Raw genomic sequence first — 54,266 nt, forward strand, 5'->3', positions numbered from 1 at the left:
GATGCATGCAAGGCGTCTGAATAAAGATTATGAGAAGAACAGAATGAACAGCCAATCGATGGTATATATAGCAATGATCTCAGTAATGCTTAAACGTTGCTAATGGCTTTTAAAACAGTTTCTAAGATTATGAAGAAAACGTACCTTACTTTATTTGCTGTTTCCTGCATGGCATTCGGCGCTTCAGCTCAAACCACATCCGGTTCTACCGGCGGAACAACCGGATCGACTGGCACAACTTCCGGTACTACCTCGGTTACTACTTCAGGTACTACTTCGGGCAGTACAACTACCATGACCTCCGGAACTACCAGCGGATCTACCACCCGCATGACTTCCGGCACAACCAGTGGCTCAACCACGGGTACCATGACGAGCGGAACAACTTCGGGCAGCACCACCCAAATTACTTCGGGCACCACATCGGGCTCAACCACCGCCATAACCAGCGGCACGACTTCCGGTAGCACTACCAGAACTACATCGAGAACAACTTCCGGTAAAAGCACTAAAAAGAAAAAAGGCACTAAAAATACCGGTACCACTTCCGGCTATTGATACAGCCTAGATCTTTAATTCTAAAAGGCAAATTCCAGTTGAGTTTGCCTTTTTTTACAACCTTCCCACAGCTTTCGTTCTAATGCGTTATTTTCTTTTGTACCTGCAAAAAACGTTTACGGTAGATCTCAGAGCCCTGGCGTTGCTGCGGATCGGGTTGGGCGCTTTGCTTATAATTGACCTGTATACCCGGGCTACCGATCTGGAAGCGCATTATGCCAACAGCGGCGTTTTACCTTTACCGGCCCTTTTTGAGCACGCCTGGAATCCGTATTTTTTCTCTTTTCATACCGGCAGCGGACTTTGGCAGGTGCAGGCTTTATTTTTTTTGCTGTCAGCATTTTTTGCCGTTTGCCTCATTCTGGGTTTTAAGACCCGTTTGGCTACCGTTTTCAGCTGGGCGTTGCTCGTTTCTTTGCATAACCGTAACCCGCTCATTTTGCAGGGCGGCGACGATCTGGTACGGATGCTGCTTTTCTGGTCGATCTTTTTGCCGATGGGTACTTATTATTCCATTGATTCCCGAAAAAACTGCAAGCCAGAAAAAAACAAGTATTTCAGTGCGGCAACCATTGCTTTAATTCTCCAGATCTTCCTGCTTTATTTCTGTACCGCTTTACTGAAAAGTGCCCCGGAATGGCACCAATACGGCACGGCAATTTATTACGCGCTCAGCCTCGATCAAATTTTATTGCCTGGCGGTAAACTGCTTTATCCGCATTACGAATTACTGAAATTCCTCACGTTCGGGGTTTATTATACGGAATTGATCATCCCGTTTTTATTACTGATCCCATTCTACAACGGCTTTTTTAGGATGGTGGTGATCACGGTTTTAGCCGGGCTGCATTTCGGGATCAGTTTAACCTTGTTCGTCGGGCTTTTTTACCTGATAAATCTGGTTTCGTTGTTGGGGCTTATTCCAGGTAAACAAATGGATTGGCTCGAGAAAAAACTTTTCCCGCTGGCCATTAAGATCTGTAAGCAGGCTATTGACTTTTGCAAACGCTGGCCCTACCCTTTTTCCTGGAAAGCCGACCTGCGTTTTAGCTGTTCACCGGTTTTGCTGAAAAAGCTGAAATACGGCCGCGAAATCCTGGTTTCGTTTGTGTTAGTTTACACCATTTGCTGGAACCTGGCCAACATGCCCGATAGGTTTTTCAAGTTCCCGGATTACCTGCGAGGACTGGGTTTCTGGCTGCGCGTAGATCAGAATTGGGGCATGTTTTCCCCGGCCGTTTTTAAAGACGATGGCTGGTATATTCTGGAAGGAACGACGAACCAAAACCGAAAAATTGACCTGAACCGCAACGGGAACGCAGTAACCTACAAGAAACCGAAATCGGTAGTCTCGCTTTTCAAAAACGACCGCTGGCGCAAATACACCGAAAATTATTTGTTCATTCACAACGACTGGATGCGGCCTTATTACTGCAATTACCTCATGCGCATCTGGAACGAAAAAAACGGTAGGAAAAACCAGCTAAAAAGTCTGGAGGTGATCTACATGAAAGAAGTTTCGCTGGATCATTATAAAACCAAACCTGTAAGGCGCGAAGTTTTATGTAGTTGCGGGGAGTAAATCAGGGAATGATTGAATGCGTGAATTAGTGAATATAATGTACTTACTTTTTTAGTCGAAAAGGATAGCGTTTTTTGTTTATCTTCAGGTTGAATTTTAAACTGTAAACGCATGACCGCGCAACCGGAACCGATATTATTTTCAGCCAGAATTGAGCAGCACCAAAACATGGATGCCGCTTATGTAATTGTGCCGTTTAACGTTGTGGAGTTTTTTGGCACAAAAGGTCAGGTAAAAGTGAAAGCTACGTTCGATGGGTTTGAATACCGTGGTTCGCTGGCGGCTATGGGTGGTGGTGGCCACGTTTTAGGCATCCGCAAAGATATCCGGAAAGCGATAGGGAAAACCTTTAGCGATCTGGTAGATGTGAAAATAGAACGCGATCTCGAACCACGAACCGTAATGGTGCCACCAGATTTAGCAGCGCTATTCAACCAAAATCCGGAAGTTAAAAGAGCGTTTGGCAAACTAAGCTATACGCACCAAAAAGAATATGTAAACTGGATAGAAGAAGCCAAAAAACCGGAAACCCGCCAGCGTTGCATTCAGAAAACAATTGAAAATTTACTGAATTAGAAAGACTTTTGGGGCTTAAATGCTATCGTTTTGAACCGGAGTTTAGGAATAGTTATTTTTATTACTGCCAACGGATTGTGACTTGGCGTAGTGACGGATTTTTAGCACAAAAGTTCAATTGAAGAACTACACTTGAACCTACCACAAAACTGTCATACGGAGCACTGCCCCCGCCATTACGCCAAGCCGCTGTTGTATGCTATAATTGTTTTTTGGATATATACTTACAATCTGTTCGCACTTCAATTAACTTTCATGTTATTTTGAAGATACCACTTTGATCAGAGGAACAATACGATAACCATCCTCAGTTACTCGTTTGGAAGGACGGTAATGCCGAGCCAATATGTTAAACTTATTTGAAGGATTATCAATTTCCAGATTATTGGGAGCATCCTTTCCGCAACCAAAACTAATTGTATAGGTGCCATCTTGGTTTTTTTTTGCAGTATTCGAACTGAAGTTTGCAAGGTCATTAAACATAAAACCATTTTTATCATACACCGTGATTGACCAGAAAGCACCATTTTTTGGGTCTTCAAACGTAAGCTGGTAACAGCTATCGGTCGAAAAATTTCCAGAGGATTCATATATGTTATCAATGAGTTGGGCACCTCCCCAACCTGCTGCGGCCCCAACCTGGTACTTTTCAACTGTTAAGTCTTTTGCTGATTCGTCACGTGGGTTGGTAAACATACCTTTCATACCATGGATGCCATCTCGCTTAACAATTTCTGACACCTTAGCTTTAAGTTCTGATTCAACTTTGTAAAATGATTCCTTGTTAATGGGTTCGGTGGCAAATAAATTATTTGAATTTGACTTAATTCTCATTTGATCCTGAATCGCTTTTGCTTCTTCTTTAGTGAATGTTCCATCAAGTCTAATAATTAAATAAAGGTGAGTTCCGGTATGTGTTGATAAATCATAAGAGCCGGGACCATACATCATTTTCTGAATTCTATGATCTTCAGTTACCGGTTGAACAGACATGTATTTTCCCTCAGGAATATCCGGCATTTCAATAGTCGCACCTTTTGATACATCAACAACAGCCATTGAATAATATGTATCTCGGTTTATGCGAACAACAGGTTGGTCATCTGTAGGTGTGAGCTCTCTATTATGAACAAATTTGTTCACCCCAACCAAGCTTTGGCCCTTGAGAATCTGACGTGATGTCTCGTCTGTTGGGTAAGTATCTGGAGTGACAATTCTACCATTTTCACTAAAGAAAGCCGTGTCTGAAGTAACAGATTTTAAGTTTGTTGCAGTTTGTTCTGACGTTGCTGATTCATTGTTTTTGTTTGATTGGCAACTAATTGTTGCTATAATAAACACAATCGCATAAAATGATTTTTTCATAGTAATAGTGTTTATAATTTGATACTTGTTTTATTCATGGCATACGGTTGGGTGCAGCTGAAGCCTGTAGCGGAGCAAAGGTTAAGGCTGCATTGGGTTAGGCTGCGTTTTTCTCAAATCGTTTTATGGATTCCAGTTCCTGCTGCTTATTAATCCTTTCTTCTTCCAGATCATAATCATCTTGCAAACCAAGCCAGAACTTAGGGGAATTGCCAAAGTAGTAGCTTAACCTTAAAGCCGTATCGGCTGTAATGCGCCTGTTTCCTTTTAAAATTTCAGACACTCTGGTTTGAGGTATACCAATGTCCTTTGAAAGCCTATAGGCGGTAATGTTTAACGGAACAAGAAACTCTTCTTGAAGTATTTCTCCTGGGTGAATATTAGGTAGTCGCTCCATGTAATTCTTTTTAGTGGTAATCAATGATTTCTACTTCTGATGCCTGGCCGTTATTCCATTGGAAGATGATTCTCCACTGGCTGTTTATCCTGATACTATAAAACTCTTTCAGGTTTCCAGCTAACTTCTCTAATCTGTTGGAGGGAGGAATGCGAAGGTCAGCAATATCCTGGGAGTTATTAAGCATTCTTAATTTACGCCTGCCAGTTGTCTGAATCTCCATAGGCAGCTTCGCTATCCTTTCCCCGTTCCAGATTTTTTCAGTCTCCTTTGACCCGAAAGATACTATCATGCTTACTTTTAGCGTTACTAACGCCAAAAGTAAGCATTAAGTTTTATTCCAAAAAGTTTTGTAGAATTTTTACCCTTCAAATACAGCCTAACGGCTGGGCTAAAAAACGTTTTAATGATTTTTATCTTTGGTTGTGGTTTCGTTATTTTTCAATAAGGCTAAATAATTCATGGTCCTCAATAAGAATGATATCATCTTTAACATCATAACACTTCATCACTCGTTTCTTTTTCTTCTTATCTACAAAGTTGTCAATATGAAGAACTAGTTTATCGCTTTGCCATCCAATTATTGTTCCTTCAATTTGAGTTCTAAGAAACATTCCTTTTAATAGAAATCCACATCGTTGCTCCACATATCCGCTAATCTTTTTCCCACTTGTCCAATCACTCTTCTTTTGGTCAAGCCGAGCTTTTTCAATTGAGTCAAGTTTTTCTTCCATCATCTTTTTATAAAATGGATGTGTTTCAAGCCTTATTAAATGTTCATTTGATTTCTTCCAAAAGTCTTGATAGTGCTGAACTTGTTCCTCTACTTTCCAATTCTGTTCATGAAGTTCCCGATAATAAGAAGTCAAAATAATTCCGGACATGTCGTCCGGGTGGAAAATACCAATTGAATTAAAATATTTTGCAAGTTCTTTTCCTTTCCATAGTCCCCAATTATTTCTCATCCACATACCAAGTCCCATATGAGAACCCGCCAAAAATTCACTTTCTGTCATTTTAAAAATTTTCTGTTTGGTGGTATCATGATGGATATTTTTTAATTGGTTAACTGCCTCTTCTAAATTGATTGGTTTGTAATTAATTCCCTTTTTAGCTGATTCCTGACCAAAAGCCGTGAAAAAGCTAAAGAGTAAAATAAATAGGAGAATGTATTTCATATATTTCTAATGCACCACAACGGACTTGGCTATGCATAGGGCGAAGCAAAGCGAGACTTTTGCATAGGTGTGGTTAGGGGTTTTAATTCTTTCAGTTTTCACTTCTTCTTTTAAGAAACTCTTGATGATATTCGGCTAAAGGTTCCTTAAACCAGTCGTTCACATAGTCATAATTAATGCTACAACTTCTCCAATCAAAGTAGCCACCATTTATTAGTTCTTCTCTTGAAATTTCTGATAACTGCTTATAAGTATATTGCCTTCTTACACTGGTTGCAGGGTTTAAGCTCCTGTCAAACCCAATTGTAGGAAATCCTTGGGAATAAATTTGCCAATTGCCTTCCTTATATTCTGCGGCCAGCACTTTTACATAATCAAAAACTACCTCGCTTTTCTTGTCTATCTCTAATAACAGCAACAAAGCTTTGCTTCTGTCTTCATTAAAGAATACAGCACTGTCAATCTTCCACATTGCATCAGTGTCAAGATGTCCAAAGAACTTCACATCCCTGCTTATCCAATTTGATACAGTATCTTTAGCAGCACTTCTAACCGAATTATATTCAGGTGTCTCTTTTACTTTAATTATATAGTCCTTCAAGCAGAGTTGTTGCTTTTCAGGGCTTTTGCAGCCATAAAGCAGAAACATTTGGACTACCAGAATAATGAGACATCTCATGTTTTGTGGGAAGGATACTTTTTTATAACTTTTATTGCCCCTAACGGTTTGGCTATGCGGCGGCGAAGCTGCCGTATAGGTGTGGTTGTAGTTTGTTATTTTTTTTATTAACCAAAGAATTTTATAGAAAAGTCAATACCAACATAAAAAGCAAGTATATCAGGCGGAATTGCTAATGTATATTTTACCCAAGTATTCATTCTTTTCTTTTTTCTGTCGCTTATCCAAACTAAGTAGATGCTAATAAAAATTAAACTTAATGGGACAAGAGATTCAAAAAGAGGGAGCTTATATTCCCCTTTAAAATGTTCTATCAATAGAAAAGCTGGCCAAGAAAAAAACATTAGAAGTAAAAATACTGTCAAAAGGATTGCCCCAACTCTGGAATAGAAAAAGTGAAGCCAACTTAAAAAGCCAAAAATTATTATAGAACAATAAAAGCTAATTAGTGGAAGCCAAGAGCCAAGACCGGCCGAAACACCCATATATGCCGCAAAAAGGAAGTATAATATGCCTGCAACTAATATGGAGGTTATATAGGCGATAATTCTCATTTAAATTTTAATTTACTACAACGTGCTTGGCTAAGGCACGTTTTAATGTGTTTTAGGTTTTGTTAGTTGGTTTAATATTTCCAAATTTATTATATTATTAAAAGTCAGATTATTCGATTAAAATGTGCTAATCCAGCTTCTAAATTTGTTAATTATAATAGCCTTAGATTAGATTTAAAGGAGGTTTTTATAATTTAAAAGGCATATGAAGTGAACAATTAATATCAAAGTGACGAAGAATATACCCAATACATTGAATACACTTAACCAGAATCCTAATAATATTATAATTAGCCAAAAAACAAAATTAGCTACAAATCCAATTTTTACATCTTTTTTGTAGTACACTAATAAAGTTAACCCTGTTGTGAATAAAGAAATCGAATAAAAAAACAAAGAAAACAAAGCTGAGCCAGCAGCTGAAACGGCCTCCTCCATATTCTTTTTAATTTATATACCTACTAACTACTGTATATAAAACACTACTACGTTTATCCCCACTATATCTGTAGGTTTTCCGCCCATTTTAGATACTGTTTTGTAAAAGTCAGGCATTAGACGTGCGTTCATATTCAAATGTAACAAAGATCTATAAATTATAAAGCGGGCTCATGATCTTTTCAATGGCGTGGGTAGTTACATGGGTATAGATCTCGGTAGTTTTGCTGGATCCGTGGCCGAGTAAGGTTTGGATTTAGCGCAGATCGGTGCCCTGCTCCAGCAAATGCGTGGCAAAACTGTGGCGCAGCGAGTGCGGGGTAAAAGGCCCTTTTATGCTGGCTTTTTCTTTGCATGCCCGGAAAACGTTTCGGATACTTTCTACCGTATATTGCCCGCCAAACTGCCCTTCAAACAACCAGTCTTTTGGTTTATAGGTTTTATAATACGCGCGCAGGTTTTGAAGTAATTTGGGAGACAGCAAGGTGGTGCGGTCTTTTTTACCTTTCCCGCCCCGTATCAGCAGCAGGTTGCGTCCGCTTTGCACATCGGTCAGTTTCAGGTTAATAACTTCGCCAATGCGCAAGCCGCCGGCGTAAAGCAATTGCAGCAGGCAGCGGTGCTTCAGGTTTTCGGTAGCCTGCAGCAACCGTTTCACTTCATCTTTGCTCATTACCTTAGGCAGTTTCTGTACTTTTTCCGGTCGTTCTACCTGGTTAAGCCCCATTAAAGGGCGCTGCAACACCCGCTGGTAGTAGAATTTTATGGCATTTATGCTCTGGTTTATAAATGAATAGGAGTATTGGGCGCTTTGCATCATATCGCGGTGGTACTGGTTTACCTCTTCAGCGGTAAAAGCTTCTAAAGCGGGCAGCCCCTGCTGCCGGTACGAGTTCAGAAAGCGCAACAACAAGCCATGGTAGGTGCGGATGGTATTAGGGCTGTAGTTTAGCAGCAGCAGTTTTTCCAGATATGGCAAGGGGCAACTGATAAAATTGCTGTCTTTTGCGTAGGACTGCTCCCAGAGTCGCGTTTGCACGCTCAGGTCCTTAATTTTCAGGTCCTGGCTTAGCCAGATCTGGGCTAAGCCTTCCAAACTGTCCAGCAGTTGGTGTAGGCTAAGGCCATCGGGGCCGGTTACAAAGCATTTAGGCTCCGTCAGCCATTTTACGCGGCTTCCCTGGCATAAGCGCTGGTATAATTCGCGGTTATAGGCAAAGCTGATCTGCAACACCTCACGGTTATTATAAACCAGTGGCTGCAGGCGTACCACGGGCAGGTCAGGCAGTTTGGGCAGACTGGCCAGCTCAGGTTTTTGAGCGGTAAGGGTTACCGTTTTGGTTGGCCGCAGGCGGTTGGGGCGGTTCAGATACTGGGTATTTATCCGGGCAATGCCTTCCAGGTGTTGTTGCAGCAGGGCTACCTGTTGCTCAGAGCGGGCCATTACGTAGCATTTATACGTTTTGCTGAATTTTACCCCGGCAGCAGCTTTCAGTTTGTCGCTTATCTGGCGGTTAGGCTTGTTCCAGAGTTTAATGTAGGTTTTACCGGCATGTTCCAGCGGGTTCAGGAAAACGGTGTTTTCAAAGTAATACCACGGGGCTGGTTTACTTTGCAGGAAGCCCAACCACCCCCGAACCCCTCCTTGAAAAGGAGGGGAGCTTTTCGGTACTGCTTCATCAGACTTTCGAAGCCTAAAAGTATACCGTTTAACTTATCTGAAGCTTAATAAGAATAAGAGAAATTAAAATTAAGCAGCACGTAACTCCCCTCCTTTTCAAGGAGGGGTTCGGGGGTGGTTTACTTTCTTTTGCACTGACCAGTGTCGTTCCCTGGCCGGCAACAGTCGCCGGATGGAAGACAAAAGCGAAGCGCTGATCAGGCAGGTAAACCAGATCTTGCGGCGCTCTGAAGCAGGTCAGCCCGCAAGGTAAAACCACCCTGCGGCGTGAAGTGCTGGAACAGGCCGGTTTCGACTTCAGGTACTTTACGAACATTTACCGTACTCAAAAAGGCAGTACATACTATTTTTGCTACGATTATGGCTACCTGCTATTGGCCGAAGAAAAAATTCTGATCGTAAACCAACAGCCTTATATGGTATCCTGAGACCTGGTTCGGGCAATTAAGCAAGAGCTGATAAAAAAAGTAGAAACCTACCTGCTAACCTCTAAAACTTCAAACGTGGTTCCGGGCTGGCATACTGATCCGTAAATTCCCCTTTCAGGTATTTGAAATGCGCAGCCATGGCAATCATTCCGGCATTATCGGTGCAGTACTGAAAAGCCGGAATGTAAACGTTCCAGCCGCGCTTCACCCCTTCTTCCTGCAAAGCCTTCCGCAAACCCGAATTGGCCGATACCCCGCCGGCAATGGCTATTTCCTTTATATCAAGCGCTTCGGCGGCTGGTATCAGTTTCTTAAACAAGGTTTTGATCAAAGCATGTTGAATGCTGGCGCATAAATCGGCCAGGTTCTGCGTTATAAAGTCGGGGTTTTGTTTGGTCTGGTCTTTCAGGAAATAAAGAATAGCCGTTTTAATGCCGCTGAAAGAAAAATCGTTGCCCGGTAAATTCACGATCGGGAACTGGAATTTATTTTGATCGCCGGTGGCGGCAAGCTTGTCTAAAGCCGGTCCGCCGGGGTAAGGCAAACCTAGCAACTTGGCCGATTTATCGAAGGCTTCGCCCACGGCATCGTCGGTTGTCTGGCCAATAATTTCCATATCGAGGTGATCGCGCACCAGCACCAATTGGGTATGTCCGCCGCTCACGGTAAGGCAGAGGAACGGAAAAGCAGGTTTTGGCTCGTCTATAAAATGAGCCAGAATATGCGCCTGCATGTGGTTTACGTCAATAAGCGGAATGTTCAGGCCCATGGCAAAGGCTTTGGCAAAGGAAGTGCCCACCAGCAGCGCACCAAGCAAACCCGGGCCACGGGTAAAGGCTACTGCGTTAAGTTCACTTTTTGCTATATTTGCCGTATGAAAAGCCTGCGCCACCACCGGAATAATGTTTTGCTGGTGCGCGCGCGAGGCCAGTTCCGGTACCACGCCACCGTATTGTTCGTGAACGGCCTGCGAAGCTACCACATTGGCAAGTATTTTGCCTCCGCGGATAATAGCTGCCGACGTATCGTCGCAGGAAGATTCTATTGCTAAAATTGTAGGTTGTAACATTTCCTTTGGAAAACCAAAAATCAAATACGCTGCAAGTTATCGGAAAAGCTGTTCTAAAAATAGTTTTTGGCTTACTTGTGCTTATTTTAATTGTACTGAACGGCCTCTATTTTGCCCTCAAGGTGCCGTCCTTTCAAACCAAAGTGGTACAAAAAACCGCCGCCTGGATCTCCGAAACTATTGAGCACAAAGTTACGATCGGGAAAGTTGATATCCGCTTTTTTAAAAGTGTAGTGCTCGACAGCGTGCGCGTGCTCGACATCCGGGGAAACGAATTGTTCTACATTGGCCAGCTCGATGCCGACATCAGTGTTTTCTCGATCTTCGAACCCAATAAATTAAGCATAGCCACGCTTACCATTACAGAACCGCGTACACATTTAATTAAATACGAAGGTACCGACTCGCTGAATATCACCACGTTCATTCATTCCTTAAGCAAACTTATTAAACCAGATACCACTACGGCTTCCAAACCTTTCGATTTTCACATCGATCGCGTGGTGCTGCAAAACGGGTACTTTGCTTACGACAACGAAAATGATGCTCCTACCGATTTCGGGCTCGATTACCAGCACATGAAACTGGCCCGGATCAATGCCGACCTATCGGAAATTGAGTTTCTTGGCGATACCATTAAAGCCAATATCAAAGGGTTGACCGCCTTCGACCTTCCTTCCAAAACCCACCTCAAAAACCTGGACGTAAAAATGACCTTCGCGCCTACGTTCTGGGAATGGAATGAAATGGATCTGAAAGTAGGGCGGAGCAATTTGCGCCATTACGTGCGTTTCGATTACAAGCATTTTTTCAACTTCGTAGATTTCAACGATAGCGTGCACGTAACGGCCCGGCTAGATAGTTCCGCCGTTTTCTCCGATGATATTGCATTGTTTGCGCCGCAGCTGAAAGACTGGAACGAAAAAGTGATCGTAACCGCTGATATTAAAGGCAAAACCAGCCGCTTCGATGCGAAGAACGTGGATATTATTTATGGTAAGAACACTCACGTAGTTGGCAATATAAGCGCAACCGGTTTACCGAATATGAAGGAAACGTTCGCCGAACTGAAGCTAAAACCTTCCACTTTAAATGCCAACGACCTGAAACGTTACATTCCCGACGATGCTTTTGCGTATGCCGACCGTTTGGGGACCGTAAAATTACAAGGTCAGTTCGTTGGTTTTTATAACGACTTTGTAGCCAACGGCAGCTTTCAGACCGCGCTTGGTAGCTTTGTTTCGGATATAAACCTGAAGCTGAACAAGAATAAAACCCAAAGCTCGTACCGCGGCTACCTGAAAACCGATAATTTCCAGGTCGGTAAACTGATCGGCGACGAAAGCGTTTTGAAAAATATTTCGATAGATGGTAAAATTGCCGGTTCCGGTTTCGATGCCGAAACGGCTAATCTGGAACTCGATGCCACTATTAAATCCCTGAACTTCAACAACTACACCTATCAGAATATAGTTACCAACGGTAAACTAGGGCAACAGGCTTTTTCGGGAGCATTCAGCGTAAACGACCCGAACCTGGTGATGAAAGGAAACGGCACCATAAACCTGGAAAAAGGGAACCAGCGTTTCGACCTGACGGCAAATATTGAAAACGCCAACCTGAAACCACTGAATTTTACGCCGCAGGATTTCCGGGTGAAAACCAATGCCACGCTCCACTTTTCCGGCTACCGTCCCGACGATCTTTTAGGTACGGCCCATTTACGCAATACCACGATTACCTTCGAAAACAAACCGGTGCAGATCGATTCTTTGGATGTGGTTTCAGCCAAAACCGGTGGCATCCGCACACTCGATGTAAGGTCTGAACTGTTGAATTTTGATGCGAAAGGCGACTTCAATTATACCTCACTGGTCCGCGATATTGCCATGCTGGTGAAGGAATATAAGCTGAATTTTGAAAATAACGCCACAGCAACCGCTAACTACTATCGTAAAAAAACCAGCCGCAACGTTCCGCCGGATTATGCGCTTGATTTTAACCTGCACCTGAAAAAAGCCAACCCACTGTTTCACATTTTTGTACCGGCGTTTTCGATCTCCGACAATGCAAAAATTGCCGGTAATTTCCGGAACGGACAAACGGCGATCTTCGGTTTTAGCGGCCAGATCGATACCATTTTATACGGCGATTACAAACTGTTTACCAATAACCTCGAGCTTACCACTTCCAAATTACCTTTCAGCCCTGAAGTACTGGCGCAGGCTTTCCTTACTTCCAAGAAACAGCAGGTTCCTTCAGCGGGCGCTACCGAAAATTTCTTTGCAGAAGGTGTCTGGACCGGTCAGAAAATTCAGTTTGCCACCAATATTGCACAGTCCGGAACCACGAATAAAGCCTCTTTCAGCGGCGACCTGAACTTTTTACCGAACCGCCTGCAGATCGTATTCAATAAATCAAACCTGAACTTATTAGGCAAAAACTGGACGATCTCGCCGGAAAATACGGTGGAGATTCGCGGTAAAGAGATCGATTTCCGTAACCTCGTGCTTTCGTACCAGAACCAGAGTATCAGTGCTTCGGGCATGCTTTCCGCCGATCCTTCGAAGCTCATGCAGGTAAAGGTCAGCAATTTTGAACTGCAGAACCTGAACCCGCTGATGGCGCAGAAAATGAGCGGCGTTTTAAATGCCGATCTCACAGCCCGCGATATTTACGACCAGATCATTTTAACGAGCCAGCTTCGGGTAGATTCTTTATTTTTCGATGAAATTCTGATCGGGAACGTAGCCGGGGAATCGGATTGGGACCGCAGGCAGAGCCGGTTGCAGGTAAACCTGGGCGTGATGCGCGATGCGCGCAAAGTGCTGAACGTAACCGGAACGTATAATCCGGACGGCGGAAACAATCAGCTGAATTTACTGGCAGCTATGGAAGATGCGCCGGTAAAAATTGTAGAACCTTTCCTGAAAACCATTATCTCGGATATGGATGGTACCATGGAAGGCCGGATACGCATTCTGGGCAAACTTACCGGCCCGATTCTGAAAGGTGTAGCGAATGTGAGCAACGGGCGGTTTAAATTCGATTACCTGAACACCGTTTATTCATTCTCGGACCGGGTTTATTTTGCAGAGAACGGAATCATGTTCCGTGGCATAAAACTGCGCGATATTTTCGGAAATACGGCTACCCTGACCGGCGGCGTTTATCACGATGGCTTCGATAAAATGGTGCTCGATCTGAAAACCGATTTCCGGAGATTTATGGTGCTAAACACCACGCGGGAGCAAAATGATCTGTATTATGGATCGGCTATAGCTACCGGCGACGCTTCGATCTTTGGCCCGCCTTCAAACCTGAAACTGAACGTAGATGCGCGTAGCGAAAAAGGCACCCGTATTTCTATTCCGCTCAACACGCAAGCCAAGGCTTCGCGGCAAGGGTTCATCCGGTTTGTAAAAGCGAATTCCAAAGATACAACCAAGGTTAAAGTGGCGGTGGAAGAACAGAAAGTTGACCTTTCGGGCATTAACATGAATTTTAACCTGGATGTAACCGACGATGCTTACGTAGAAATTATTTTCGATGAGCGGACCGGCGATATTATCAGGGGAACCGGCAACGGGCGTATCAGGATGAACATTGATACCCGCGGCGAATTTAACATGTACGGCAATTATGAAGTGGTGCAGGGTGCTTATAACTTCACGCTTTATAACCTGGTAAACAAAGAATTTAACGTGCGGCCGGGTGGCAGAATTAACTGGACCGGCGACCCTTACGGAGGAAACCTGAACATTCAGGCTACCAATACCCAGCGGGTTTCGTTGCGGGAAGTGCTGCAGGGCGGAATGACCGATACGTTGGGAACCGATAATGGCGCCGATAATCGTCGGTACCCGGTAACGGTGGTTATGGGTCTGAGCGGAAACCTGCTTACACCCGAAATAAAACTCGATATGGAATTCAACGATGTTCCTTCGCAGGTAGAAACGTTGTTGCAGCCTTTTATTTCCAACATCCGGACCGATGAACAGGAACTTAACCGGCAGGTATTCAGCTTGCTGGTATTCAAACGTTTGTCGCCGATCGGGGAATTTGCTTTGAATAATGCCGGTACTGATGTGCTGACCAGTATCAGCGAATTTGTTTCGAACCAATTCAGTTACTGGATCTCGCAGGTAGATAGTAATCTGGAGGTAGATATTGGGATCAGTGGTGCCGATGCGGCTGGTAACCCCGAGATCATGACGCGTATTGGTTATTCTTTCCTGGAAGGCCGTTTGCGGGTGAGTCGCGAAAGTAGTTTAGGCAGCAACAATACTACCACCCGCACTACAAACGCAACAGCCATCGGCGACTGGCGCGCGGAATACTACCTGCGTCCCGATGGAAAACTCCGTCTGAAACTGCAATATGTAACTTCGGCGGTAAATACTTTCGAGAATAACACGTTCACTACTTCTTCGGTAGGTCTGGTTCATACGCAGCAGTTCGATTCTTTCCGGGAATTATTCGGTCGTAAAAAACCTTCTAAACGCTTAAAAAGGGCCCAGGAAGAACGAAGCCGCCAGCTGGAAAGAATTGAACCCGACGATATTAAACCGCCTCCAATTTAAAGTTCTGACTTTTTTAGTGCAAAAGCATAGCGTTTTTTAAGCAGAATTTACCAAAGCATCCTGAAATTTTCGGGATGCTTTTTTGTTTCCGAAACCTTGTAATTCTGCTTAATCTTGAGTTTTTCCCTTCAAAACCATAGCGTTTTCCGGTAGAAATTTGTTAGGATTAAAACAGATTCGGCTTAAAACTGCAGGCAACGCGCTACTTTTAAAATAATTCTTAAATTTGCGGTTCGCATACCTATGACAAAGCCTTTGAAGAAGCATACCCGCAAGAAAAAACTTGGCCGCTACCCGCAGCTGATGGTCATTTTCAGTATTACGCTGGCATTATTCGTGATCGGGCTTTTCGGAATGCTTTTGCTGCACGCGGCTAAACTTTCTGATAAAGTGAAGGAAAACCTGGAAATGCAGGTTTACCTGGACCGCGATCTGACCGAAATGCAACTCGTTCGCCTGCAAAAAACCTTCGCCTTAAAAGAATATATTGCTTATAAAGGCACAGAACCACAGGTCCGTTTTTATTCCAAAGACGAAGGCGCTAAAGAGTTCATAAAAGGTACCGGCGAAGATTTTCAGCAATTTTTAGGCGAAAACCCTTTACGGGACGCGTACATTCTGCGCATAAACCCGGAATTCGCGGATGCCACGAACCTGAAAAAAATTAAATCCGATCTGGAAAATATAGACGGGGTTTTTGAAGTGCAGTACGTAGAAAACCTGTTCAATTCCATAAACCAGAACCTGCGGAAGATCAGCCTGATCCTGCTTTCGTTTGCGGCAATTTTAACCGTTGTGGTTGTGGTTCTGATCAACAATACCATTAAACTGGCTTTATATTCGCAGCGTTTCCTGATCCGGAGCATGCAATTGGTAGGCGCTACGGCTTATTTCATTCAGCGGCCTTTTTTAAACCGGGCAACCATGCAGGGCGTTATCAGCGGCATACTGGCTTCAATTTCGCTTTACGTGCTGCTGCAATACGCTTATTACGAATTCCCGGACTTGCTTTTGCTGCGCGATGAAAAACAACTGGCCTTATTAATGGGCTTTTTGATCATCCTGGGCACGATCATCGGGTTTTTAAGTTCGTACCGGGCCGTAAAAAAATACATGCGGGCTTCTCTCGATGAACTTTATTAAGTTCGATTGTTCGAATTTTCGATATTCGATCGGTCGACAAAAAACGGTAAGGTTTTGCCTTGAAAAACTAAAAATATTTAATCTGGAAATTCGCTAAAAACGGTATCGGACTCTTAAAAAAAACTAAAACATAAATCGAACAATCGAATATCGAAAAATCGAACACACGAGATAAAAAATGGAAAACAGAAATCGTTTCGCATTCGGTAAAAAGAATTACCTCATCATGTTTGCGGGTATTATTGTGCTGGCCCTCGGCTTTATTATTATGACGCTGGATAAAGAACAATACGGCCTTGGTTTTATGGGTATTACCTTGGGGCCAATTGTAGTGCTGATCGGGTTTGCCATTGAATTTATGGCCATCTTTTATAAAGACAAAACCAACGTATAAATGACGCTCTGGCAAACCATTATTCTGGCCATTGTAGAAGGCCTTACCGAATTTTTACCCATTTCTTCTACCGGCCACATGATCATCGTGTCCAGCTTAATGGGCATCAGCCAGTTCGAATTTACCGGCACCTTTATCACCAGTATTCAGTTCGGCGCTATTCTTTCGGTAGTGTTCCTTTACTGGCGCCGTTTCCTGCAGTCTTTCGATTTTTACCTGAAGCTTTTTGTAGGTTTCCTGCCGTTTGGTATTGCCGGCTTCCTGCTGAAAGATATTGTGGAAGAATTGCTGAAAAGCGTAACGGTAGTAGCCGTAATGCTGATCCTGGGGGGTATTGTTTTACTTTTCATCGATAAGTTTTTCAACGACAAACCAGAATCTGATTCTACCCCAACGTTTAAGCAGGCTTTTTTAATTGGTATGTTCCAGTGCTTTGCGTTGCTTCCGGGAATTTCCCGTTCGGCGGCTACTATGGTAGGTGCTTTAACGCAAGGCTTTAACCGGAAATCGGCGGCGGAATTTTCGTTCCTGTTAGCCGTGCCAACCATGTTCGTGATCACGGCTTACCAGATGCTGAAAAGCTATAAGACCATCCGTTCCGAAGACATAGACATGCTACTGATCGGGAATGCGGTAGCGTTTGTGGTTGCTATTGCGGCCATTAAATTCTTCGTGGGTTTCCTTACCAAATACGGTTTCCGGGTTTTTGGTATTTACCGCATTATTGTGGGCGTAATTATTCTGGCTTTAATGGCCATGGGCTTTGAAATAAACCTGGTTTAATATGCAATTCGATTTCGAAACCGGGGAAATTCTCCTGCTCGACAAACCGCTTACCTGGTCTTCCTTCGATCTGGTTAAAAAAGTACGCAACAGCCTCCGCATTAAAAAGATCGGCCATGCCGGCACCTTAGATCCCCTGGCTTCCGGTTTACTGATCATGTGTACCGGAAAATTCACCAAGAAGATCGAAGAAATTCAGGCGCAGGAAAAAGAATATACCGGCACCATTACCATCGGCGCCACCACCCCATCCTTCGACTTGGAAACCGAAGTAGATTCTACCTGCGATATTGCCCATATTACGGAAGCCGATCTGGAAAACGCCCGGCAGAAATTTGTAGGCGTTATTGCTCAAACGCCTCCTCTTTATTCGGCGGTAAAAGTGAACGGCGAACGCGCTTATAAACTGGCCCGCCGCGGCGAAGAAGCGGAAATTAAAAGCAAGAACATCGAGATCAAAAGCTTCGAACTTACCCGCGTGGCTTTACCCGAAATTGATTTTAAAGTGGTTTGCACCAAAGGTACGTACATCAGAAGTTTAGCCCGCGATTTTGGTAAAGAACTCGGCTGTGGTGCGCATCTCACCAAACTCGTCCGTACGCGCATTGGTGAATATAAACTCGAAGACGCCCTTTCGGTGGAAGATATTATGCGCATCCGCGACGAACGCATTGCCGGTTTCCAAAAAGAGAAAGAAACTCCGGATCAGGCTTAAAACAACATGGAAGTAATCCGGGAGCTCGAGCATTTTCCAAAAATTGCGAACGCGGTAGTAACCAGCGGCACCTTCGATGGCGTGCACGTGGGGCACCAGCAGATCCTGAAAAGGTTGCACGAAAACGCTATGCTTTTGGGTGGCAAAAGTGTGGTGATCACGTTCTGGCCGCATCCGCGCCACGTACTTTCCCAGGCCCAGGAAAAACCGGTTTACCTGCTCACCAGCATTGAAGAACGCATCGAACTTCTCCGGGAATTTAAAGTAGATTACCTGCTCATTATTCCTTTCACCCCGGAATTTGCCAATCTGAGTTCCAGTGAATTCATTCAGAAGATCCTGATCGATACGATCGGAACCAGAAAACTTGTGATCGGTTACGACCACCGTTTCGGAAAAAACCGCGAAGGCGGCTTTGAATACCTGAAAGAAAATGCGGCTACTTTGGGTTTTGAAGTGGAGGAAATTCCGCGCGAAGATGTAGACCATGTAGGCGTAAGTTCTACCAAAATCAGAAAAGCGCTGGAAGCCGGCGACATTGAAACGGCCAACAAATACCTCGGCTATTTTTACCACTTAACCGGCACCGTTACCGAAGGCGATAAACTGGGCCGCACCATCGGTTTTCCAACGGCAAACTTAGCAATTTCAGAAGCGCATAAATTAATACCGGCGCGCGGCGTTTATGCTGTTTACGGCACTTTGAACGGCCAACGACTGAAAGGCATGCTCAACATTGGCATGCGCCCTACGGTTGGCGGCTTAAAACAAACCATCGAAACGCACTTCTTCCATTTTGATAAAGATATTTACCACCAGGAACTGCAACTGGAACTGGTAGCGCGCCTGCGCGACGAACAAAAATTCTCAGGCCTCGATGCATTAAAGGAACAACTGGCTAAAGATAAAGAAGCGGCCCTGAAACTGTTATAGCCTGAACTTCTAATCTTTCTGATCTTGGGATTTTACAGATTTTCTTCAAAACGCTATGCTTTTGCGTCTAAAAAGTCATTAGTTGATTCCGGGAGATTTTATTTTACCCCATAAAATCCTTAAATTCGGGCAATAGATATAGAATCAGCGAAATCTTAAAATCCGTTTAATCCGCGATTCCGACAAACCCGAAATTCACAAATTACTTATATGTCAAATAAATTTACTAAAGGTGGTTTTTCTCCAAAACCATTGGCTTTGATGCTTTTAGGGCTGGTTTCCATTTCCGGTCCGGCCGCTTATGCGCAGCAAAACACGGCTTCTATGGCTACAGAAGCGCCGGCTTCGAAAAAAGCCTTCATCGACCGCACCAACATGGACCTGAGCGTTAAGCCCGGCGATGACTTTTACACGTACGCCAGCGGCAACTGGATCAAAAACAATCCGGTTCCGGCTAAAGAAACCCGTTGGGGAAGCTTCAATGTTTTACGCGAGTTCAACATTCAGGCCGTTAAAAATATTCTGAACGAGAGCGCGAAAAACACGACTGCTGCTCCCGGTTCTATTGAAAAACGCGTAGGCGATTTTTACGCTGCCGCGATGGATAGCGCCCGCATCGACAAACTGGGTTACAAACCGATAAAAGCCGATCTGAAAAAAGCTAAAAAGGTAAAAACGCACCAGCAGGTACTCGATCAGGTTGCTGAAATGCGCACGACCGGCATTGCTTCGCCGTTATTTGCATTTTACGTAGCACAGGATCGTAAAAATCCGAACGTGATGATCCCTCAGCTGAGCCAGGCCGGTACTTCCCTGCCCGACCGCGATTTTTACCTGAAAGACGATGCCCGCAGCCTGAAAATCCAGGAAGCTTATAAAACTTACGTGGCGAAACTCTTTACTTTAGTAGGCGAAAAAGAGGCGCAGGCCAAGAAAAATGCTGAAACCATTTTCAACCTGGAGAAGAAACTGGCCGCTGCGCAAATGAGCCGCGTGGAAATGCGCGATCCGCACAAAACCTACAACAAATTTGCCGTTTCCGAGCTGAGCAAAACCACGCCGAACATGGACTGGAAAGCGCTGATGGCTAAAATGAAAGTTACCGGCCAGGATACCATTCTGGTAAATAATCCTAAATTCTTTGTTGAAGTAAACAACCTGCTAACCAGCACGCCGGTTTCTACCTGGCAAACGTATCTGCAGTGGAATATCCTGAAATCTTCAGCCTCTGACCTGAGCAAACCGTTTACTGATGCACAATTTGCTTTCTCACAGGTATTGAGCGGCCAGAAAGTGCAAACGCCGCGCTGGCAGCGCATGTCGCAGATGACTGATGGTACGATTGGCGATCTGCTGGGGCAGCTTTACGTGAAAAAACATTTCCAGCCGGCCGCCAAAGCCCGTATGGATGAAATGATTGCCAATCTGATAAAGGCATATGAGATCCGGATCAAAAACCTGGATTGGATGAGCCCGGAAACCAAAGAAAAAGCGCTTGCCAAATTACACGCTTTCACGCCAAAAGTAGCTTACCCAAGCAAATGGAAAAACTACGAAGGCCTGGAAATTAAACGCGAAACCTTCTTCGAAAACCTGCGCAACGCCAGCATTTGGGGTTACAACGATATGGTGAGTCAGTTGGGTAAACCAGTAGACCGCACCCGTTGGGGAATGACACCAGCTACCGTAAATGCTTACTACAGCCCGGTTATGAACGAGATCGTTTTCCCGGCCGGTATTCTGCAATTCCCGTTCTTCGACCCGAATGCGGATGATGCGGTAAATTACGGCGGTATTGGTGCGGTGATCGGCCATGAGATTTCCCATGGTTTCGACGACAGCGGCTCGCAGTATGACAAAGACGGTACGCTGCGCAACTGGTGGACTACCGAAGACCTTACCCGTTTCAAACAAAAGTCTGAAGCATTGGTAAAGCAGTTCAACCATTACAAGGTGTTGGATACCATCAGCGTAAACGGTAAACTAACCTTAGGCGAAAACATTGGTGACCTCGGTGGTTTGAACGCTGCTTACGAAGCCTTTAAAATGACTAAACAAGGCCAGAGCAAAGAGATGATCGATGGTTTTACTCCAGATCAGCGTTTCTTCCTTTCATGGGCACAAGTTTGGCGCACGACTATTCTCCCTGAAACTGCCGCACAGCTGATCATTACCGATAACCACTCGCCGGGCCAGTACCGCACCATCGGTACGCCAGTGAACATGGATGCCTGGTACGAAGCTTTCAACGTACAGCCAGGCGATAAACTTTACAAAAAACCGGAAGACCGGATCCGTATCTGGTAACGCTCTGCAACCATAAGCAAAAAGCCGTTCCTGAATATTAGGAACGGCTTTTTTAATGCAAAAACGGTAAGGTTTTCGGGTAAAAAAGTCAGGACATTCATTTTTAGCATTTCTTAAAATTAATTTTTGTTCAAGAGAAAATAGATATCAGAAAAAGCAGTATTAAGTCTCTAAAGCTTAAAAACCGGAACACTATTCCTACGTTTAGAAAAAAATTATTGCATAAATCCGTTCAGCAACTTCCGAATAGCTATGAAAAATTTCCTGTTTATTGCCTTCCTTTTGGGTTTTGGTTTCAGTGTAAAGGCGCAGCATTACAATAAATATTGCAATTCGGTTATTCCGTTTTGCGTAGATGTGCCTGGAAATTTCGTTCGGAAAGGTGAAAGCAAAATTGGTTCCGGTCAGTATTTTAAAAGTAAGGATGGCAGCTTGCTTACCATTTACGGAAGCTACAATACCAGTAACGAAAACCTGAAACAACGCATCGACCGCGAATTAGCCGCTTTGACCAACGATAGTTCAGTGGCAAATTCTACCCAACTTCCCGTTATTGAAAAAGCTGAAATGCAGGAAAACAGCTTTATTATTATTTACCAGGCTAATGGCCTTACAACCAGCACTTATCGCAAGCTGGAAAATAATATATGGAAGAATATTGAACTACAGTTTCCTGTTGCCAAAACTCCGGAAAATACCGGGAGCATGCAGCGCATGATCGGGAGCTGGCAGTAATTTTTTATTTTTCCGGCTTTTTAATTAGCTTGTGCTCTCCCAATCCAGATTCATGAACCGCTTTCTTTCCAGGGAAACCTCTTTACAAGTTCTTGCCCGTATCCAAAAAGAAAATTTCCTATACGAATACGATCCGGAAAAACATCGCCTGATCTTGCTGGATGAAGCACAAAATGAGAGACTGGTTTTTCGTTTACCCATTTCCATTCCGGCACCAGATAAAGCGTTAAACACGCAGGAAAAACCGGTGCATTATGTGATCTTACTCGTACAATCAGGAAGCTGCGCCATTGGCTATTTCGAGAACGGCAAAAATCTGGATCATAAGGTTTTCCGGGCGTATATGGTGCGCAAGAAACGCGGCGTAAGTCAGATCAAACACCTCAAAACCAAAGGCAAATCCAGAGCTGGTTCCCGAGTGCGTTTAGCCGAAACGGAAGAGTTTTTCGACCATATTAACGAACGCCTGCAAACCTATTTTTCGGAATATAAAATAGACCGCGTAGCAATTAGTTTACCGAAGATCCTGATGCCCTATTTTTACAATTCAGATATAAAAACACCTTTCGATAAAAACGATCCGCGCCTTTTCAAAATTCCGAAACACATTCACACGCCCATTTACGAAGTGCTTTTAGATACCAATTGTTTCCTGCAAAAAGGGGAATTGATCTGGGAAGAAAATCAACAGGAATTGGTAGATTCGCTGCTCGCAACTTAAAAAACGGTATCCCTTTCTTCCTGAAAACGCACTTATCGGCTCCAAAACCGTATGCTTTTTTAAGTAAAAACTCACGGTCCGTAAACCAAAAACATGCAACCCATAACCACACCTAATTATAAATCCGAATTTGTAACGAATTTCCCCGGCGATGCTACCCGCAATAACCAGCCGCGGCAAACGCCGGGCGTACTTTACAGCCTGGTAAATCCTACTCCGGTAAACAAGGTTTCGCTGCTTGCCTGGTCAGAAGAGTTGGCAAAAAAACTGGGGATTCAGAAACCAGAAACGCAGCAGGAAATTGATGTGTTGGGCGGAAATTTTGTAGCCGAAACTATGCAACCGTATGCGGCCTGCTATGCCGGTCATCAGTTTGGGAATTGGGCGGGGCAGTTAGGAGATGGCCGTGCGATTACCTTGGGCGAATGGCAAGCGCCAAACCATAAAACTTACGAATTGCAACTGAAAGGTGGCGGTCCTACCCCCTATTCCAGACGCGCCGATGGCCGGGCGGTTTTACGTTCTTCGGTACGGGAATATTTGATGAGTGAAGCCATGCATTACCTGGGTATTCCTACCACGCGGGCGTTAAGCCTGGTTTCTACCGGCGAAGGCGTTTGGCGCGACATGTTTTACAACGGCAACCCGCAGGAAGAACCGGGCGCCATCGTGATGCGGGTTGCACCAAGTTTTTTGCGGTTCGGGAATTTTGAAATGCTGGCGGCGCGGAAAGAACAAGAAAACCTGCAAAACCTCGTAAACTGGACCATCGAAAAATTTTACCCGCATATTGAAGGCGAAAACAAATTGCTGCAGTGGTTTCAGGAAGTAGTAGAACGTACCGCTTTTTTAATGGCCGAATGGTTGCGCGTTGGTTTTGTGCACGGCGTAATGAATACCGATAATATGTCGGTTTTAGGTTTAACCATAGATTATGGCCCTTTCTCCTTTCTCGACGATTACGACCCGCATTTTACGCCAAATACCACCGATCTGCCCGGCCGGCGTTATGCTTTTGGCCAGCAGGGTGCAATTGCTTACTGGAATTTAGGTTGCCTGGCCAGCGCCATTGCGCCATTATTTACCGATACCGAAGAACTGGTTAAAGCGCTGGAAAACTACGGCGAAATTTTCCTGGAAAAATATTACACCATGATGGGAAATAAACTTGGTCTGGATGAAGTAAAACCGGAAGATACCAACCTGGTCGCGCAATTTGAAGAAACGCTCGCGGAACTGAAACCGGATATGACGATCTTCTACCAATTGCTCATAAACCTTCCTTCAGATCTGGAAACCGAACAAGCTGCCTCCAACTATTTCAAGGAAAGTTTATACGACGAACTGAACCAGACCGAAATGAAAAAGCTGTTTACCTTGATTCAGAATTATCAGCTTAGGCTAGAGAAAAACGGTATCTCTCAGGCCGAAAAAACTCAGAAAATGCAGCAGGCTAATCCGCGGTTTGTTCTCCGTAATTATTTGTTGCACCAGGCTATTGAAGGACTGGAACGCGGAGATGATACTCTATTTGTAAAACTGCAGGCTGCTTTGAAAGAACCTTATTCCGGTAAATTCGATGAGTTCTTTGTAAAACGGCCTGATTGGGCCAGCCAGAAAGCCGGTTGCTCCATGCTTTCCTGCAGTTCGTAAACTCATTAATTCCATTGTTCCAATTAAAACCAAATGGCCGGAAAATCACCTTCAACTGAATTTAAAACGCATTATCAAAACGCTATAAATAGCAGCCTGAAAACTGCCGGCATCCTGGCAGTTGGCGCGCTGGGGCTGGCTGGTATGTTGGTTTTTTATGGAAAACCGGTAGCGGCTGTAGTGCTGGGTGGTATTTGCTTTTTGCTCATTTTTATTTTTCACCGGCATTATACCCGCAATAATTACAAACGGCTGAACGCTTTAAAAAACCCTTTACCGGCTTCCTGGCAAACATTTCTGGAAGAGAATTCGCTGTTTTATAATAACCTATCGGATGCCGATAAAAGTGTTTTTAATAAGCGGGTACAATTTTTTCTGGCCGAGAAAAAAATAGAAGGCGTTAGTACCGAAATAGACGATAACCTGAAATTACTGGTGGCAGCAAGCGCCATTATTCCAACGTTTGCGTTCCCGCTTTTTGAATATCCGAACCTGAAGCAGGTACTGATCTACCCGAATTCCTTCGACCGTAATTTTCAGACCGATGAAGCTGCCGACCGGGAAAACCAGATCATTGCCGGCATGGTGGGAAACGGCTTTATGAACGGTACGCTTTTACTCTCCAAAACTGACCTCGTAAACGGATTTCAGGGCAAAAATCCGCATAACGTGGGCATTCATGAATTTGTGCATCTGTTGGATATGGCCGATGGCGCGATAGATGGTTTACCCGAGATATTTCTGAATAATGCCTACACGCTGCCCTGGCTGAAAGTAATTCAGGAAGAAGTGCGGAAAATAAAAAACCGAAAATCGGATATTAACCCGTACGGCCTGACAAACAATGCGGAATTTCTGGCGGTTGTGAGCGAATATTTTTTCGATAACCCGGAAAAATTCCAGGACAAACATCCGGATTTATACGAATACTTATGCGTCATTTTTCAGCAACGTCCCGATAAACCTTCGCTCCGCTGGATGGGAAAACTGAAACCTCAGGCTAAAGAATAATTACCCGTTTTAATAAACAGATTCAGACTTTTTCAGGCTAAAAGCATAGCGTTTTTTATTGCTGAAAACGAAGTAATTTGATCAGATTGAAAACCGGTATTAAAGAAAAAAGGGAGGCCGGAGCTTCCCTTGATTTTCTTAAATTATCATCCAAAAATTGCGAATTATTTTTTACCTGTTCCCGTAATCAATACCGCCAGCCGAGCTTCTTAAAAACTTTCGCCCATAACCAGGCCGGACCGATGAGCAAAAACCGCAGATCTTCCAGAAAAGAAGGTTTTTTACCTTCAATTTTATGCCCGAAGAATTGACCCGCCCAGGCAAGCACAAAAATAATCAGGCAAACCTGCCACATTTCCGGCCAGCCGTGCAGCCGCGCCATGCGTTCCAGAGAAATAATGCCCGCCGAAAAGACCCAGATGGCTAAGATCATGGCCAGACCAATGCGTAAAGATAAACGCAGGTAATAAACGGTAGCAAAAAGTATGAGAAAAGTGGCCAGGTTTATATAGCCGTTCATTTTACCCAGAAAGTCGAAATGCGGCATGGGAATAGCCCAGACCAGCCCCAGTAAACTGAAAGCAATTAAAGGCACGCAAATCCAGTGAATGAAAATATTTTGCGGGTTTTGATGGCTTTCGGCATAGCGTTTTAAATAGACATCTAAAGCGCGTTCGGATAATTTGTATGGCATGGTTAAAGTTACAGTTTTAAATTTCCGGAAGAAAATTTCGGTGAAGTGCGCAGCCAAATCAGATGTTTCCGGGTTGAGACATCATTAAAAATGCAACTTTTGCTACGGTATTTTAAGCACGAATACTTGTATATTTTTAATGGATTGTATTCTTTTTCGGAGATTGGAATAATAATTGCAGAACTGCGTAGTTTTATCGGCATGTTTGATTTTGCTCCTTAAACATTTGATGTTCAGAAAGAAATTTTTATCTTTAAAGAACCGCATAACCTGCAGGAGCATCAGGCGCACAATTTTAATTCATTTTCCCTATGAAGAAAACAATATTATCGCTGGGCTTAATTTTATCATTCCTTACAGTAACCCAGGCACAAAATTCAACTACTGGCCAGCCGGTTACTACTACGTTACAAGAGCAGTTTTCGAACCTGAATAGTAAATCTAATAATTACCGCGAAGGGAAACGGGCGTTTAAAGTAATAGAAGTAAACCAGCTGAATGCTTTCTGGAACGGTGTATTGGGAACTGTTAAAAAACATGAACGCGATCTGCTGAAAGACGGGAAAAATACGGTTGAAGAGTTACAGAAAGCGCAGGCTACCATTGCTACTCAAAACAGCCAGATCGCGGCGCTGAAAAAAGACAATGCGCAAAAAGATGCCGCCGTGCAGCAAAATGCTTATGAAGTAGAGAATATTTTTGTGCTGGGCCTTGGCATAAACAAGCAATTCTTCCTCATTTTTTCCTTTGCCTTAATTGCAGGGCTGGTAATTCTTTCGGCCGTGATCATGTCGCTTTATAAGAAAAGCAAAAGAGTTACCGACGAAAAAATTCAGGCTTTTAAGGAAATAGATCATGAATTCAGCGAGTTTAAAAAAGCGGCCCGCGATCGTGAATTAAAAATAAAACGTGAACTACAAACCGAAATGAACAGCAAGGAGGAAATGCGTCAGAAGCTGGCTTTGCTGCAAAAATAAATGGAACTGTTTGGTAGTTATTTATAAATACCATTCAAAGTTTTCAGAAAATAGAATCGATCTAAAAGCAAAAAGTGCCTAGCGGAAGCCTGGCACTTTTTTGCTTTTAAACCCTACCGTTTTTTTCTGCTAAATGATTTTCGTTCCTGTTTCATTAACAAACAGCAATCTAAAACGGATAACCGATGGCAATATTGATCACCATATCTTTGGTTGGCGGCGGAATTTTCAGCACGGTCTGGTCGCCAAGTTTCTCGTAAGGTGCCCGCACCGGAATACCAAAATCGAACCGGAAAACTACCACCTGCGCATTGATCCTGAACCCAAAACCTGTTCCGATTGCCAGCTGGTTGAAGAAATTATTAAAGTGGAATTCTGCCCCCGGTTTTTCCGGCGTAGCCGAAGAGAGCCAGATATTTCCGGCATCTACGAACAAAGCACCTTCCAGGTACGGCGCAATTAATTTAAAACGATATTCAACGTTGGCTTCAAACTTAATGTCGCCGCTTTGGTCGAAAAAGCCCGTGTTGGTGGTATCGCGGAAAACGCCCGGCCCTACCGAACGCGCCCGGAAAGCCCGGATACTGTTGGTTCCGCCAATAAAATACTGCTTGATGTAAGGCAGCGTATTCGAATTTCCGTAAGGCAAACCGAGCCCGGTAATTACGCGCGTAGCCAGCGTAGATTTGGAAGCAAACGTGTGGTAGTAGCGGAAATCGAGATCGAGTTTGGTGTATTGCGAATAAGGCTGCCCCATCAACTCGATCGGTTCGCCATCAGATTTCCCGAAACCGCCTGTAAGCAACCCGATCATATTTCCGGAACCTTCAATAATTCCGTTGAAATAATAATTATCGTTCCGGCCCGGTATAAGCTGCGTGTTGTAGGTGTAAGAATAAAGAGACCCGATTATAAATTGTTCCTGAAAACTCTGCGCCAGGTAACGGTTACGCGCCAGCAAAGCCTCAAACTCCGGCGACTGGTTCATTAACTTGGTAAGCTGCAGGTTTATAGGCGTTACTTCGTGCGTTACTGTTTTTCGTGGTTTCCAGATGTAGCTGTAGCTTGCCAGGTAACCATTCAGCTTGTAATAATTGGTGCGGTTCTGGTAATCGTAACCCAGCCGGAAACGGGTTTTGGGCACAAATTCAGATCTTAAATTCTGAATTTTGAAAGGGGTAATGAAACGCGGCACGAACAAGTCAGCCGTTAAGCCTAGTTCTATGGAATTGAGCGCTTGGTTCAGCCCCGAATCGGAACCGGAAGTGTTGCGTTTTGAGATCTGGCTTTCCTGCCCGGCGTGCAACGTTAACACAAACGCTTCGGCGCCTTTCATTAAATTCCGGTGTCGGTAACTGAAATTAATGCCGGGTCCGGCAAAGCCGTTGGTTTTAGCCGTGGTTTCCAGTTCTACCCGAAAAGATTGGTTCAGCATGGGCACCAGCCGCAAAGCCGCATTCAACTCTCCTTTCGTAGAATCGCCTTCCGTAAAATTCACATCTACAAACTTGAAAAGCCCCAGCCCCATGATCCGGCTAAGTGTTAAAGCATGATCTTGGCGAGCGTATAATTTTCCGGGTTCAATAAAAACAGAAGGCAGTAAATGGCGCGCTCGCAAAGAATTTTCATCCGGATAATACCGGTACCCGCGAATGACCACCGGCGGTTTCATGGGAATGGTATCGTAACCGATGGTATAATCGCTGTAAATAATAACGCTCTTAACGGTGTACGGGCGGCGGGCTTTTTCAGGAGTGCCGGGTTTCAGCTGCACGTATAATTTAACAGTGTGATCTTTATAAGAACTATCGGCTTTAAAAAGCAGAAAATCGGGACCAAAATAATAATAGCCGCTGTTTTTAAGCACTGAATCGATGCGCTGCCTTTCTTCTATCAGTCGGTTCAGATTATAGATCTGGCCGGGTTTTAAGCGTGTGCCGGGAGCAGTTGCAGCAATATCTTTATGGATCTGGGTTTGAGAAGAATCGCCGGTCGGGAAAATGACTTCTGAAATGCGATACGGTTTGGAAAGCACGGCGGTATAAACTACACTCACCGATTTCTTCCTTTTGGTTTCCTTCACCTCTATCCGCGAATTGAAGAAACCGTTGTTGTTCATCCGGTTCACCATCAGGTCGGTTACTTTGCGGTTATTTACCGAATCGTAATAGATCGGGTGTTCGCCAATGCTGTGAGCCAGGAAATTTGAAAAACCTTTTTTGCGTTTCGGTTCACCAACCAGATTGTGAAAAGCCAGTTTCGGCCGGATGCCTAAAAAAGACATGTTGGGTTGTGGTGAAATTACGGCTTCGAGTTGCGGCAACAATCTTTTTTCCGCGCGCCGCGGAACTGGGTTTTCAGATTTTAGCTTTACGGTAGCTCCGGTGTATAATTTTTTCCCGGCAGGTAATTTTCCGGTTCCGGTGCAGCTGTTCAGTAAAAAAACGCAACCAAAAACCGCTACCAGTTGCAGCAGAAACGCCGGAAAACGGTAGGGTTTTCGGAGGAAAAAGTATGCAGGATATTTAAAATCCATAAGTGATTTATGCAGCTTTATTTGTTTGTTTTATTTCAGACTTTTCAGACCTGAAAGCATAGCGTTTTTAATTCTGTTGTTGCCGGGCTTTTTCCTGGGCTTTGGAAATTTTCCTGAACAGATCTACAAAGTCATTGAAGTCGCGCTGGTAAACCAATGCCATGCCGGTTTCCTGCAATTGCGTTTCAGTAAGTATTTCGTAGGCCGGATGCTGAAAGCCCCGCACACGCAAGCGACCATCCGGCAGTATCAGGTATTCCACCGAAAAATCGCCCGCAAATCCACTATTGTTTTGAGGCCGGTTCGCCGGACTTTCCCCTTCCAAACCAATATCGGTTCCAACCCTGAAAATGAGGCGATCATTGAGTAATTGCTGACGTACGGCAACGTTCAGGTCGGTGCGGTTCCGGGCATCGCCGGTAGAGTAATCCTGGTAGGCATTTAAACCTAATTCAAGCCCTAAACCACCCGCATATTTGTTCGTGAGTTGGTTTAGTTGTTCTCCCAATGCGGCGCTTATACTGGCGCGGGCGGTTTCCTGCAGACCACCTCCGGAAGATTGTAATGGATCAGGCGCCATGAACCGGCCCAACACAATAAGCGAGAAAACCTGCTTGTTCATTTCCGAAGGCTCGGAACGCAGCATTTGCAACCGCTGATCTATTTGCCCGGCAAAAGCTCCCCGCTCTTCTTCCGGTAATTTAATATCGAAGGTTATGTCAGGTTTCAGCATGTTGCCGTTCAGGTTCACGTAAACCAGGAAAGGCAATTGCTGGCGGTATTTGTTTTGTTCGGAGCCCGTTTCGCCGGCAATTTGTTCCGCAACGAGTTCACGCACCGGCGCTTTCACATCGTAAATAGCCCGGACATCTACGTTCGCATCCAACGGATCGCCGTACCAGATAATGCTACTGCCTGGATCGATGCGCAATTCTCGGCTGGCAATATCGTAGAAATAAAGTTTATACAATCCTTCTTTCACATCGTAACGACCGGTAAGGGTAATATTTCCCGCAGGGTCCATGCCGGCGTTAAGCGTTCCGTTACCGGTTACCTCCAGTTTATCGCCGGTGGTTTCATCTATAATTACCGTGAACTTGCTTTTATCAGTAATTTCCACATTTGCTCTTGCATCTATTCCAGTTATGGCCATTTCCTGGGTAGAATCCTGGCGTTCCAGATTTAAAATAGCATCGGGCCGGCGGCGGCGGTGCATATTCACAAATTGCACAATGCCTTCCTGCTCCTGCTTCGAAACTGCTTCCGCCGGAACCACAATGGTTAAAGCCGATCCATGTACCACCGTTATATCGCCGGTTATTACCGGTAAATTTAAATTGCCGCGCACTTTAATATTGCTGTCTACTACCATGCGGCCATAATAGAGTTTATAATCGGCGGCGGTTGAATTCAGGAGCAGAAAATCGTCGGTAACGGCATCGAGGTTGAAGCGGAAATCGGTATAGTTTTGCGTTAAAATAGCGCCATTCACCACCGCTTTATGGTTCATAGAATCGAGCAAAGTAAAGTTGCTGAAATTCATGCCCCGTTCATCGAAAACAATCTGCTGATTCTGTAAACGGTACGTGGCATCGTACATGGCAATGGCAAATGTAGCATTATCGAAATTGGCGGTGCCCCGAATGTTTGGTTGCTGCACCGTTCCCGTTATGCTGAAATTTCCGTTTAATTTGCCGCTGGTATTTTTCAGTTGCCCCTGTGATAAACCTTGTGCAATGGCCAGATTCAACGATTGAATATTGGCCGTTAAATTCAGCGCGTTGGAAGTTCCCTGCGCTACATAATAACCGCTTAAACTCGTATTATTTCCGTTGCCGGTTAAGGTTGCCAGAATGTTGTAGCGATTACCTGAGGTATTATCGGCCTGCAAAGCCAGATCGCCGATCGGTATGCCGGTATAAGCCAGGTTGGAAATAGTGGCGTTTGCGCTGATGCCCATGGTATTCATGATGTCGCGGAGCACCAGCGTTCCGTTCACGTTACCGGCAATTAAGCTGTCGTTGCGTTCAATTACACTCGAAACATTGGCCAGATCGAAGTTGGTAAACCGGATCTCCAGCGGTGCATTTGCAGTATTTGTACCGACGCTGTTAAGCGTTAAAGCGCTGCCATTTTTATCGAGGCGTACATTGCTGGCATAGATATTTCCGTTCTGGTACTGAATATAATTGTCGCCGGAAACATCCCATGGTTCTCTGTTCAGCACCACTTCTCCAGGCGTAAAACTAAAACGATAGCCATTCGGAATTACGTTCATCACCCCGCCTAAACCGAAGCGCGTGTTGCCGTTATCTTCTGCTATTTTCAGGTTGGTGCCCAGCGTATTATTTTTGATATCACCGGCCAGCGATACGTTCTTTATTTGTAACGTAGAATCTATCAGTTCTTCGAAAGCGACGTTATAACCGATCTTTTCCGCATCCCCGCGAACCTGTAGTTTGGTGCTGTCGATGGTGTAATCCATGTAAACAATGCGCGGCAGATTGGCATCCATTTTCAGATCCATACCGGCAGTATTATAAGAGCCGCTTACTTTTCCCGGACGAACTCTTTTTAAGCCCGGTACAAAAGCCGTAAAAATACGCGGCCGTTTCAGATCGAAATTGAATTCAAAATTCTGCAACGTTACGTTGGCCGGATAAGGCGCATCCTGAATATTGAAGTACGCATCAATGTGTTTCGGCAGGGCAATGGCAAGATCCGAAACGCTATTGTTTCCGCGGAAAAAACCCGTGACTATATCCGACTGAATGGCAATATCGGTTTTACCTACACTGTTGTTCAGCTGAATGGCTACAGTGTCGGCGCGGTAATTCCGTTTGGCTTTCTGCAAAAGTAAATTGCTGATATTCACGGTCCCTTTCATTTCATCCGGCGAAGCGCCATTAAGATCGGCCACTACCAAGCCGGAAACTTTAATGTCTTCGGAATACAGATTCAGGGCTTTTAAATTGGCGCCGTCCAGGTTTAAAGTGGCTTTGTAGGTTGGCGGCGTGTCGGCCATATTGAAATTCCCGTCGAGGTTAAAGGCCAGGTTTCCGTCTTTCATATTGCCGCTAACAGTGTAATTCTGCCGGTCAATATTTCCTTTCAGGTTAATGTTGTTGTAAGCATACTTGTTGTACTCAAATTTCTGAATATCCGCATCGAAGGTGGCACGCATGGTTTCCGGCGTTAAACCGGTGCCTGAGAACGTGACTTTTCCGGTCGTTTTCCCTAGCGTTTGTTCCTGCTTCAGCAGTTTTCCTAAGTCCATTTCCGCCAGGTTGGCCGTGCCCGAAAACTGCTCACCCGGCTGCATGCTTACGTTGGCAACGGCATTTCCAAAAGAAGTTTTAATGTTGGCATTTGTGGTAAAGTTCTGCAGCGTTCCGTTGAATTTCCCGCTCAGATGCATTTTTTCCGGCAACTGAATATCGGGCGGAATGGTACCTTTCGGCAGTATTTCCTGCAAAGCAGTTCGGGTGGAAGTAAAGTTATTCACGTCCAGGTTCAGGCGCATTTTATTCGGGTCGGAAGCGTTCTGAACGGTACCGCTTACGGCTAAAAAAGTGCCTCCGGAAGCAGCAGCTTTAAAATTCTGCAGGTTCAGGTTTTCCATATTCCCGCGGATCTTTCCGGAAATGGTCATGCGTTGCGGCAGCGTAATGTCTTTCGGAATGGTATTAGGCGGCAATAAAGCTAAAAGATCGGTACGCGTGGTCGTGAATTCGTTTACCTGCAGGTTCAAAGTGCCCTTCTCGATGTTGGTCATTTCCTTGATGTTGCCGCTCACGTTTATGCTCGTGCCGGCCAAACCTTTCACCCGCAGGTTTTCCGCGTTCAGGTCATTTACTTTGCCGTACAAACGCCCGTCGATGGTCAGGCTGCGGCCGGCGATTTTGCGGAACGACGGATTATCGGCCAGGTAAGGTGCGAAATAAAGAATATCCTGCGCGCCGATAGTAGAATTTTCCAGGTCGGCATTTATCGTCAGTTTATCTACGTTATCGGCAATGGTAGTCAGCGACGGATAACCCAACGTAAATTCAGGCCGCAAATGGCTATGACCGGTTTTCAGATCGAAATTCCGGAGCGAGGCTTTTTGTGATTCCACGTTTACATCGGCCTGGAAATTGATGATCTTAAAGCCGCTTTTTTCCTGCAACTGCAACTGCTGCAAATCGGCAGAAATTTTATTCTGGCTGTAGTAGAGTTTCTCGAGTTCTACGTTTATGCCGGTAAATTTCAGGTGGTTGAAATCCATGCCTTTGTTCGTTTCCGGCGTATTGAAATTCCCGAAATCGAAGTTCACGTTCTGCACGTTCATGTCGCCAAGCGTAACGACCCAGTTAACCGGTTTTCCCTGGTGTTTTTCAGCCGCACTATCGAGCTTGGCAGCTGTTTCTACCGGGTTTACAGCTAAGGAATCTACGGGCGTGGCTTTATCCTGAAAATAAGCTACGGCTGAGTTTTGCAGATTGAATTCTGACAGATCGATTCGTGCATTTTTCAGATCGATCTTATCGGCAGCAAGGGCAGCATTTCCGACATCCAGCACAATGCGCTGCGCAGCCGGCTTGTTTTCATAATTGAATTTCACCTGTTTTAGCGCCAAATTCTGGAACCCGATATCCAGCGTAATGGAATCGGAAGAAGTTTCGGGAATTTTGGTTTGAATGTAATTGGCAGCAGTATTTTCGAGCCGGCCTTTGCCCAGTTTGTAAATTGCTTTTTCCGGGTCAAATTCTTCCATCGATACCTGCAGCAACCCTACTTTGGCTTTAATATTGTTGCCGCCCACAGCATCGTTCATGTTAAAACGCACATTGTTCAATTCTATCACGCCAATGTTATATGTAAAAGCGGCAGCGGTATCGGCGGGTTGTGCCAGTGCGGTATCGGTGGCAAAAGCTTTCAGAATAAAATCGAAATTATAAACGCTGTCGGGCATGGTGGAGCTGATGTTCAGCACAGCATTGTCGAGGCGCGCAGAACCCAGATCGATCTTTCCATTCAGCAACCCGAAAATATTGAGGTCCAGTCCAAGGCGTTCCGCATAAACCAGGGTATCCTGTTGCTGATCTTCCAGATATATTTCTTTCAGCACAATGCTGTTACGCCAGTCAGTGGTAAAACCACCGATCGAGACTTTCGTTTTGAGAGTTTCTGCCAGGTAATTGGTAGCTTTTTGCGCGGTAAACTGCTGTACCGCCGGAATTTGCAAAGCAATAACTATCACCAGGATCAAAGCAACGGGAATTGCCAAGATCCAGAGCAGGACCAGTAAAATGCGCCGGGAAGTTTTATGAGGTGTAGTAATAACGCCAGATCTTTTTGTTCAACTTAATTAAATCAAGCTTTCTACGGAAAATCCTGACATAAGATAGTTTTTATGCTATTTTTCCTACCGTTTTTTCTGTGACGTAAAGCTGTTTTTAACATAAAGCCCTCCTATTCATACTTTTCAGGCACAAAACCTTCCGTTTTTACGTCTGAATTGCATTGTTTTTTTGGATTACTTCATGCGCGACCTTACAGTTAACCCTGTGCCCGGACGGGCAAGAATTATTTTTGCTCTTCTTCTGCCGGTTTTTTCTTCTTCCGCAAAAACTTCGGGACCATCTTTTTCGGTTCAATTTTTTTAGGGATCAAACGGGTTGGATCGGCTTTTTTGAGATCGAGATTTTTGGGTTTTATTTTCTTCAGTTTGTGGCCAAGCCCCTGCAATGCTGCATTCGCCAGGTTGCCGTTCAGTTTATAGATTTTTTGGTTCAGGTTACCTTCCAGCCGAATGTTGCGGTAGGTATCTTTGCGGTACACAAACTTTTTTACGTTGGCATCATAATGCAGGTCCATGGTTTTTATTTTAAACCCTTTGCCCTGAAAATCAGCTTTTCCGGTGGCAGGTCCCAGCATGTTTTCCAGCTTTAATAACTTGCCCAGGTCAAAATTATCGAGGCTGATATGTCCGGAAAAACGCTGCACCGGTTCTATTTTCACGTTGGCATATAAATTTCCGAAGGAAGTGGTAAAATTGCCGTTGGTTGCAAAATTTTGTAGGGAGCTGCCCTGATATTTACCCACAAACTGAATATTTTCAGGCAGTTGCACTTCCGGCGTTACAGCTCCGGCCGGCAGCATATTCAATAATCCCTGCCGGCTTACAGCCAGTTTTTTTACGTCCAGATTAACTTGTTTTTTCCCAACCGGGCCCGTTACTTTACCATTGGTCTGCAAAATCAAACCGTTAGAGCCCGAAATTTTCAGGTTCTGGAAACTGAGTTTGTTGGCCTGGCTTTGCAAATTGCCTGTTAATGAAAGTAGCTCCGGAAACCGGAATTTGGGGGCCGTTTTTCCATTGGATAGAATCACGTTCAGATCGTTCCGGTTGGTGTTAAATTTTCGGATCTGTAAATTCAGTACCCGGCTGCTTTCGAGTTGCACATCTTTCACCTGTCCGCTAAAAAGCATGTTCGTGCCGGCCCAGCCTTTTAAGGTAAAATTCTGAAACTGCAGGTCGCGGGCATGTCCGGAAACGCGGCCATTCAACAGGAGCAAATTTTTTCCAAGTTTCCGGTAAAACGGTTTTTCTGCCAAGTCGGGCGCTAAAAACAATAGGTCCTGCGGGGAAAACCGAGCATTGCGAAGTTCGGCAGTAAACGTGGTTTTTATGCGGGTTTTCTTTCTTAATGGCGCAAATTTCACCGTAGCATTCGACCGTAAAACCGAATTATTGGTTCTAAGCACCACTTCATTCATCTCCAGTAATTCTGCTCCGGCTTTTACTTTTGCCTGCATACTTTTAATCCGAAATCCACTTTTTTCCTGCAACTGCAACGCATCCAGAATTCCGGAAATACGCCCCTGGCTATAGTACAAATGCGAAAGTTTCAGGTCTACATTTTTAAAAGCCAGGTGGTTGAAATCGAGCCCTTTTTTTAAGGCTGGCGCATTCAGATCGTGGTACTTAAAACTGATGTTTTGCAAGTTTGTTTCCTGCAGCCAGATAGCCCAATCTTCCTTTTGTTTCTGAACCGGCTTTGTGTTGGTTATTGGTACGTTTTTAGCAGTTTGCAACGAATCGTTGGCGGGCAATTTTAGTTTATAATAGGCAACATCGGCATTTTCAATATTAAATTTACTCAGATCGGCGCGGGAATTTTCCAGGGCAATTTTATCAGCTTTCAGATCCGCATTTGTCAGTTTCATAACCAGGCGGCGGGCCACCGCTTCATCCCGAAGGTCAATTTTCAGATTTTCGAGTTTTATTTTTCTGAACGTAAAGTCCGGGCCTCTCCCCTGCTTTGTTTCTTCCGGAGCTTTGGTTTTGCGCCAAAAAAAACGACTATCTTGAAGCTGTATGGTGCCTAATTCATAGTATTTTACTTTCGTATCGAAAACATCGGCGTGAACGGAAAATTTTCCGATATTGGCTGTACCAAAATTACCCTGAACCGGATCCTCTATTTGGAAACGCACATTTTGTAACTGTACACTTCCGATCTTTACACTGAACTTAGTGGTCGAATCTGCCTTCTCCGAACCTGAAAAAGCTTTCAGAATAAAACTAAAATTATAGCTGCTGTCGGCTTCATTCGAATAAATCTTCAGATTACCGTTATCTATTTTCAGCGACCTGATCTTCAGCCGGTTTTTGGTTGTGCCCAGAATGTTTAAGTCAAGGCCAAGCCGCCCGGCGTACAACAACATGTCTTTTTTCTGGTCTTCGATGTAAATTTCTTTCAGTACAATGCTGTTGCGCCAATCGGTGCTAAAACGCCCGATGGTTACTTTAGTTTTTAACTTAGCAGAAAGGAAAACGGTAGCTTTTTGCGCCGCATAGGTTTGCACAGCCGGAATCTGAAAGCCAATACCGATCAGCAGGACCAATATCAGGATCAGCCCATTCAGCCAGAGCAAAATTTCCAGCGCCAGCCACCATTTTTTACCGATCTGTTTGATTGTTCAGAAGATTAAGGTACTACTCTAAAAACAATTATACTACGAAATGTTCTTAACCAACGATTCAATATTCCGGATCAGTAAACCTAGCATGTTGTAATTGATATAAAAGAACTTACACTTAAACTTTTACCCGTTAAAATGTTTAGAACCAACACAATTATTGTCGAAAAAGTAACAATAGTTTTGCTCTTAACTGCGACCAATAATAGCCCGAAACAATTTCTTTGCATTTCAAATTACGTGAAGATTTAGCGTATGACTTGATTCCTTATACCCGGTTTATTTTTCTGCGTTAAAGGAGTTCATGTTTAAATCTGGTTTTGAAGTGATGGAAAAAGTAAGCGTAATCACTTTTATATTGCTCCTATTTTCTTTTCATCACATCTTCGCACAACAACCTTCCGATACCGTTGTTCAAAAGCGAGCATTTATAATTGAAGCCGAATTCCGGCCAAGAACAGAATACCGCAACGGTTACCGGCAGTTAAAACCTGATACCGCCAGGCCGGCCTTTTTTACCGATCACCGGAGCCGGATCTATCTTACTTATACCACGCATCGTTTTCTGTTGCATACATCTTTCCAGGATGTCAGGGTATGGGGCGACCAGGACCCGCAGACTGCCAATGGTTCCGTCCAGATCTTCGAAACGTACGCCGAGTCTTCTTTGTCAGATAAAATTTCGGTACGGATTGGCAGACAAAAGATCATTTACGATAACGAGCGTTTGTTTGCTCAGAATAATTGGCGGCAAATCGGCAGGGCACACGAAGCGGTGCGGTTCATGTACAAAAGTGAAAAACTGGAAACTGATCTGATCGGGGCATTCAATCAGGAAAAAGGAGCAAACGAACGGAACTTCGAAACGGATTATTCGCCTGATTTTAAAAATTACAAAGTGTTGGCAGCCAGTTTTATTAAATGGAAAGCAACCGATAAAATTACACTCATTACGATTAATGCTACCGATGGCTTCCAGGACGATTCTATAAAACGCGAGTACCATTTCAGATTTACCAGCGGTGGCCGGGTAACCTATACCGACATAAACCATTATCTGACGGTTGCAGCTTATTACCAATACGGGAAAACACCTTTGGGCCAAACCGTGAAGGCATATTATGTGCAGCCGGAAGTAAAATATCAATTCCCGCACAACTTTACTTTTAAGTTAGGAGCCGAAATTATGAGTGGAGACGATGCTACAAAAAGCAGCTCCGTTTCGCATTCTTTCGATCCTCTGTACGGCGTAAATCATCGTTTCATGGGTTCTATGGATTATTTCACCCGTTTTCCAGGCGACCTGAACAATGCCGGCCTGATCAACCCTTATCTGTTTATATTCTATGAGCTGAGTAAAAAAATTACATTACGGGCCGATAGCCATTTATTCTATTCGCAGAATGATTTTGTTCGGGAAGAAACGGTGATCCCAAAATATCTCGGCTTTGAAAATGACCTGCTGTTTATTTTTAATGCCAACAAGTTTACCGAATTACACTTAGGATATTCGTATATGTTGCCCACGCAATCAATGCAATACATTAAAAGAACCGGTAACTATAGAAACTGGCAGGATTGGGCTTTTCTGATGATCACTTTTACTCCTGAACTTTTCAAATGGGAATCAACCGTTAAGTAGTTTTTTCGTGCTAAACCATAGCGTTTTGGGATATCCTTTTACTTAATTCGCCTGGAAGCTTTGTTTGTCATTTTGAACACAAGTGAGCAAGGGAGTGCGAAACTTGCGCGCGTAGCGCTGAAACAACTTGGCAGCTCTTTGTAGCAACGTTTCTACTGGGAGCTGACAAGGTCCTTCGTTAGCGCTCAGGATGACAGGTGTATTTTATAAGATAGATTCTCATAAAATGTGGTACCATAATCTTTTAACAACTTTGAAAAAGTGGCCTTGACTTTTTTACTGATAGCACTTTTAAGGGCAAAAAAGCTACCGTTTTAATAAACTGAATATCAATTTAAACGGCAATTCCTGCAACTATTTACCAAATTACTTTAACTTCGCTGCTGAAACTGATTTCCCTTAAACTATGATCAATAAAGTTGTAAAAGACGCTGCTGAAGCCTGCAAAGGCATTGAAGACGGCATGACGCTTATGCTGGGCGGCTTCGGTTTATGCGGTATTCCCGAAAACTCGATCCAGGAACTGCTGCGAATTGGCGTTAAAAACCTGACTTGTATTTCGAATAATGCCGGTGTAGATGATTTCGGAATTGGCTTGCTGCTGCAAAAGAAACAGGTTAAGAAAATGATTGCCAGCTATGTGGGCGAAAACGCAGAATTTGAGCGTCAGTTACTTTCCGGGGAACTGGAAGTGGACCTGATCCCGCAAGGCACTTTAGCGGAAAGAATTCGTGCCGGTGGCGCTGGCATTCCGGCATTTTACACGCCGGCCGGTTATGGTACGGAAGTTGGCGAAGGCAAGGAAAGCAAAGAATTTCACGGTAAAATGTACCTTCTGGAAGAATGGCTGAAAGCTGATTTTGCAATTGTAAAAGCGTGGAAAGGCGATACCGCCGGTAACCTGATCTACAAAGGTACGGCCCGCAATTTCAACCCGATGATGGCTACAGCTGGTAAAATTACCATTGCTGAAGTAGAAGAACTGGTACCGGCCGGCGAACTCGATCCGAATATGATCCATACTCCGGGTATTTTTGTGCAACGCATTTTCGAGGGTAAAGATTACGAAAAACGGATTGAGCAACGCACTGTTCGCACGGTTTAATCTGCTGTTTTTTTAAAGTGGTAATGTGCTATTTTTAAATTTATGGAAAATGCCAGCCTGCCCGGATTTTCAGATAATGTAATTGTTAGAAAATCATTCGAATTTGCATTAACGATCATTCAATACGCAGATGCACTGGAGAGTGAGCGAAAATACATTATTGCGAACCAATTATTAAAAAGTGGAACCTCCATGGGGGCTAATATTTGGGAGTCGCAAAATGCTGAAAGCAAAGCTGATCTTATTCATAAATTAAAAATTGCGGCAAAGGAAGCCAAAGAAACCGAGTATTGGTTATTGCTTTGTAAAAGCAGCGATGGTTATCCGGCTATTTCAGATAAACTGGAGAAACTACTGGAAATTCAGAAATTGCTTTACGGAATAATTCACAGCAGCAAGTGAAAATGAACATTACTTCATTAAAAAATTAACACGTTGGAAAAGAAAAAGCACATTAACACATTAGCAAATTAGCACATTAACATGGCTTTAGATAAACATGGCATTGCCAAGCGCATTGCAAAAGAAGTAAAGAACGGCATGTACGTAAACCTCGGTATCGGAATTCCGACGCTGGTGGCAAACTATATTCCGGAAGGCATTGAAGTGGTTTTACAGTCAGAAAACGGGTTGCTTGGAATGGGGCCTTTCCCGACCGAAGCCGAAGTAGATGCCGACATGATAAACGCGGGTAAACAAACGATCACTACTTTACCTGGCTCCTCTATTTTTTCTTCCTCTGACAGCTTTGGAATGATCCGCGGCGAGCACGTTGATCTTACCATTTTAGGCGCCATGGAAGTTTCAGAAAAGGGCGACATTGCCAACTGGAAAATTCCGGGCAAAATGGTAAAAGGCATGGGCGGCGCAATGGACCTGGTAGCTTCGGCCAAGAACATTATTGTGGCCATGCAGCATACTTCAAAAGATGGTCAGTCGAAATTATTAAAGGAATGCAGCCTGCCGCTTACCGGCTTAAAATGCGTGAAGAAAATTGTTACCGACCTGGCTGTGCTGGAAGTTACCGATAAAGGATTTAAACTACTGGAACGTGCTCCGGGCGTAAGTGTAGAAGATATTCAGAAAGCTACCGAAGGCACCTTGATCATTGAAGGTGAAATTCCGGAAATTCAATTATAAAGACCGGCTATAAAACGGTATGATTTTGACCATAAAAAGTAAAGCCCCGGATTGTTTCGGGGCTTTACTTTTTTTAATACTGTGGCGGTTTATTCGGTTTGAATTCGCGCTTCTTTATTTGGTTGCAAGGTCCTTCATAATCTTCAAAAACATTAATCCAGATTGCCCTTGAAAGGCGGAAAGTAATCGGTAATAAACCAATCACCACTACCAGAAGCATGGTCATGATCATGGTCAGGGTAAATTCTTTTACGAAGAAATTCAGCACAAAAAAGATAAAAAGGAAAATTGCTGTGCTGATACCGAAACTTACGTACATGGCGCCGTAATAAAAACCGGGTTCTTTTTCGTAAGCCAGTCCGCAGCAAGGGCAACTTTCATACATATCCGAAAAACGTTTCGGGCTGTATAAAGTATTCGGCGGGAATAATTCGCCATCGTGACAACGCGGACATTTAAAATTTAATATGCTGTAAAACTTAGATTCTTTCCAGTTTGCCATAGCGTTTTTTAGTTAGTGCAAAGGTACAATTCCTGCCTGCCAATTGCACGGAAATAATTAAAAAAACCTACATCTGGATTCTCTTCAACTAGTTTTTAGGCTTAATTCCCTAGCGTTTTTTACTGGCTTTATTTTCCATGATCGGCTCTAATTCTGAAACGTGCAGGTTGCGCAGCATAGACGTTTTTTTATGCTGATGCAATTGCATGAGCGCCAGAATTTCATCGAGCATCTCAATAGCCTGGACCACGTGCGGACCTTTATTCAGCATCACGCAATCGGCCCGCTGGCTCATGGCGGCATCGGTAATTTCGGCTCTGGAAGGGCGGCCTTTTTTTGCCAGCGTTTCGAGCACTTGTGTAGCCCAGACAACCGGCATGTGCGCTGCTTCACAAAGCCAGAGAATTTCTTCCTGTACTTCAGCCAGACGTTCCCAGCCGCATTCCACGGCCAGATCGCCGCGCGCAATCATAATGCCGGCCGGGTAGCGGCGCATCACGGCAAGCAGCAAATGCGGCAAATTGCGGAACGCTTCTTTGGTTTCGATTTTAAGCATGATGCCGGTTTTGGTCGCGCCGTTTTTCTCCATCAGATCCTGCAGGACTAAAACCGTATCCGGATGATTTACAAAAGAAAGGTTTACAATATCGGCGTGCTTCATTACAAAATCGAGATCGTGTTTGTCTTTCTCGGTCAGATCAGTGAGGTTGAGTTTGCTGTCCGGTAAGTTTATTCCTTTATTGGCGCGCAGTTTACTCCCTTTTTCACCGGCCGCCGTTATTTTTATCAATAGTTGTTCGGCGTTCACTGATTTTATTTCACCCGTTATTTTCCCGTCATCGAATAAGATTGGTTGCCCCGCTTTTACTCTGGTAAAGACTTCGGGTAAGGTGCAGGAAACATGCGCAGGCTTTACAATGTGGCCGCTGGAATCGAAAGAGGCCGGCTCGCCGGGAAGTGGCTCTTTGTGCAGGATCAGGAAATTGTCTTTTTTGAGCGTGATCGGTATTTCTATGGTTGGTAATTCGCCTACTTCCGCTTCGGTTTGCGACACGTTTTTATTATTTACCCGCATGCTGGTACCAGTGCCGATGTAAGACGTTTTGAACAAATGGGCCAGTACACCGGCAGCCGTTTTTTTTACGACCGAAAGCTGGCGTTTACGCCCCCGGGTATCGCGGAACTTCAGCACATCGCCTACCTGCAATTGTTTTACCCAGGCTCCGTTAAAAGGCAAATGGGCATCTACTCTGAAATTCGGTTCTTTTCCAGCCGCAAGCCAGACGTTAGCTGGTGAAACAACCTGCCCCTGTTCATTGCGGATCGGGTGAATGGAAATCAACTTAGGGCCGGGTTTCAAAGGTCCGGTACGCAGCTTGGGGCCCATCAGGTCCATGAGGATCTTACAGGGCAGGTTCAATTCCTTTTCGGCGCGTTTTATATTCCGGATCATTTGCAGCCATATCTTTTCATCGTCGTGCGCACAATTAATGCGGGCACAGTTCATGCCGGCCAGCATCATGCGACTTAAAAGATCATAATCGGAAGCTAGTTCGGTTGGAATGGTAACCATAATGCGCGCGTTCCGGTTAGCAGGTGCATTTCCGAGCAATGCTTCGGTATTTGCCTGAAGTAATTCGTTGCTTTCAGAAAAAGTAATAAGTGACTGCTTATTGGCAACTTGGGAATTTGTAGAAGCACCTAGTTGCTGCCTCACCGCGCAGAGACTGGCTAATACATGGCCTTCGGTGCGGCCGAGAGACGAAAGTCCTTTCTCGGCCAGGCCGGCCTGTAAGGCTCTTATATCGTGCTGACGCAGCGCCAGATAATGCAACAGATTGCGTGCGCTCGGGCGGAATTCTTTATCCACTTCTTTTATGGCCGCTGCAAAACGTTCTTCCATGGTAAGGGCTGCCTGGATCAAATCTTCTAATCCGGCTATCTGTGTAAGCTGCTCTTTTTTATTATCAGCATTCAAAGTTTTATCAGCATGCATAGCAATTCAATTCAGGTAAATGGTTGGTAAAAAAGAAACGGTTTACGATTACCGAAAAAAGACTCAGACAGATTGCACCATTTTCTTTATAAGTTTCCAACGGTAGCTTTTGTTTAAGCTGGCCAGATGAAAGCGTGATTTATAACCTATTTTTATTGTAATTTCACCCAAAAATCAGCGGTGTTTTCCGGCGGTTTTGTCCGGATTTACGTTCATATATTTTTAATTGCGTATTACGGAGCTTTTCAAAAAAACAGCTTATTGCTAAGCTAACCTTTTTTAATTAAAACGCTATGCCTACGAATGAAAAAAGTGCCCCCAACACTTCGGAGCACAAACTGATTTTACGCACCCTGCGTCTTTCCGATTACAAAGCCATAAAAGAGATCATGGATATGGTCTATTCCAACCTGGGTGGCTCCTGGACGCAGAAGGAATTTTCGGCGCTGCTTAAACATTTTCCGGAAGGCCAGATCTGTATAGAAGACAAAGGAAAAATTATTGCGGGCGCGCTCAGCGTAATTGTAAAATACTCCGATTACGGCGATAAACATACCTATGAGCAAATTATCGGCAAAGGAAAATTCGACACACATAATCCTGACGGCGATACGCTTTACGGTGTTGATATTTTTGTGCACCCCGAGCATCGAAACCTGCGCCTGGGCCGCCGCTTATACGATGCCCGGAAAGAGATCTGCGAGAACCTGAACCTGCGCGGTATTATTGCCGGCGGCCGCATTCCGGGTTACCTCGAACATGCCGATAAACTTACTCCGCGCCAGTATATTGAACAGGTGCGCAACAAAGAAATTTTCGACCCGATCCTCAGCTTTCAGCTCAGCAACGATTTTCACGTGCGCCGGGTACTGAAAGGCTATTTACCGCAGGATAAAGAATCGAAAGCGTACGCAACGTTACTGGAATGGATTAATGCTTATTTCGAAGAGAAAGAAGTAATTGTTGGCGGTAATAAACGCGTAGTCCGGATCGGGATTGTGCAGTGGCAAATGCGCAGCGTAACTTCGCTGGAAGACATGATGCAACAGATCGAGTTTTTTGTAGATACGGTTAGTTCCTACAAGGCTGATATTGTTATGTTCCCGGAGTTTTTCAATGCGCCGCTTATGGCTCTTTCCGACGAAAAAACTTCTTCCGCCGCAATCCGGAACCTGGCGCATTATACAGACGAGATCCGGGAGCAGTTGACCAACATGGCGCTGAGCTACAACATCAACATTATTGCCGGCAGCATGCCCGAATATTACGACAACAAGCTCTACAACGTAAGTTATTTGTGTCGCCGCGATGGTACTTACGACAAGCAATATAAACTGCACGTTACGCCCGATGAATTAGCCCATTGGGGCATGCGCGGCGGCCAGAAACTGAAGGTTTTCGATACAGATATCGGAAAGATCGGGATCTTAATTTGCTACGATGTGGAGTTCCCGGAACTGTCGCGTTTACTTTCGGATATGGATATGAAAATTCTGTTTGTGCCTTACTGGACCGATACCAAAAACGCATATCTACGGGTACGGCGTTGCGCCCAGGCGCGCGCAATCGAAAACGAATGTTACGTGGCCATTACGGGTAGCGTAGGCAATATTCCGCGTATCGAAAACATGGATATTCAGTATTCGCAATCGGCCGTTTTTTCGCCTTCGGATTTTGCTTTCCCGCACGATGCTACTATTGCCGAAGCCACTCCGAATACGGAAATGACCCTGATCGCTGACTTGGATCTGGATCTGCTGAAAGACCTGAACACTACCGGTAGCGTGAGGAATATCCGCGACCGCCGCAAAGATCTTTACAACGTAAACTGGATACTGCGTGAGCCGCCGCTTTAATGATTTGCAATAAGAATAAAACCCATAAAAAAAGCCTTCTGCCAAAACAGAAGGCTTTACTTTTTTACTTCAAAACCATAGCGTTTTTCCGTCGGTAATTACTAGCGTATTAATCTTCTACCGAAACCAATCTCACTTTATCGGTCGGCATTTTTTCTAATGCATTTATAGCCCGGTTACGATGATTGGCGCCAAGCAAAACAATAATGCGTTTCCCCGGATTTTCCTGCACTAGGTTTACAATATTTTCGGTAATGATCTCGTCGCGGCGGCGGTTGAAATTGGTATAGGTTTCGTAGCGCGTATCTTTTACAGCTTCGTCTAAAACCTCATAAAAGTTGCGGGTAAGTTCATCGTACTGGCCGTTACTTAAAACTGCAGGCGGAGCAGTTCTGGCCAGTTCAGCTTGTTGTTTTCCAAGTTCGGCAAGAGGAGCTAACCTGGGAATGACGAGGCTGTCGCGGTTCATTTCACGCTCCAGTTTTTTTATTTTTCCCAGTTCGGTTTGTTCATTTTTAAAAACATCTGAAGGCATTTTCTTACCACGCATTTCTTCGCCATACCAATCTATACCCCGCACTTTTTCCAGCGGAAAATCTTTCAAAACCTGGCGCATTTCCAACGGATAAAATTGCTTTAAATAAGTAGTGTCTTCCTTCAGATCTTCCGGCCGGATCTCAATAGCAATAATATCCGGATTGAAGGTTTGAATAAGCTGCGTAACCTTTGCGTATGGATAATTCGGGTTGCTTAAATGAAATTTATGAATGGTTGCCAGCACCTGCACTTCGGCTGGAGAAGCAGATTCTACAAGACTTTTTTCAGTGGTTTTACAACCAGCTGCGGTAAGCAGAAACAGCAGCCCGAACACCTTTACTTTTTCAAGCATTTCAATAGTGTTTTTTTCAAATGTAATAGAAAAAAATGAAAAATAACGCGTGGTTTTTATCAGGAAAGGCTACCCTTTTCCGCTTTCATTTCTACAGCTTTTTCTACTTTTTCAACGGCTTCTTTTTTATCTTCGTTATCTGCTTTTGGCTTTTCCTGCTCGTGTTTGTTTTCGGGTTCGTAACTGAGTGTAATGCAGATCGGGAAATGATCGGAGCCAATTTTTTCCAGCCGTTTCAGGGAAACAATTTTAAAATCGCGGGTATGAAAAACGTGGTCTAAAGGCCAGCGAAGCAGAGGGTAAAATGCATTAAAAGTTGCAAACAAACCCCGACCAATCCGCGGATCTAAAAGCCCGCTGTTTTTCCGGAATAGTTTGGAAGTATGCGACCACGCTACGTCGTTCATATCGCCGGCTACAATCGTGGCCCCGGGGTTTTCTTTCACATCAAAACCAACCACGATCAGTTCGGCATCGCGGGGTACGGAAGTATCGGCTTCCTGCGGTGCCGGCGGGCGCGGGTGCAGGCCATGAAAAACGATCGGCGCGCCGGAAGGCAATTCGATAATGGTATGCACGGAAGGTACATCGGGCTCGAGCAAAAATCTGATCTCCGGGTTCTTAAGCTTGAGCCGCGAATAGAATAACATGCCATAAGTATTTGCCAAAGGCATAAACAAAGTGTAAGGATAATCCTTTTCCAGTTCACTCAGATTATCCTTCCAAAGCTGATCCGTTTCTACAGCCAGAATTACGTCCGGATCGGCGTTTCGCAGCATTTCCAGGCAGCCTTTGTAGTTGCGGTTGGTTTCCAGCACATTGGTTACAACAACGCGGATGCGGTCCTGTTCGCTTTCCGGCAGTCTGGTATCCAGCACCATTTTTTTGCTGAACACCGTGTAAGGAAAAATACGCCACGACTGGTAAACAATGCTGATGGCTAATGCAATTTCCAGTATAAGCTGAAAAGTGCCTTCTCCGTGATTAAAATAATAGAAGCCAGCCAGACAAATAATACCTGCTGCAATGATCTGCAAACGCGGAAAATCAAAAACCCTGATCCACCAGTATTCTTTTGGCGAAAGTGGAATAAGGGTGGCTAAAATGGTAAGCAGCGATAAGGCTGTAAAAATATATCCCAGAAAATCGGTCATAAATGTAAAGCTCGGTCTGCGCGTTAAAAGGCAGTTCTTCCTTTACGCATATAGCAAAATTTAGATATATAAACGGTAGGGTTTCACCGCAAAAAACTCAGGGCAGAATTTCAAATTCTACGCGTCGGTTCTGCTGTTTACCTTCTTCGGTTTCGTTGGTAGCAACGGGTTGCGTTTCGCCAAAGCCTTTGGTTTTTATGCGTTTTTCGGCTATACCTTTCCGGATAAGGTAAAATTTAACCGCTTTGGCCCGGTTTTCTGAAAGTGTCTGGTTGTATCCCGGCAGGTTGGTAATGTCGGTGTGGCCGTTTATCTGAATAGATACGGTAGGGTTCTCTGTTAAAAAACCGTATAGTTTGTCAAGTTCCTGATAAGAAGCCGGCAACAACACTGCTTTATCGGGCTGGAAGAAAATTTTATTCAGCCTGATGGTTTTGTTTGCTTTTACTTCGCCGAAGTAATCAGAGCGTTTCGCAACAATTTCCGGTTCTGGTTTAGGTTTAGGCTGCGGTTCCGGTTTTCGGTCGCTCACTTTGGAAAGCTTTATATCGTCGATGTAATAATAGGCATAACCTTCGTCAGTTTCTTTTCCAAAGGTCATGATCTTTTCTTTCATCGTTTTTTTGCGGGGCACAAAATTCCCGGCAGGCACAACTTTCAACTTCGGTACTTTATCATACGCCTGAAAATTGCCGATCGTAAGCGTAGTTTCTCCGCCGCCGGCTTTAAACTGCCCAGCTACCCGTACCCATTTATCGCGTTCAGTAATAATATTTTCCGGAGCAAGTTCTACCTGTGGTTTCGACATTAAAAAGCCGTTTTGCAACAGCAACGGGGCGCGCTGACTCACAAAAAAACCAAGTCCGCTGGTGGCGTATTCGCTATATTCCGAAAGGCTTACGTAAAATTCAGCTTCATAAAGCGCACCTTTTTCCAGTGGCTCTGAAAGGCGCACCAGCATGAATTCGCGGTAATCTATATTGCCTCCCCGAAACAGCGAAATACCGGCAAATGCATTTCCGGAATGGGGTTCCTGCTGGCCTACATAATTCTGCAATGCATTAACATCAAAAGATCTTGATCTTTTATGAAAGAGGTCTGCCGGTTCGGGACCGGGAGCAGTAGAAAACCATGGCTTGGCTAAATAAAACTGGCTCACACCTTCCGGTATTGCCTGCGTATTTTCAAAATCGCCGTTCGGCACCAGATTTTCCTGTGAAAACGCTATGGTTTGAAAGCTAAAAAGTGCAAATCCGGCCAGTAAAAACTTCTTCATATATTTTCTATTGCACATGAAACGTGCCAAAGCCGGATTTATTGAGTTGGGAAATGGGAGAATTATTGAATGACAGAATGGTAGAATAATTGAATGAGAGAACAATAAAATTCGTAAACACCAGAGCTTCAGCATGAAAACAAGTTAAACTCTGTTTACTCATTTTTCTTTCTAAAAATGTTAGGCTTTCATTCTATCATTCAATAATTTACTCATTCTATTATTAAACTTTCGCTTCGTAATGCAGCGGCCGCTTGGTTATAAATGCTTCTTCCGGATCATTCGCATGATGCAGCAATCCACCGGCCCGCGGGTCGTTAAAATCGTTTGGAATATCGCCGGCTGCGGTCATTTGTTTCCAGGTTAAATGTTCTGAGCCGTCGTCTACGCGTTCCATGGTTATACAACCTTCTGAAGGACAAACCAGCGAGCATAAATTACAACCAACGCAATTTTCCTTGATGATGTAAGGAATTCTTGTGCCTTCTCTTAAACCAATGGCCTGGTGCGCGCCGTCTTCGCAAGCGGTGTAGCACAGCTGGCATTCAATGCATTTTTCTTCGTGAATTTCGGCCTTCACTTCGTACTTCAGATTCAGGTTTTCCCAGGAAGTTACATTCGGAACTGCTTTGCCTATGATCTCATTTACGCTCGCAAATCCTTTTTCATCGAGGTAATTATTCATGCCGGAAGTTAACTCCCGAATAATACCAAAACCATAATGCATAACCGCTGTGGCGATCTGCACCGAACCGGAACCGAGCAGCATAAATTCCACCGCATCGCGCCAGGTTTCTATGCCGCCAATGCCGGAGATCGGCAGGTTGAAGCCGGGAATTTGCGCGCAGTTCTTCACCATGTTCAATGCCACCGGTTTTACAGCCGGACCGCAATAACCGCCGTTCGTACTTTTGCCATCCACAATGGGGTAAGGCACAAAATTATCGATATCAACGCCTACCAGACTCTGAATGGTATTGATCAGCGAAATAGCGTTCGCGCCGCCGGCTTTGGCTGCAATGGCCGGTTGCGTAATATCAGTAATATTCGGCGTAAGTTTTACAATAACCGGAATTTTGGCCACTTCCATCACCCACTCCACAATGGTCTGCAACACTTTCGGCTCCTGCCCTACTGCCGAACCCATGCCGCGCTCGCACATCCCATGCGGACAGCCAAAGTTGAGTTCAATGCCATCGGCGCCAGCATTTTCCACGTCGCGCACAATTCTATGCCATTCATCCCGCGTCTGAAACATGAGCGAAGCGATCACCGCATTATCCGGAAAACGCTTTTTCACTTCTTCAATTTCGCGCAGATTATCCGCCACCGGCCGGTCAGAAATCAGCTCGATGTTGTTGAATCCTACCATGCGCTTATCCTTATAATTCACGCTGCCATAACGGCTAGAAGTATTGATTACCGGCACGGCCAGTGTTTTCCAAACAGCTCCTCCCCACCCGGCATCGAAAGCTTTCATAACCTGGTAACCAGTATTGGTAGGTGGTGCAGAAGCCAGCCAGAACGGGTTCGGAGATTTTATACCGGCGAAATTGATGGAAAGATCGGCCATGGGGTAATGATTAATTATTAATGATTAATGAATAATTGTTTTTCTCACTTGGAGATTTTTGTCCCTCTTTGGAGGGGTTAGGGGGAGGACCACGCATTCCAGAAAAAAAATCAGCTAACGTGAAAATCCTCCCCCTACCCCCTCCAAAGGGGGACTTTTCGCAATACTTTTCCAGCCTGAAATGCTATCGTTTTTCGCTCAAAAACTGGTGAATCCCTTTTGCGGCACGTTTGCCTTCGTTGGCCGCATTTACCACTTCCATACCGCCGTTAGCAGCATCGCCGCCGGCGAAATATTTCGGGTTAGTGGTCTGGAACGTGGCTTCGTTTATTTTAATGGTGCCGTTCGGGTACAGTTCCAGACCGGAAATCTGCTGCGACAAATTGCGCTGCTTTTCCTGTCCGGTAGCTTTAATTACCATGTCGCAGGTCTGAACAAATTCGCTGCCAGCAATGGAAGTAATTTTGCCGTCTAACGTTTCGGTTCGTATGAATTTTACGCCGGCCACTTTATCTGTTCCCAGAATTTCCAGCGGCTGAACGTTGAACATGCCTTTCACGCCTGCATGTTTGGCCAGTTCGTATTCGAAAGCATAAGCGCCCATTTCGGTCTGGTCGCGGCGGTACGCTAAAATTACTTCTTCGGCACCCATTCTTGCACTTTCCGAAGCGGCATCCATAGCGGTGTTTCCACCACCCAAAACAATTACTTTTTCGCCAACTTTTACATTTTCGTGATTCAGGCGTAACTGTTCAATAAATTCAACTGCACCTAAAACGTTTTCCAGGTTTTCGCCGGGAATTTGCAAGATTGCGGTTTTTCCTAAACCTACGCCAATAAAGATCGCATCGAATTCCGTTTCCAGTTTCAGCAAATCTTCAGCAGTTTCAATTGGTGAATTATATTGCACTTCAAAGCCGAACTGCATTTGCAGGAAATCCATTTCTGCCAGCACTTCTTCGTTGGTAATTTTATAAGGCGCCACGCCATGCACAGTTAAGCCCGAAGGCAGACTTTTAGCTTCAAAAACGGTAGCATTATAGCCTAAAAAACTCAGTTCACAAGCACAACTAATTCCTGCTGGCCCGGCACCGATGATCGCGACTTTTTTGCCGTTTTTGGGTAGCGTTTTGTAAAGTGGTTTGCTGGTTTTTATGGCTTTATCCGTAGCAAAATTCTGCAGCCGTCCGATCTCGATGGGTTTCACGCCCTGGTTGGTGTACACGCAGGAACCTTCGCAGAGCACTTCTGTCGGGCAAACCTTGCCGCAGGCATTTCCGAAGTAATTGGAATCGTAAATGGTTTTGGCTGCACCGCTCACGTTACCGGAATTTATCTGCCGGATAAACAACGGAATATCGATACTTGTGGGGCAGGCATTTACGCAGGGCGCATCGTAGCAGAAAAGGCAGCGGCTGCTTTCATAGTACGCTTCGTTGGCGTTCATCAACGGTTTTATCTGCGCAAAATTTGTGTCGAAATCTGCTTCCGTTGCCGGAATTTTGTATTCAGCCATTTAATTGGTTGTTAATTGCTGATGGGTAAATGTTTTTTGAAGATTTCTCACATTTTCCGGTCATCTCGACCGCAGGGAGAGATCTCCTGTGGTTGGTAGTTGGTTTGCTAGGATTCTTAGTTTACTTTTCTGCCATTTCCTGGAGTTCCCTCTTGTCGTCGGTATGACGCAATAAAATGGATGTCGCAAAATTTAAATCGTAATAATTTGTCGAAATATGCGAGCGGACAGGTCAAGCCCTGACCCTACGCATTCCCGATAACTCCCCTCATTTTCAAGGAGGGGTTGGGGGTGGTTAAAACGCAGAAGCAAACGAATGAACAAAATTCCATCACCCGTTTGCTTCTTTTTCATATTCTGAATGCAGATTAAAGCGCCGTCAGATCGCCATATGTTTCCGGACGACGGTCGCGGTAGAATTGCCACACCGAACGCACTTCGTCGATCAAAGCCAGGTCGAATTCGGAGATCAGTAGTTCGTCGTTGTCTTCGGAAGCTTCGGCGAAAATTTTTCCGCGCGGATCTACGAAATAAGACGTGCCGTAGAATTTACCGATGTTCCAGGGTTTCTCGGTGCCTACGCGGTTGATGCAGCCCATGAAATAACCGTTGGCTGCGGCGTCTGCCGGCTGCTCCAGTTTCCATAAATACTGCGACAAACCAGCTACCGTAGCCGAAGGATTATACACGATTTCTGCGCCGTTCAAGCCCAGCGCGCGGGCGCCTTCCGGGAAGTGACGGTCGTAGCAGGTATAAACACCCACTTTTGCGTAACGCGTCTGGAAAACCGGGTAGCCTAAGTTGCCCGGCTTGAAGTAGAATTTCTCCCAGAAACCCGGGTGCAGGTGCGGAATGTGGTTTTTGCGGTATTTGCCCAGCAAAGTGCCGTCGGCATCTATTACCACGGTGGTGTTGTAGAGTACACCGGCCTGCTCTTTTTCGTAGATCGGCACTACCATTACCATCTGGTATTTTTTGGCGTATTCAGCCATCAGGTTGGTAGTGGGGCCGGGAATGGATTCGGCGGCTTCGTACCATTTAATATCCTGACCGGCGCAGAAATACGGGCCGTTGAAAATTTCCTGGAGGCACAGGATCTGTACGCCTTTCTGACCAGCTTCGTCTATATACGGCAAATGCTTTTGCAGCATGGCTTCCTGGATCTCGGCTACGCTGGCGTTTTCAGGCATTTCCGGCATGCTCATCTGGATCAGGCCGGATTTTATTTTACGGGACATTGCGTTCGGGTTTAATGATGAATGTTTCCGGCGGTAAAATTACGGAAAGGTTCTTAAAATTAAACCTTAATTCAGAATAAGCAAGTTTTTTGTGGGGATTGGGGTTTTATTTGGAGGGAAGGGAGATTGTTGTTTAACACCAACAACGGCGTAAAATCTGGTACTTCATAAACCAAATCGCTTTTTAATTTCTTCATGAGGCGTTACGCGGCATTCATCAATCGCTTTTAAGCCGCGCCCTATTCCTGATTTTTGTTCACAAATTAAATTATCAGCCCAGTCTTTTTCGGTTTTAGAATCTTTCACCACACGCAAATACTCAATAGTATCTTCGTCGTCCAATTTGGTAAGCCATTCTATTAATTCGAGTTTAATTGCCTCTAAGCCCATTCTGATTTATACTTAAATTGATTTACAGTTAAAAAAGTTAGCTGTTGGTGAAAACACGTATAATAGCAATGTTTTACAACAATTTAACCTTTCCGTTTTTCAATTACTTTCCCTTCTAAATTATATATTTTTTCTTTTTTTAATTTTCCTGTTTTATCATATGTCCTTTCATATTTCGCTGGAATTCTTTTTCTATCTGCATCGCTTAGAAACTGTTTTAAAAGCCATTAGCAACGTTTAAGCATTACTGAGATCATTGCTATATATACCATCGATTGGCTGTTCATTCTGTTCTTCTCATAATCTTTATTCAGACGCCTTGCATGCAGCA

At 44.5% G+C, this 54,266-nt stretch carries 42 protein-coding genes; 20 read left to right on the forward strand and 22 right to left on the reverse strand.

Annotated elements, in window-relative coordinates:
- The first annotated feature begins 129 nt into the window (after positions 1 to 129).
- The 3 genes from ACFPIB_RS16970 (at position 130) to ACFPIB_RS16980 (ending at position 2,716) form a co-directional block, all read left to right on the forward strand.
- Complete coding sequence (locus ACFPIB_RS16970; RefSeq protein WP_378018668.1) at positions 130 to 558, forward strand: hypothetical protein; 429 nt, start codon at positions 130 to 132, stop codon at positions 556 to 558.
- Positions 559 to 640: 82 nt separating this feature from the next.
- Positions 641 to 2,140, forward strand: a complete 1,500-nt coding sequence (locus ACFPIB_RS16975; protein WP_378018669.1) for an HTTM domain-containing protein — start codon at positions 641 to 643, stop codon at positions 2,138 to 2,140.
- A gap of 111 nt (positions 2,141 to 2,251) precedes the next feature.
- On the forward strand, positions 2,252 to 2,716 hold the full coding sequence (locus ACFPIB_RS16980; protein ID WP_378018670.1) for a YdeI/OmpD-associated family protein: 465 nt from the start codon (positions 2,252 to 2,254) through the stop codon (positions 2,714 to 2,716).
- A 258-nt stretch (positions 2,717 to 2,974) separates the two neighbouring features.
- Here the strand turns inward: ACFPIB_RS16980 and ACFPIB_RS16985 are convergent, their stop codons facing one another.
- The 9 genes from ACFPIB_RS16985 to tsaD all read right to left on the reverse strand — a co-directional run bounded on the left by ACFPIB_RS16985 (position 2,975) and on the right by tsaD (position 10,505).
- Complete coding sequence (locus ACFPIB_RS16985; protein ID WP_378018671.1) at positions 2,975 to 4,081, reverse strand: DUF1254 domain-containing protein; 1,107 nt, start codon at positions 4,079 to 4,081, stop codon at positions 2,975 to 2,977.
- A 97-nt stretch (positions 4,082 to 4,178) separates the two neighbouring features.
- Positions 4,179 to 4,478 carry a HigA family addiction module antitoxin gene (locus tag ACFPIB_RS16990; protein WP_350414459.1) on the reverse strand — a complete coding sequence of 100 codons (300 nt, stop codon included), beginning with the start codon at positions 4,476 to 4,478 and terminating at the stop codon, positions 4,179 to 4,181.
- Positions 4,479 to 4,488: 10 nt separating this feature from the next.
- Positions 4,489 to 4,770, reverse strand: a complete 282-nt coding sequence (locus ACFPIB_RS16995; RefSeq protein WP_378018672.1) for a type II toxin-antitoxin system RelE/ParE family toxin — start codon at positions 4,768 to 4,770, stop codon at positions 4,489 to 4,491.
- A gap of 142 nt (positions 4,771 to 4,912) precedes the next feature.
- A complete protein-coding gene (locus ACFPIB_RS17000) occupies positions 4,913 to 5,656 on the reverse strand; it encodes a DUF6794 domain-containing protein (protein WP_378018673.1) in 744 nt (247 codons plus the stop codon).
- 91 nt (positions 5,657 to 5,747) lie between these two features.
- Positions 5,748 to 6,335: a hypothetical protein gene (locus ACFPIB_RS17005; RefSeq protein WP_378018674.1), complete on the reverse strand. Its 588-nt coding sequence runs from the start codon at positions 6,333 to 6,335 to the stop codon at positions 5,748 to 5,750.
- Positions 6,336 to 6,442: 107 nt separating this feature from the next.
- The gene (locus ACFPIB_RS17010) at positions 6,443 to 6,889 is read right to left on the reverse strand and encodes a hypothetical protein (protein WP_378018675.1); all 447 of its coding nucleotides are present in this window, start codon (positions 6,887 to 6,889) and stop codon (positions 6,443 to 6,445) included.
- Positions 6,890 to 7,583: 694 nt separating this feature from the next.
- Positions 7,584 to 8,954, reverse strand: a complete 1,371-nt coding sequence (locus ACFPIB_RS17015; protein ID WP_378018676.1) for a tyrosine-type recombinase/integrase — start codon at positions 8,952 to 8,954, stop codon at positions 7,584 to 7,586.
- A 251-nt stretch (positions 8,955 to 9,205) separates the two neighbouring features.
- Complete coding sequence (locus ACFPIB_RS17020) at positions 9,206 to 9,337, reverse strand: hypothetical protein (RefSeq protein WP_378018677.1); 132 nt, start codon at positions 9,335 to 9,337, stop codon at positions 9,206 to 9,208.
- A gap of 160 nt (positions 9,338 to 9,497) precedes the next feature.
- Entirely contained in the window at positions 9,498 to 10,505 is a 1,008-nt protein-coding gene (gene tsaD / locus ACFPIB_RS17025) for a tRNA (adenosine(37)-N6)-threonylcarbamoyltransferase complex transferase subunit TsaD (RefSeq protein WP_378018678.1), read from the reverse strand.
- A gap of 143 nt (positions 10,506 to 10,648) precedes the next feature.
- Here tsaD and ACFPIB_RS17030 point away from each other — a divergent pair, with 143 nt between their 5' ends.
- The 11 genes from ACFPIB_RS17030 (at position 10,649) to ACFPIB_RS17080 (ending at position 25,483) form a co-directional block, all read left to right on the forward strand.
- Positions 10,649 to 15,088 carry a translocation/assembly module TamB domain-containing protein gene (locus ACFPIB_RS17030; RefSeq protein WP_378018679.1) on the forward strand — a complete coding sequence of 1,480 codons (4,440 nt, stop codon included), beginning with the start codon at positions 10,649 to 10,651 and terminating at the stop codon, positions 15,086 to 15,088.
- Between the two features lie 243 nt (positions 15,089 to 15,331).
- Entirely contained in the window at positions 15,332 to 16,231 is a 900-nt protein-coding gene (locus tag ACFPIB_RS17035) for a cell division protein FtsX (RefSeq protein ID WP_378018680.1), read from the forward strand.
- Positions 16,232 to 16,409: 178 nt separating this feature from the next.
- Entirely contained in the window at positions 16,410 to 16,625 is a 216-nt protein-coding gene (locus tag ACFPIB_RS17040) for a DUF3098 domain-containing protein (protein ID WP_378018681.1), read from the forward strand.
- Entirely contained in the window at positions 16,626 to 17,408 is a 783-nt protein-coding gene (locus tag ACFPIB_RS17045; protein ID WP_378018682.1) for an undecaprenyl-diphosphate phosphatase, read from the forward strand.
- Position 17,409: 1 nt separating this feature from the next.
- Positions 17,410 to 18,123 carry a tRNA pseudouridine(55) synthase TruB gene (gene truB, locus ACFPIB_RS17050; protein ID WP_378018683.1) on the forward strand — a complete coding sequence of 238 codons (714 nt, stop codon included), beginning with the start codon at positions 17,410 to 17,412 and terminating at the stop codon, positions 18,121 to 18,123.
- Between the two features lie 6 nt (positions 18,124 to 18,129).
- On the forward strand, positions 18,130 to 19,056 hold the full coding sequence (locus tag ACFPIB_RS17055) for a bifunctional riboflavin kinase/FAD synthetase (RefSeq protein WP_378018684.1): 927 nt from the start codon (positions 18,130 to 18,132) through the stop codon (positions 19,054 to 19,056).
- A gap of 375 nt (positions 19,057 to 19,431) precedes the next feature.
- Positions 19,432 to 21,363, forward strand: a complete 1,932-nt coding sequence (locus ACFPIB_RS17060; protein ID WP_378018707.1) for a M13 family metallopeptidase — start codon at positions 19,432 to 19,434, stop codon at positions 21,361 to 21,363.
- Positions 21,364 to 21,615: 252 nt separating this feature from the next.
- Positions 21,616 to 22,098: a hypothetical protein gene (locus ACFPIB_RS17065; protein ID WP_378018685.1), complete on the forward strand. Its 483-nt coding sequence runs from the start codon at positions 21,616 to 21,618 to the stop codon at positions 22,096 to 22,098.
- A gap of 52 nt (positions 22,099 to 22,150) precedes the next feature.
- On the forward strand, positions 22,151 to 22,819 hold the full coding sequence (locus ACFPIB_RS17070; protein WP_378018686.1) for a hypothetical protein: 669 nt from the start codon (positions 22,151 to 22,153) through the stop codon (positions 22,817 to 22,819).
- A 93-nt stretch (positions 22,820 to 22,912) separates the two neighbouring features.
- Positions 22,913 to 24,472 carry a protein adenylyltransferase SelO gene (locus tag ACFPIB_RS17075; RefSeq protein ID WP_378018687.1) on the forward strand — a complete coding sequence of 520 codons (1,560 nt, stop codon included), beginning with the start codon at positions 22,913 to 22,915 and terminating at the stop codon, positions 24,470 to 24,472.
- A gap of 33 nt (positions 24,473 to 24,505) precedes the next feature.
- Positions 24,506 to 25,483 (forward strand): M90 family metallopeptidase, encoded by a 978-nt coding sequence (locus ACFPIB_RS17080; protein ID WP_378018688.1) that lies wholly within the window; start codon positions 24,506 to 24,508, stop codon positions 25,481 to 25,483.
- 187 nt (positions 25,484 to 25,670) lie between these two features.
- Here ACFPIB_RS17080 and ACFPIB_RS17085 read toward each other — a convergent pair whose 3' ends face one another.
- Complete coding sequence (locus ACFPIB_RS17085; protein WP_378018689.1) at positions 25,671 to 26,177, reverse strand: Mpo1 family 2-hydroxy fatty acid dioxygenase; 507 nt, start codon at positions 26,175 to 26,177, stop codon at positions 25,671 to 25,673.
- Between the two features lie 311 nt (positions 26,178 to 26,488).
- Here ACFPIB_RS17085 and ACFPIB_RS17090 point away from each other — a divergent pair, with 311 nt between their 5' ends.
- Positions 26,489 to 27,154, forward strand: a complete 666-nt coding sequence (locus tag ACFPIB_RS17090; protein ID WP_378018690.1) for a hypothetical protein — start codon at positions 26,489 to 26,491, stop codon at positions 27,152 to 27,154.
- A 169-nt stretch (positions 27,155 to 27,323) separates the two neighbouring features.
- Here the strand turns inward: ACFPIB_RS17090 and tamL are convergent, their stop codons facing one another.
- The 3 genes from tamL to ACFPIB_RS17105 form a co-directional block, all read right to left on the reverse strand.
- Entirely contained in the window at positions 27,324 to 29,690 is a 2,367-nt protein-coding gene (tamL, locus tag ACFPIB_RS17095) for a translocation and assembly module lipoprotein TamL (RefSeq protein WP_378018691.1), read from the reverse strand.
- Positions 29,691 to 29,757: 67 nt separating this feature from the next.
- On the reverse strand, positions 29,758 to 34,932 hold the full coding sequence (locus ACFPIB_RS17100; RefSeq protein ID WP_378018708.1) for a translocation/assembly module TamB domain-containing protein: 5,175 nt from the start codon (positions 34,930 to 34,932) through the stop codon (positions 29,758 to 29,760).
- A gap of 326 nt (positions 34,933 to 35,258) precedes the next feature.
- Positions 35,259 to 37,613, reverse strand: a complete 2,355-nt coding sequence (locus ACFPIB_RS17105) for an AsmA family protein (protein ID WP_378018692.1) — start codon at positions 37,611 to 37,613, stop codon at positions 35,259 to 35,261.
- Between the two features lie 373 nt (positions 37,614 to 37,986).
- Here ACFPIB_RS17105 and ACFPIB_RS17110 point away from each other — a divergent pair, with 373 nt between their 5' ends.
- From ACFPIB_RS17110 to ACFPIB_RS17125, 4 genes are all read left to right on the forward strand, one after another.
- Positions 37,987 to 39,300 carry an alginate export family protein gene (locus tag ACFPIB_RS17110; RefSeq protein ID WP_378018693.1) on the forward strand — a complete coding sequence of 438 codons (1,314 nt, stop codon included), beginning with the start codon at positions 37,987 to 37,989 and terminating at the stop codon, positions 39,298 to 39,300.
- 406 nt (positions 39,301 to 39,706) lie between these two features.
- Positions 39,707 to 40,405 carry a CoA transferase subunit A gene (locus tag ACFPIB_RS17115; protein ID WP_378018694.1) on the forward strand — a complete coding sequence of 233 codons (699 nt, stop codon included), beginning with the start codon at positions 39,707 to 39,709 and terminating at the stop codon, positions 40,403 to 40,405.
- Positions 40,406 to 40,447: 42 nt separating this feature from the next.
- Positions 40,448 to 40,807, forward strand: coding sequence for a four helix bundle protein (locus ACFPIB_RS17120; RefSeq protein WP_378018695.1), 360 nt, complete (start codon positions 40,448 to 40,450; stop codon positions 40,805 to 40,807).
- An 81-nt stretch (positions 40,808 to 40,888) separates the two neighbouring features.
- Entirely contained in the window at positions 40,889 to 41,545 is a 657-nt protein-coding gene (locus ACFPIB_RS17125; protein WP_378018696.1) for a 3-oxoacid CoA-transferase subunit B, read from the forward strand.
- Between the two features lie 73 nt (positions 41,546 to 41,618).
- On the opposite strand, the gene ACFPIB_RS17130 is transcribed toward ACFPIB_RS17125, so the two are convergent.
- Both ACFPIB_RS17130 and ACFPIB_RS17135 read right to left on the reverse strand, forming a co-directional pair.
- Positions 41,619 to 42,047 (reverse strand): DUF983 domain-containing protein, encoded by a 429-nt coding sequence (locus ACFPIB_RS17130; protein WP_378018697.1) that lies wholly within the window; start codon positions 42,045 to 42,047, stop codon positions 41,619 to 41,621.
- Between the two features lie 109 nt (positions 42,048 to 42,156).
- The gene (locus ACFPIB_RS17135; protein ID WP_378018698.1) at positions 42,157 to 44,043 is read right to left on the reverse strand and encodes a pyruvate kinase; all 1,887 of its coding nucleotides are present in this window, start codon (positions 44,041 to 44,043) and stop codon (positions 42,157 to 42,159) included.
- A 293-nt stretch (positions 44,044 to 44,336) separates the two neighbouring features.
- On the opposite strand from ACFPIB_RS17135, the gene ACFPIB_RS17140 reads away from it, so the two are divergent.
- The gene (locus ACFPIB_RS17140) at positions 44,337 to 45,899 is read left to right on the forward strand and encodes a GNAT family N-acetyltransferase (protein WP_378018699.1); all 1,563 of its coding nucleotides are present in this window, start codon (positions 44,337 to 44,339) and stop codon (positions 45,897 to 45,899) included.
- Between the two features lie 109 nt (positions 45,900 to 46,008).
- On the opposite strand, the gene ACFPIB_RS17145 is transcribed toward ACFPIB_RS17140, so the two are convergent.
- From ACFPIB_RS17145 to ACFPIB_RS17175, 7 genes are all read right to left on the reverse strand, one after another.
- Complete coding sequence (locus ACFPIB_RS17145; RefSeq protein ID WP_378018700.1) at positions 46,009 to 46,788, reverse strand: hypothetical protein; 780 nt, start codon at positions 46,786 to 46,788, stop codon at positions 46,009 to 46,011.
- A gap of 59 nt (positions 46,789 to 46,847) precedes the next feature.
- Positions 46,848 to 47,942 carry an endonuclease/exonuclease/phosphatase family protein gene (locus ACFPIB_RS17150; RefSeq protein WP_378018701.1) on the reverse strand — a complete coding sequence of 365 codons (1,095 nt, stop codon included), beginning with the start codon at positions 47,940 to 47,942 and terminating at the stop codon, positions 46,848 to 46,850.
- Between the two features lie 97 nt (positions 47,943 to 48,039).
- The gene (locus ACFPIB_RS17155) at positions 48,040 to 49,218 is read right to left on the reverse strand and encodes an OmpA family protein (protein WP_378018702.1); all 1,179 of its coding nucleotides are present in this window, start codon (positions 49,216 to 49,218) and stop codon (positions 48,040 to 48,042) included.
- A 223-nt stretch (positions 49,219 to 49,441) separates the two neighbouring features.
- Entirely contained in the window at positions 49,442 to 50,791 is a 1,350-nt protein-coding gene (preA, locus tag ACFPIB_RS17160) for an NAD-dependent dihydropyrimidine dehydrogenase subunit PreA (protein ID WP_378018703.1), read from the reverse strand.
- A 184-nt stretch (positions 50,792 to 50,975) separates the two neighbouring features.
- Entirely contained in the window at positions 50,976 to 52,307 is a 1,332-nt protein-coding gene (locus ACFPIB_RS17165) for an NAD(P)-dependent oxidoreductase (protein WP_378018704.1), read from the reverse strand.
- 368 nt (positions 52,308 to 52,675) lie between these two features.
- Complete coding sequence (locus ACFPIB_RS17170; RefSeq protein WP_378018705.1) at positions 52,676 to 53,545, reverse strand: nitrilase-related carbon-nitrogen hydrolase; 870 nt, start codon at positions 53,543 to 53,545, stop codon at positions 52,676 to 52,678.
- A gap of 165 nt (positions 53,546 to 53,710) precedes the next feature.
- A complete protein-coding gene (locus ACFPIB_RS17175) occupies positions 53,711 to 53,935 on the reverse strand; it encodes a hypothetical protein (RefSeq protein WP_378018706.1) in 225 nt (74 codons plus the stop codon).
- Between the last annotated feature and the right edge of the window lie 331 nt (positions 53,936 to 54,266).

Source organism: Adhaeribacter terreus (genome assembly GCF_042657365.1).
Taxonomy (GTDB): domain Bacteria; phylum Bacteroidota; class Bacteroidia; order Cytophagales; family Hymenobacteraceae; genus Adhaeribacter_A; species Adhaeribacter_A terreus.

Coding starts and splice junctions, on each gene's coding strand:
- ACFPIB_RS17145 (WP_378018700.1), bottom strand. CDS start 46,788: ATGCTTGAAAAAGTAAAGGTGTTCGGGCTGCTGTTTCTGCTTACCGCA.
- ACFPIB_RS17090 (WP_378018690.1), top strand. CDS start 26,489: ATGAAGAAAACAATATTATCGCTGGGCTTAATTTTATCATTCCTTACA.
- ACFPIB_RS17080 (WP_378018688.1), top strand. CDS start 24,506: ATGGCCGGAAAATCACCTTCAACTGAATTTAAAACGCATTATCAAAAC.
- ACFPIB_RS17155 (WP_378018702.1), bottom strand. CDS start 49,218: ATGAAGAAGTTTTTACTGGCCGGATTTGCACTTTTTAGCTTTCAAACC.
- ACFPIB_RS17005 (WP_378018674.1), bottom strand. CDS start 6,335: ATGAGATGTCTCATTATTCTGGTAGTCCAAATGTTTCTGCTTTATGGC.
- ACFPIB_RS17085 (WP_378018689.1), bottom strand. CDS start 26,177: ATGCCATACAAATTATCCGAACGCGCTTTAGATGTCTATTTAAAACGC.
- ACFPIB_RS16985 (WP_378018671.1), bottom strand. CDS start 4,081: ATGAAAAAATCATTTTATGCGATTGTGTTTATTATAGCAACAATTAGT.
- ACFPIB_RS16980 (WP_378018670.1), top strand. CDS start 2,252: ATGACCGCGCAACCGGAACCGATATTATTTTCAGCCAGAATTGAGCAG.
- ACFPIB_RS17075 (WP_378018687.1), top strand. CDS start 22,913: ATGCAACCCATAACCACACCTAATTATAAATCCGAATTTGTAACGAAT.
- ACFPIB_RS17000 (WP_378018673.1), bottom strand. CDS start 5,656: ATGAAATACATTCTCCTATTTATTTTACTCTTTAGCTTTTTCACGGCT.
- ACFPIB_RS16995 (WP_378018672.1), bottom strand. CDS start 4,770: ATGATAGTATCTTTCGGGTCAAAGGAGACTGAAAAAATCTGGAACGGG.
- ACFPIB_RS17070 (WP_378018686.1), top strand. CDS start 22,151: ATGAACCGCTTTCTTTCCAGGGAAACCTCTTTACAAGTTCTTGCCCGT.
- ACFPIB_RS17035 (WP_378018680.1), top strand. CDS start 15,332: ATGACAAAGCCTTTGAAGAAGCATACCCGCAAGAAAAAACTTGGCCGC.
- tsaD (WP_378018678.1), bottom strand. CDS start 10,505: ATGTTACAACCTACAATTTTAGCAATAGAATCTTCCTGCGACGATACG.
- ACFPIB_RS17125 (WP_378018696.1), top strand. CDS start 40,889: ATGGCTTTAGATAAACATGGCATTGCCAAGCGCATTGCAAAAGAAGTA.
- ACFPIB_RS17170 (WP_378018705.1), bottom strand. CDS start 53,545: ATGTCCCGTAAAATAAAATCCGGCCTGATCCAGATGAGCATGCCGGAA.
- ACFPIB_RS17150 (WP_378018701.1), bottom strand. CDS start 47,942: ATGACCGATTTTCTGGGATATATTTTTACAGCCTTATCGCTGCTTACC.
- ACFPIB_RS17130 (WP_378018697.1), bottom strand. CDS start 42,047: ATGGCAAACTGGAAAGAATCTAAGTTTTACAGCATATTAAATTTTAAA.
- ACFPIB_RS17110 (WP_378018693.1), top strand. CDS start 37,987: ATGGAAAAAGTAAGCGTAATCACTTTTATATTGCTCCTATTTTCTTTT.
- preA (WP_378018703.1), bottom strand. CDS start 50,791: ATGGCCGATCTTTCCATCAATTTCGCCGGTATAAAATCTCCGAACCCG.
- ACFPIB_RS17120 (WP_378018695.1), top strand. CDS start 40,448: ATGGAAAATGCCAGCCTGCCCGGATTTTCAGATAATGTAATTGTTAGA.
- ACFPIB_RS17065 (WP_378018685.1), top strand. CDS start 21,616: ATGAAAAATTTCCTGTTTATTGCCTTCCTTTTGGGTTTTGGTTTCAGT.
- ACFPIB_RS16970 (WP_378018668.1), top strand. CDS start 130: ATGAAGAAAACGTACCTTACTTTATTTGCTGTTTCCTGCATGGCATTC.
- tamL (WP_378018691.1), bottom strand. CDS start 29,690: ATGGATTTTAAATATCCTGCATACTTTTTCCTCCGAAAACCCTACCGT.
- ACFPIB_RS17115 (WP_378018694.1), top strand. CDS start 39,707: ATGATCAATAAAGTTGTAAAAGACGCTGCTGAAGCCTGCAAAGGCATT.
- ACFPIB_RS17010 (WP_378018675.1), bottom strand. CDS start 6,889: ATGAGAATTATCGCCTATATAACCTCCATATTAGTTGCAGGCATATTA.
- ACFPIB_RS17040 (WP_378018681.1), top strand. CDS start 16,410: ATGGAAAACAGAAATCGTTTCGCATTCGGTAAAAAGAATTACCTCATC.
- ACFPIB_RS17135 (WP_378018698.1), bottom strand. CDS start 44,043: ATGCATGCTGATAAAACTTTGAATGCTGATAATAAAAAAGAGCAGCTT.
- truB (WP_378018683.1), top strand. CDS start 17,410: ATGCAATTCGATTTCGAAACCGGGGAAATTCTCCTGCTCGACAAACCG.
- ACFPIB_RS17140 (WP_378018699.1), top strand. CDS start 44,337: ATGCCTACGAATGAAAAAAGTGCCCCCAACACTTCGGAGCACAAACTG.
- ACFPIB_RS17060 (WP_378018707.1), top strand. CDS start 19,432: ATGGACCTGAGCGTTAAGCCCGGCGATGACTTTTACACGTACGCCAGC.
- ACFPIB_RS17175 (WP_378018706.1), bottom strand. CDS start 53,935: ATGGGCTTAGAGGCAATTAAACTCGAATTAATAGAATGGCTTACCAAA.
- ACFPIB_RS16975 (WP_378018669.1), top strand. CDS start 641: ATGCGTTATTTTCTTTTGTACCTGCAAAAAACGTTTACGGTAGATCTC.
- ACFPIB_RS17055 (WP_378018684.1), top strand. CDS start 18,130: ATGGAAGTAATCCGGGAGCTCGAGCATTTTCCAAAAATTGCGAACGCG.
- ACFPIB_RS17165 (WP_378018704.1), bottom strand. CDS start 52,307: ATGGCTGAATACAAAATTCCGGCAACGGAAGCAGATTTCGACACAAAT.
- ACFPIB_RS17045 (WP_378018682.1), top strand. CDS start 16,626: ATGACGCTCTGGCAAACCATTATTCTGGCCATTGTAGAAGGCCTTACC.
- ACFPIB_RS16990 (WP_350414459.1), bottom strand. CDS start 4,478: ATGGAGCGACTACCTAATATTCACCCAGGAGAAATACTTCAAGAAGAG.